35 protein-coding genes are annotated in these 44,426 nt (G+C 62.8%); 24 read left to right on the top strand and 11 right to left on the bottom strand.

All coding sequences use genetic code 11. The features are described from left to right. Positions 1–262: 262 nt before the first annotated feature. The 16 genes from QZY03_RS16580 (at position 263) to QZY03_RS16505 (ending at position 17,879) form a co-directional block, all read left to right on the top strand. Positions 263–955 carry a diguanylate cyclase gene (locus tag QZY03_RS16580; RefSeq protein WP_295582972.1) on the top strand — a complete coding sequence of 231 codons (693 nt, stop codon included), beginning with the start codon at positions 263–265 and terminating at the stop codon, positions 953–955. Positions 956–1,123: 168 nt separating this feature from the next. Next, complete coding sequence (locus QZY03_RS16575; RefSeq protein ID WP_295582970.1) at positions 1,124–2,338, top strand: SpoIIE family protein phosphatase; 1,215 nt, start codon at positions 1,124–1,126, stop codon at positions 2,336–2,338. Further along, on the top strand, positions 2,335–2,742 hold the full coding sequence (locus QZY03_RS16570; protein ID WP_295582968.1) for an ATP-binding protein: 408 nt from the start codon (positions 2,335–2,337) through the stop codon (positions 2,740–2,742). Before QZY03_RS16575 ends, QZY03_RS16570 begins: the two co-directional genes overlap by 4 nt. A gap of 60 nt (positions 2,743–2,802) precedes the next feature. Next, entirely contained in the window at positions 2,803–3,138 is a 336-nt protein-coding gene (locus QZY03_RS16565; RefSeq protein ID WP_295582966.1) for an STAS domain-containing protein, read from the top strand. Between the two features lie 147 nt (positions 3,139–3,285). Further along, entirely contained in the window at positions 3,286–3,891 is a 606-nt protein-coding gene (udk, locus tag QZY03_RS16560; RefSeq protein ID WP_295582964.1) for a uridine kinase, read from the top strand. 106 nt (positions 3,892–3,997) lie between these two features. Further along, positions 3,998–5,392: a WecB/TagA/CpsF family glycosyltransferase gene (locus QZY03_RS16555; protein WP_295582962.1), complete on the top strand. Its 1,395-nt coding sequence runs from the start codon at positions 3,998–4,000 to the stop codon at positions 5,390–5,392. A gap of 169 nt (positions 5,393–5,561) precedes the next feature. Next, a complete protein-coding gene (locus tag QZY03_RS16550) occupies positions 5,562–7,028 on the top strand; it encodes an NDP-sugar synthase (RefSeq protein ID WP_295582960.1) in 1,467 nt (488 codons plus the stop codon). 59 nt (positions 7,029–7,087) lie between these two features. Continuing rightward, positions 7,088–7,999, top strand: coding sequence for a glycosyltransferase (locus tag QZY03_RS16545; protein WP_295582958.1), 912 nt, complete (start codon positions 7,088–7,090; stop codon positions 7,997–7,999). Beyond that, positions 7,986–9,161, top strand: coding sequence for a hypothetical protein (locus QZY03_RS16540; RefSeq protein WP_295582956.1), 1,176 nt, complete (start codon positions 7,986–7,988; stop codon positions 9,159–9,161). Before QZY03_RS16545 ends, QZY03_RS16540 begins: the two co-directional genes overlap by 14 nt. A 145-nt stretch (positions 9,162–9,306) precedes the next feature. Beyond that, entirely contained in the window at positions 9,307–10,545 is a 1,239-nt protein-coding gene (locus tag QZY03_RS16535) for a glycosyltransferase family 4 protein (protein ID WP_295582954.1), read from the top strand. A gap of 65 nt (positions 10,546–10,610) precedes the next feature. After that, a complete protein-coding gene (locus QZY03_RS16530; RefSeq protein ID WP_295582952.1) occupies positions 10,611–11,774 on the top strand; it encodes a glycosyltransferase family 4 protein in 1,164 nt (387 codons plus the stop codon). Next, a complete protein-coding gene (locus QZY03_RS16525) occupies positions 11,771–12,913 on the top strand; it encodes a glycosyltransferase family 1 protein (RefSeq protein WP_295582950.1) in 1,143 nt (380 codons plus the stop codon). The genes QZY03_RS16530 and QZY03_RS16525 overlap by 4 nt, the downstream gene beginning before the upstream one ends. Continuing rightward, positions 12,910–13,335, top strand: a complete 426-nt coding sequence (locus QZY03_RS16520; protein WP_295582948.1) for a PEGA domain-containing protein — start codon at positions 12,910–12,912, stop codon at positions 13,333–13,335. The genes QZY03_RS16525 and QZY03_RS16520 overlap by 4 nt, the downstream gene beginning before the upstream one ends. Before the next feature lie 152 nt (positions 13,336–13,487). After that, a complete protein-coding gene (locus QZY03_RS16515) occupies positions 13,488–14,360 on the top strand; it encodes an AAA family ATPase (RefSeq protein WP_295582946.1) in 873 nt (290 codons plus the stop codon). Continuing rightward, positions 14,357–16,798 carry a tyrosine-protein kinase domain-containing protein gene (locus QZY03_RS16510; protein ID WP_295582943.1) on the top strand — a complete coding sequence of 814 codons (2,442 nt, stop codon included), beginning with the start codon at positions 14,357–14,359 and terminating at the stop codon, positions 16,796–16,798. Before QZY03_RS16515 ends, QZY03_RS16510 begins: the two co-directional genes overlap by 4 nt. A 22-nt stretch (positions 16,799–16,820) precedes the next feature. Continuing rightward, positions 16,821–17,879 (top strand): polysaccharide biosynthesis/export family protein, encoded by a 1,059-nt coding sequence (locus QZY03_RS16505; protein WP_295582941.1) that lies wholly within the window; start codon positions 16,821–16,823, stop codon positions 17,877–17,879. 79 nt (positions 17,880–17,958) lie between these two features. Here QZY03_RS16505 and QZY03_RS16500 read toward each other — a convergent pair whose 3' ends face one another. Beyond that, positions 17,959–19,428, bottom strand: a complete 1,470-nt coding sequence (locus QZY03_RS16500) for an O-antigen ligase (RefSeq protein WP_295582939.1) — start codon at positions 19,426–19,428, stop codon at positions 17,959–17,961. 419 nt (positions 19,429–19,847) lie between these two features. Between QZY03_RS16500 and QZY03_RS16495 the strand changes: the two genes are divergently transcribed. Next, positions 19,848–20,978 (top strand): glycosyltransferase, encoded by a 1,131-nt coding sequence (locus tag QZY03_RS16495; RefSeq protein ID WP_295582938.1) that lies wholly within the window; start codon positions 19,848–19,850, stop codon positions 20,976–20,978. A 60-nt stretch (positions 20,979–21,038) separates the two neighbouring features. Continuing rightward, positions 21,039–23,423, top strand: a complete 2,385-nt coding sequence (locus QZY03_RS16490; RefSeq protein ID WP_295582936.1) for a glycoside hydrolase family 9 protein — start codon at positions 21,039–21,041, stop codon at positions 23,421–23,423. A 51-nt stretch (positions 23,424–23,474) separates the two neighbouring features. Here QZY03_RS16490 and QZY03_RS16485 read toward each other — a convergent pair whose 3' ends face one another. Then, the gene (locus QZY03_RS16485; RefSeq protein WP_295582934.1) at positions 23,475–24,488 is read right to left on the bottom strand and encodes an acyltransferase; all 1,014 of its coding nucleotides are present in this window, start codon (positions 24,486–24,488) and stop codon (positions 23,475–23,477) included. A gap of 285 nt (positions 24,489–24,773) precedes the next feature. Between QZY03_RS16485 and QZY03_RS16480 the strand changes: the two genes are divergently transcribed. From QZY03_RS16480 to QZY03_RS16470, 3 genes are all read left to right on the top strand, one after another. Next, positions 24,774–25,721, top strand: coding sequence for a glycosyltransferase (locus tag QZY03_RS16480; RefSeq protein ID WP_295582932.1), 948 nt, complete (start codon positions 24,774–24,776; stop codon positions 25,719–25,721). A 45-nt stretch (positions 25,722–25,766) separates the two neighbouring features. Next, entirely contained in the window at positions 25,767–26,861 is a 1,095-nt protein-coding gene (locus QZY03_RS16475; RefSeq protein WP_295582930.1) for a glycosyltransferase family 4 protein, read from the top strand. A 114-nt stretch (positions 26,862–26,975) separates the two neighbouring features. Next, positions 26,976–28,532 carry an oligosaccharide flippase family protein gene (locus QZY03_RS16470; RefSeq protein WP_295582928.1) on the top strand — a complete coding sequence of 519 codons (1,557 nt, stop codon included), beginning with the start codon at positions 26,976–26,978 and terminating at the stop codon, positions 28,530–28,532. 76 nt (positions 28,533–28,608) lie between these two features. On the opposite strand, the gene QZY03_RS16465 is transcribed toward QZY03_RS16470, so the two are convergent. Further along, entirely contained in the window at positions 28,609–29,868 is a 1,260-nt protein-coding gene (locus tag QZY03_RS16465; RefSeq protein WP_295582926.1) for a glycosyltransferase family 4 protein, read from the bottom strand. Between the two features lie 11 nt (positions 29,869–29,879). On the opposite strand from QZY03_RS16465, the gene QZY03_RS16460 reads away from it, so the two are divergent. After that, positions 29,880–30,452 (top strand): hypothetical protein, encoded by a 573-nt coding sequence (locus QZY03_RS16460; protein ID WP_295582924.1) that lies wholly within the window; start codon positions 29,880–29,882, stop codon positions 30,450–30,452. A 7-nt stretch (positions 30,453–30,459) separates the two neighbouring features. Here QZY03_RS16460 and QZY03_RS16455 read toward each other — a convergent pair whose 3' ends face one another. The 8 genes from QZY03_RS16455 to QZY03_RS16420 all read right to left on the bottom strand — a co-directional run bounded on the left by QZY03_RS16455 (position 30,460) and on the right by QZY03_RS16420 (position 41,112). Further along, positions 30,460–31,602, bottom strand: a complete 1,143-nt coding sequence (locus QZY03_RS16455) for an alkaline phosphatase family protein (RefSeq protein ID WP_295582922.1) — start codon at positions 31,600–31,602, stop codon at positions 30,460–30,462. Positions 31,603–32,222: 620 nt separating this feature from the next. Beyond that, complete coding sequence (gene ilvD / locus QZY03_RS16450; protein WP_295582920.1) at positions 32,223–34,076, bottom strand: dihydroxy-acid dehydratase; 1,854 nt, start codon at positions 34,074–34,076, stop codon at positions 32,223–32,225. 270 nt (positions 34,077–34,346) lie between these two features. Next, on the bottom strand, positions 34,347–35,552 hold the full coding sequence (locus tag QZY03_RS16445) for a glycosyltransferase family 1 protein (RefSeq protein WP_295582918.1): 1,206 nt from the start codon (positions 35,550–35,552) through the stop codon (positions 34,347–34,349). After that, on the bottom strand, positions 35,545–36,402 hold the full coding sequence (locus QZY03_RS16440; protein ID WP_295582916.1) for a 1-acyl-sn-glycerol-3-phosphate acyltransferase: 858 nt from the start codon (positions 36,400–36,402) through the stop codon (positions 35,545–35,547). Before QZY03_RS16440 ends, QZY03_RS16445 begins: the two co-directional genes overlap by 8 nt. 132 nt (positions 36,403–36,534) lie before the next feature. Next, a complete protein-coding gene (locus tag QZY03_RS16435; RefSeq protein WP_295582914.1) occupies positions 36,535–37,302 on the bottom strand; it encodes a GNAT family N-acyltransferase in 768 nt (255 codons plus the stop codon). 135 nt (positions 37,303–37,437) lie between these two features. Further along, a complete protein-coding gene (locus QZY03_RS16430) occupies positions 37,438–38,820 on the bottom strand; it encodes a sigma-54 dependent transcriptional regulator (protein WP_295582912.1) in 1,383 nt (460 codons plus the stop codon). Continuing rightward, positions 38,813–40,273, bottom strand: coding sequence for a HAMP domain-containing sensor histidine kinase (locus tag QZY03_RS16425; RefSeq protein ID WP_295582910.1), 1,461 nt, complete (start codon positions 40,271–40,273; stop codon positions 38,813–38,815). Before QZY03_RS16425 ends, QZY03_RS16430 begins: the two co-directional genes overlap by 8 nt. Continuing rightward, the gene (locus tag QZY03_RS16420; protein ID WP_295582908.1) at positions 40,270–41,112 is read right to left on the bottom strand and encodes a PhnD/SsuA/transferrin family substrate-binding protein; all 843 of its coding nucleotides are present in this window, start codon (positions 41,110–41,112) and stop codon (positions 40,270–40,272) included. The genes QZY03_RS16425 and QZY03_RS16420 overlap by 4 nt, the downstream gene beginning before the upstream one ends. Positions 41,113–41,343: 231 nt before the next feature. Here QZY03_RS16420 and QZY03_RS16415 point away from each other — a divergent pair, with 231 nt between their 5' ends. Both QZY03_RS16415 and QZY03_RS16410 read left to right on the top strand, forming a co-directional pair. Further along, a complete protein-coding gene (locus QZY03_RS16415) occupies positions 41,344–41,862 on the top strand; it encodes an arsenate reductase (azurin) small subunit (RefSeq protein ID WP_295582906.1) in 519 nt (172 codons plus the stop codon). A gap of 37 nt (positions 41,863–41,899) precedes the next feature. Beyond that, a complete protein-coding gene (locus tag QZY03_RS16410; protein WP_295582904.1) occupies positions 41,900–44,374 on the top strand; it encodes an arsenate reductase (azurin) large subunit in 2,475 nt (824 codons plus the stop codon). Positions 44,375–44,426 lie beyond the last annotated feature (52 nt).

The raw sequence follows: 44,426 nt of genomic DNA, 5'->3' as shown, positions 1-44,426 counted from the left end.
TGCACTTGGATATTGGGCAAATCTAGCAATAGCTCTATTGCTTGTCTAAGTGGCTCGTTGTTGGAGTCCATGATGACCTTCAAGACCTCGCAAGATGCTGAAATATAAGTATATCATAACCTACGGAGATCCCGAAGAGCCATAAAATATTCTGTTGGAGTACTTAACAGTAGTATTAAATTTTGAATTTTTTGCTCTAACCATGAACCTAGCGCGTTCAAGCACGCTTGCCGAGCTGCCCTGCCGACCCAAGATTTTAATCATGGGACACCAGCCGGTCATTGCCCAGGCGATCTATCAGATCCTCGGCGCCGACTGCGAGGTCCTCACAGCGGCTGACGGTCCGACCACGTTCGCGCTCTGTAACGAGACGCTGCCCGACCTTGTGTTACTGGACGATGAGACACTTAAGTTCCAGTCCGAACAGTTGCATACCATGGCCTTCCGCGATACCCTCACGGGGGTTTACGCTCGGCACTACTTTGACGAGCGGATCGGTGTCGAGTGCGCGCTGGCTAGACGCAGTGGTAGCGTTTTGTCGCTGTTTGTGATCGAGATCGATCACTTCAATGCCTACAACGATTACTATGGGTATCAGGCCGGCGACGACGCGCTCCGCTTGATCGCCAGGGTTCTGGAGTCAAGACTGCACCGTCCGGGCGACCTCATTGCCCGCTATGGCTGCGAAGCGTTTGTCTGCCTACTCCCGGCGACCGATTTCGAGCCCAGCACACAACTGGCCGGGAAGATCGAGCGGGCGGTGCGCGCTCGCGGCATCGGTCACGCCTCTTCCGCGGCTGCTCCGGTGGTAACAGTCAGCGTCGGCGTGGCCACGAGCCGACGCGCAATCGAGGACGGATCCGAGGCCCTGCTGCGATTGGCCGATGACCAGCTCTGCCAGGCCAAGCAGCGGGGCGGGGGTCGGGTGTGCGGGAAGGTGCTTTATCGGCCGTGAGCGTGTCGCGTAGGCGCTCGTGGAACCCGACGGGTATGCCCTTGTGCCGCCGTGGATCTGCTGGTTCTGAACACCGCTTAGCGATGTAAAATCTTTAATGACTGGTCTGTATCATCAAAATTTTGCGATGCTGGCCTAGTGAAAGTTCGCGGTACTCGGGGCTGATTGTTGAACGCCTTGATCATTGATGACGCTGCTGACACGCGGCTCTATGTACGCGCTCTGCTTGAAGGCTGGGGGTACAACACGGTTGAAGCTGCCGACGGACTGGACGGCCTCGATCGTATGCGCGAAACAAGCATCCAATTGGTAATCTGCGACTGGATAATGCCTTGTTTGTCGGGCCTGGAGTTTTGCAGGGCCGTTCGTGCAGCGCAATTCCCATATTATGTCTATCTGATTTTGCTCACCTCGCGTTCCGATAAGTCAGACCTGCTTGCGGGCCTGAACGCCGGTGCCGACGACTTCCTCTCAAAACCCGTCGACGCGAAATTGCTGCGTGCGCGGCTTCGGGTCGCGGAGCGAATACTCACGGTGCAGGGTCTGCTCGCCGATCAGAATCGGACGCTACGGGAATCGCGGGAGCGTCTGCAATACGCCTATGATCAAATCCAGCGGGATTTAGCCTCGGCGGCCCGCATCCAGCGTCAGATGCTCCCCCCCCCGGATCGGCTGGTTGAACCGTTCCGGGCCGAATCCCTGTTTCTGCCGGCTGCGCACGTCTCCGGCGACAGCTTCAATTACTTCTACCTAAACAATGAGTTGATCGGTTTCTATCTGTTCGATGTCTCCGGTCATGGTGTGCAGGCGGCCTTATTCTCGGTCCGACTCAACGCCTCTTTGTTGCCCGCCCTGACGTCGGATTGGACCGCGGCCGGCAACGGTTCACTGGCCGCAGGGTTCCCTGGACCGGGGCGATTCCTATCGGAAGTGAACACCCGCTGGGTCGAGCCGGATGTCGAGTTCGACAATTATGCCACGATCGCCTATGGCACCCTCGACAAACAAAGCGGCGAGGCCCACATCGTGCTCGCCGGTCATCCGCCGCCGCTGGTTCTGCGCAATGCCGGAGGGATCGAAACGCTGGCGGCGGGCGGCCTACCCTTCGGCATGTTTCCAGATGTAAACTATGAGTCACAGCGGTTGGTGCTTCACGCGGGCGATCGGCTCATCTTATATTCCGATGGGGTGACCGAGTGCGCCAATCCGCAAGGTGAGCTCTTTGGCATCGAGCGTATGCAGTCCGCACTCGCGGCCCGCCCCGGAGATAACCGGCTGGGGTTGACGCGTGAACTTGAGGCGCAGCTTCAGCGATGGAGCGGCACGCTTGATTTCCAGGACGATATTTCGGTGTTGGTGCTGGAGCGGGATAGCGAAACATGACCACCTCGGCGACATTACTGACGTTAGATAGCGATCCCACCAAGCTTGGCGACCTTCAGGCCCGGGTGGACGCGCTGTGCCGTGACGCCGGACTGGATTCCTTGGCTGCCTGCGAGTTCACCACCGCGATCATCGAAGCGGTCACCAACAGCATCAAGCATGGGTACCTGGGCGAACCAGGGCACCCCATCAGGGTTCACTGGCGCCGGGCTCACGACAGCATCGACATCGAGATACGGGATCGAGCCCAGCCGCCCCCGGCCGGTTTCCTTGACCATGCGGAAATGCCGCCACCCGATGCCGAGTCCGGCCGCGGCATCGCCATGATTCGGGCCTATGCCGACTCGGCCCGCTATGCCCGAGTCGACGACGAGAATGTGTTGAACCTGACGCGGCGACTTTAGCGGTATCGCGCCCCGCCCGATCTCGCCGTCGAACCCTCTACTGTGAGCAGGAGTATCCCTATGCAATTTGCACATGAAAACCGCGATGGGATCGATATCGTCCGGCTACCCGAGCGCCTGATGATGGCCGATGCGGCGGATGCCAAGGCACAACTCAAGGCGATCTTGCTCAATGGTAGCGGCCGCCTGATCCTGGACCTGACACAGACCGGATTCATGGACTCCAGTGGCTGTGGGACACTGGTCGGGAGTTTGCAGACGGCCCGCAAGCAGGGCGGTGACGTCTATCTGTTCGGCATGGGCAACAATGTACGCGCGCTATTCGAGCTGACTAAACTGCACACCATATTTCGGATCTTCGACGATGAGAAAGCGGCGCTGCGCGCCATGCCCTGACGCTCAATCATCGACCGTATCAGAGCCGCCCCCGACGCCGCGCACCTGACTCTTAGGCCTGCGGTGCGCGGCAGCAGATGTCGGGCGCTGCGGCAATCCGTTGGTTGCGGGCCACGAACTCGATGCGAGGCATTAAGGATGCCTGACATGACTATTATCGGTATCGCGGGCGGCAGCGGATCCGGCAAGACGACCTTTGCACTATTTCTGCAAGATTTGGTGGGAAGAGAACGATGCTCGATCCTGCATCAAGACTCATATTATTATGATCAGAGTCTGAAATTTGATTATGATGGTGGAATGGTCAATTTCGATCATCCGGACGCCATTGATTTCGCACTGCTGTCGAGGCATTTGCACGAACTCAAGGCAGGACGGTCGGTTGCGGTCCCCGTATATGACTATGGAACGCATCGGCGTCTGGACAGAACCGAGGTCCTTGATGCCTGCCCCTGGATTGTTGTGGAGGGAATGCTGGTTCTTTGGGACCAGCGGGTTCGGGTAATCTGTGACAAGAAGGTCTTTATCGATACACCGGAGCCGGTGCGGTTAGCGCGACGGCTTTCCCGCGATGAGCGTGAGCGCGGACGGGGTCGAGCCGGTGTCGAGCAGCAGTTTCTGGCACACGTAAAACCCATGCACGACCAGTTCGTCGAGCCGTCCCGGCAGTACGCTGATAGAGTGTATTCGGGCGAGCACGCGAAGCATGCCAGTATTGGCGACCTGCTCGTTCAGATCGGGTTCGTCCATTGACGTGTCAGGCAGCAAGCACTGGTCCGCCAGGCGCGATCAACGCCGCCGATAGCGGCTTGACGTGTTGCTGTCGATGGTTGGCTAACATCCTAAAGGTCTGTAACTGATGGCTAAGTCCCTACCGGTGATCCCCGGTCCGCTCGGCGTTTCTCGACGTCGTCGCTGGTTGGCCGGGCTGCGGCGGCGCACCTATCCGACCCGCGTCCTGCTGGGGGAGTTTCTACCTCGTATCCTCGATATCTCAGCCAGTGCCGTGCTACTCGTCGTTCTCTTGCCGCTCTTTCTGGTGCGCGCACTGTGGAGTCAAAACCAGACGGGGGCCATCCTCGTCCAGACCCCACTGATCGGTCGCTTTCAAACGCCCTTCCAACGGCTGTCGTTCGCAGGCAGCGGTAGGTTCCGTGGTCTAGCAGTGTGGCTGAACGTATTGCGAGGCGACATGGCGATCGTTGGGCCGCGACCCGTGCGTGCGACGGAGGCGGCTGCCGTTCCGGTGGACGACCTCGTGCGGTTTGTCGTCCGGCCCGGGCTGATCTCGCCATTCGGCATTCGCCGCCGCATCGGCCTGGCTCATGAGTGCGAGTCGGCAATGGATCGGGATCAGGTCTATGCTCAAACGATCACCGGCGACTTGGGGCTGGCAGCGCGCTCGGTGGTGTCCGGAGTACTTGGCGGCGGCGGGATCCCACGCGAGATGCCGCCGGTGATCAATTTCTTCGGCATCCCCGTGGTGAACACGAGCATGCACGAGGCGGTGGACTGGATCATCGCCAATGCGACGGGGACGACAAACAAACACCTGGCCTTCGTCAATCCGGACTGCCTGAATATTGCCTGGCAGGACGCCGCTTACCGCCGCGTGCTGCTTGCAGCGGAGCGTGTCTTGCCCGACGGGATTGGCGTCCACCTTGGCTGTCGGATGCTTGGCCTGGCCTTGCGTGCGAACGTCAATGGCACGGACATGTTTCCGATCCTGTGCGAGGCGGCGGCCCGCGAGCGGCTGCCGATCTATCTCCTCGGTGCACGGTCAGGGGTTGCGCAGGCGGCGGCCGACAACATGGTCAAGCGCTTTCCGGATCTCAAGATTGCCGGCACGAGAGACGGTTTTTTCCTTCCAGCGGAGGAAGCGTCCGTGGTCGATACCATCAATAGTTCAGAGGCGCGGATTTTACTGGTGGCGTTCGGTGTACCCCGCCAGGAGCTGTGGCTGGAACGCTGGCGGGACCGACTGGCGCCACCCGTCAGTATGGGTGTCGGCGGGTTGTTCGATTTCTACTCGGGTCGCATCCCGCGCGCCCCGGTCTGGATGCGGGACATGGGGCTGGAGTGGCTGTATCGGCTGATGCAGGAACCCGGACGCATGTGGCGGCGCTATGTGATCGGCAACCCGCTCTTTCTGCTTCGCGTGAGGCAGCAGGCGAAGCATCCGGAACGTTTCCCGCTGCCGGACGCGGGCGTCGAACATCGCGCGCCGCCGCTCCCGACGGATTCATACCAATGATGATCGGATCGGCGCACCGCCTTGAGGTGATGCCTGGGATCACCTGCATCCGGCAGATCTCCGGTCGCTCCGATATCCCGTTTGAACAGCGAATGACATCAAGATCCTAATAAAGACGGTTCCCGCCCTTCCTTTTTGGTGCAGGAGCTTATTGAGGAACAAAGGGTACATGCGCGCACTCGTATTTGCAGATCGCTTGGGTATCGAGCTCGATCCCCTCACACGAACGGTGGCCGTGCCGCTGCTTCCGGTTACGGGTAAAGAATTGCTGCTCTATACGCTCGAGGAATTGGTGAGCACCGGCATCCGCGATCTGGTTGTGGTCGCGTCGGCCCATGGCGAACAGACCAGGGTCAGCACCTTAGGAGCAGGTGAACGTTGGGGGGCGAGCATACGATATGTGCTCAGTCGGGGCGAAGAGCAGCCGACTGCTGTTTGGTCGCGTCTCAATCTGGCAGATGCCGATGCCGTTCTCGCACTGCGCGGCGACGTGTTGCGCTCTCCAACCCTGAGGGCGTTTCTGCATCAGGCCCAGAGCAAGGCAGGCACTTTCGCGTTCTGCGGGGTGGGAGCGGATCCCCGCGGTAGTCTGCTGCTTCTGCGTCCAGGCTGCCAGGTGCCCGGCAACCTGCTCGACAGCCTGAGTTGGGATGCGCCCAAACCCCTTCCAAGCGCGGACGGCTGCGTTGTTGCGAACGCGGCTTTAAACTGCCTGGAGAGCCTTCCGGCCTTCCATAGAGCCAATCTCGACATTTTGGCGGGCCGCACCCCGGGTCTCAAGGTTGCGGGCCGAACGGTCGCTGTGGGGCTGTTTGCCGGCCGCAAGGCATCGGTCTTTCCGAAGAGCCTCAAACAGGGGGTGGCCTACGTCGGCGCGAACAGTCGGGTCGACTCGGAGGCCGAACTGCTGGGTGAGGTTGTGATCGGCGACGACGTGGTCATAGACCGTGCGGCGACCATACGCGATAGTGTGATTCTTCCGCGTACCTACGTGGGCGAACTGGTGGAGATTCGCAATGCGATCGTCGCTAACAACCATCTCATGCGCGTCGATACGGGTGCGGTGCTTGCGATCAGCGAGGCCTTCCTGCTTGGTAGCTTGGAAGCGACCGGAACTCGGGCGCGCGTTTCCCACTTGGATCGGATGGTTGGTGTGCTGCTGCTGATCTTCTCCCTGCCGCTTTGGCCAATAGCGGCGGCGGCGGCTGCCCTGTCCGGCCGCAAGCCGCTGATGGTAAGTCGCGAGTGCGTGGGCAACCGCACACTGTTCCCCGGACAAGAGGCCGGCGCAAGACGATTCAAAGCGACATACTGGAATACCGCCATTCCAGTGCTTCGTCACCTGCCGGGCCTCCTCGCCGTGATTCAGGGCGACCTGCGTCTGGTCGGGGTTTCCCCGTTGACACCCGAGCAGAATGCTGACCGCTCGGAGGACTGGCAAAGGGTCCGTGATCAGGCGCTGGTGGGCCTTTTGGGACCGACCCAACTCACGTTGACGGAAGATGCACCGTTGGAGGAGCGCCTGCTGAGCGACGCCTGTTATGCTCAGACGCGGAGCTGGAGTAAAGATATAGGATATTTGCTGAGTGGTTTGAGAATGCTATTCAACGGGGAAGCCTGGCTCCGCCGCTTTTAATGGGGCGGGTTTGCCGGGAGGGTTGAGAGAGTGGTGGTCGAGACACGAGAGAGCAAGAGATGGAAAATCGAATTGATCGGCCGGGCCAGAGTGGGTTCAAACCCAAGGTCGCCATCGTCATGCGCTCATACAATGACCGCCATGTCATTCGCGGGACACTGGAGATGATCCGGCGGCAGACCTACCGGAATTTCGAGTTATGGAATTTCGACTCGACCTCGACGGACGGTACCTTTGACATCATCAGAGAATTCAACGACGCGCAACACATCCGCCGGAACGACAGCACGTCCTATAACCCTGGCACGGTGCTCAACGAGGCGGTGTGCTCGGTGGCGATGGAGGTGGAGATCGTGGTCTTTATCAACTCCGACGCCACACCCGAGGGAGCAGACTGGCTGGAAAAGCTTGTCGCGCCGCTCGTCGATCCAAAGGTCGGTGCGGTCTACGGTCGTCAGACTGCACGGCCGGATTGTCGCTCCCTCTTCGTCAAAGATACCGAGCGTGCCTTCGGTGACGGGCGTGAGGCTGCCACCTGGATCCATTTCTTTTCCATGGCCAACTGCGCGGTCCGGCGCGCCGTCCTTGAACGCTTTCCGTTCGAGACCAGGATCCAATACTCCGAAGACATTGAGTGGTCGTACCGCTTGCGCAAGGCAGGACTTGAGATCCGCTACGTAGCCGAGGCCGCCGCCACTCATTCCCACAATTATACGCTGCGCCAGTCCTTCAAACGCCAATTCGGCGAGGGCAAGGCAGATGCCTGGATTTTCCACGACGGCGAGATCAACACATCGTTTCTTCGCTATTGCCTGCTTCCGTTCGGTATGGATGTCCTGCGCGACCTGCGCTGGGCCGCGCAACAGGGCTCCATTGATGCTGTTTTTCATACGGTGCCACTGCGTGCGGTCCAAAAATGGGGCCGCTGGCGTGGACTTCTAGCGGGTCGGAAAGCCTATGCCGTTCACTGACGTCGAGACAGCCCCACCGGCGCGCGACCGCTTCACACTGGATGGCGACGCAGCGGTGGAGGGCCGGATTGCCCGTGACCAATCGCTGATCGCCGACGCGGTGCGGGCGCTCGTGACACCGCCGGCCTTCCGGGGCCTGGTGCTTATGGGTGGCTACGGGCGTGGCGAAGGAGGCTATGCCCTGCGCGATGGGCAACCGCAGCCCTACAACGACTACGATTATTTCGTCGTCGTGCGTGGCCTCGGCCGGGCGCGCCGCAAGGGCTTGACGCAGGCCTTGGCTGAGCGGGCAAAGACGCTCGAGGGCGACGTCGGAGTCGAGGTTGACTTTGCCATCCTGCGCGAGGAAACGCTGGCCAACGCCGAATACTCGCTCATGAACGCTGAGATGATCTGGGGCCACCAGGTCGTCGCCGGCGACCCGGCGGTGCTTGATGCGATGCCGCCCATGCCCTTCAGTCGGCTGCCACTGGGCGAGTTCACGCGACTGCTGCTCAACCGCGGCGCCTTGCTCCTGATGAACCAGCAACGACTCACCAATGGTTCGATGCTCAATGACGCAGAGCAGGAAGTCTTCTTCAAGTACCTGTTCAAGGCCATTCTGGCCTGCGGCGATGCCCGCCTTGCCGGCAACCACGCCTATCACCCCTCTTACGTGAAGAAGATCGAGCGCCTGCGCCCGATGGATTGGCGCGGGAAGGAACCATTCATGGAGATCTATGAGCACGCATGGGAGAATAAATTCTACCCCGATTATCGGCGCTATGCCGCCGAGAACGCCGCGCTTTGGCAGAAACGGGTGACAAGCATCTGGCTGGATACCCTATCCTGGTTCGAACAGACGCGCATCGGGGCAGATATCGACGCTTGGGATACTTACTGCTCGCCAGTCATCTCAAAGGGTCAAGGGCGGGAGTCATGGGGCGGGTGGCGCAATATTGCGATCACCTTGCGCGATTTCGGTCCGGCACAGTTGCTGCTGCATCCGCGCTGGTCCCGGAGGTATCCGAGGGAGCGGTTGATCGCCACGCTGCCCTTGCTGTTGTCCCGCCCGGGAAGTCTCGCGCTTCCGGTACTCGCGGATGCCCTTGCCCTACCCGCGGGCGCGTCCTGGCGGGACGCGTCAGACGCCTTTCTGCGTCGGTGGCGGCGCTATGCTTGAGGGCGCAGATGAGAGCGCGCAAGGTCGAAGTCGTGCAAGTTCCGGCGGATATAGCGTTCTTACCTGATATCCAGACAGACCCTTGGTGTAGGGGCGGGTTTGAAACCCGCCCCTACGTCCGGTTATCACGTCCGAAGGCTATACTATGAAAATCGTCCAGGTTCCGAGGCGCTTCGTGGCCTCCGAGTGGGGCGGCACCGAGACAACCATCCTCCAGACCAGCCGGGCACTGCAGCGGGCTGGGCACGAGGCGGTCATCTTCACGAGCCTCGCCCTGTCGAACCAGCGCCGCGAGGTCATTCAGGGGGTGCCGGTACGGCGCTTTCCCTATAGTTACCCTTTCTTCGGCCTCACCGCCAACGACCGCCGCGACATGGACAAGAAGGGCGGCAATCTGCTTTCCCTGTCCCTGCTGCTGGGCCTGCTGCGCGAGCCCGGGGTGAATCTGATCCATGCTCACACGGGCAAGCGCGTCGGGGGTGTCGTGCGCACCGCCGCCCGGTTGCGCGGCATCCCCTATGTTGTGACCCTGCACGGCGGTTACTTCGAGGTCCCCAAGGGCGAGATGGACCAGATGCTGTCCCCGATCCGGAACCGTCCTGAGTGGGGCCGTGTGTTCGGCGCCCTGCTCGGCGCCCGGCGGGTGCTGGAGGATGCTGCGGCGGTGGTCTGCGTCGGCGGTGACGAGTATGCCGCGGCCACGGCCATGCTCCCCCGGCAGCGGGTCGAACTGGTGCCCAATGGGGTGGACTGCGATGCCTTCGCCCAGAGCAACGCCGCGGGCTTCCGCACCGCTTATGGCATCGCTGCCGATCGGCGAATCATCCTCTGCGTCAGCCGCATCGACTACCAAAAAAACCAGATAGGCCTGGTGGAGGCCTTGGCCCAGGTGGCCGCCCTGGTTCCGTCGGTCCACTTGGTCCTGCTCGGACCCGTGACCGTGGCGAGCTACCACGAGCGACTGCTCGCCCGGATCAAGGATCTGGGACTAACCGACCGTGTCACCCTGATCCCCGGGCTGCGCCCGGACGATCCGCTGCTCCCGGCCGCCTACCATGCCGCCGAGGTCTTCTGCCTGCCGTCACTGCACGAGCCCTTCGGCATCGTGATCCTGGAAGCCTGGGCGTCCGGTCGGCCGGTGGTCGCCGCCCGGGTCGGGGGCATCCCGTCCTTCACCATCAATAGCGAAGACATCATTCATGCCCTGCCCGGCGACACCGCGGACCTGGCGGCCCGGCTGATCCAGGTGCTGGGCGATCCGCAACTCGCCGGGCGCATCGCCGCGGCCGGTCAGATCAAGGCCAGACGTGACTATGCCTGGTCGGCCATTGCCGCGCGACTGGTCGACATTTACCGCGAATTACCTGAAAAACGCCGTCGATGATCTCCAGCAGGCAACGGATTGATTGCCGTTCCAGCGTCAACCCTCATCATTCGTACCGAGTTGAAATGTCTCACCCAAGTCGCCCCGCATTACGCATCCTGCACGTCCACGAGCGGGCCGGGTTCTATGGCGGTGTCGAACAGATCCTCTACGACACCGCCCGCGGACTCACGGCTCGGGGTTGGCCCCAAGGGCTGCTGCACACCGATCCCGAGCCCCAGGCCGACTATCTGGCAGCCTTCGCCCGGAGTGGGAACGGCGACGACCTGATCGCCGCCTTCGCCCCGGACATCCTGTTCCTGCACAAGGTCGAGGACCCGGCGCGGGTGGCTGATCTGGCCCGCCGCTACCCGACGGTGCGCATGGTCCACGATCACGACCTGGTGTGCCTGCGTCGGCACAAGTATTTTCCGCTCAGCGGTCGAGTCTGCGACCGGCCTGCGGGGTCGGCCTGCTACCTCAACCTGTGCTGTGTGCAACGGGCCACGCCGGGGTCCGCTCTGCCCATCACCCTGAAGGGACTGGGCGGGGTCAAGGCGGCAATCCGCGCCCATCGCGGCGTGCGCCGACTCATGGTAGGCAGCCGCTGGATGGAGCGGGAGTTGGTGATGAACGGCCTGGATCCGGACCGGGTGGTCATCGTCCCGCCCATTCCTGCGTCCCTGGCCGAGGCCAGGGCCGTCCCCCTGTCCGAGGAGCCGGAGGTCCTCTACGTGGGCCAGGTGATCCGCGGTAAGGGGGTGGACCTGCTCCTGAAGGCCCTGGCCGGAGTCCCCGGAGACTGGCACGCCACCGTGATCGGCACCGGTAACCACCTGGACACCTGTCGGGCGCTGGCCGGAGACCTGAAGATCGCCGAGCGGGTGACCTTCGCCGGCTGGGTGCCACACCAGGCCTTGGAGCCTTACTATGCGCGCGCCGCCGTCTGCGCCGTGCCGTCGCGTTGGCCGGAGCCTTTCGGTATGGTGGGGGTGGAGGGCATGGCCAGAGGGCGCCCGGTGGTCGCGTTCGCGGTCGGCGGCATCCCGGACTGGCTTGCCGATGGGGTGACCGGCACCCTGGCTCCAGAGGCGGACACGGCGGCTATGGGCACAGCCATCGCCGCCCTGCTGGGGAACCGGGAACGGGCTGCGGACCTGGGCCTGGCAGGCCTTGCGCGCGTGCGCGCGCAGTTCCAGCCGGCCCGGTACTTGGACCGATTGACACACATCCTGAGGGACGCGGCATGAAGATCGGCATCTCCGCCTTCGGTACCGACAGCGGCAAGTCCGGTATCAGCCAGTATGCCGCCAATGTGGTCGGACAGCTCGTGGACCTGGCGCCGGGGCACGACTTTGTGGTCTTCATCAACCGGGCGGACGCTGACTGGGTTCAGAGCTGGCACCCGCGCCTCGAGGTGATCGCCCTGCCGGACTGGACCGGCCATCCGGTCGCAAGCATCTTCTGGCACCTCGCCGCCCTGCCGGGTCTGCTGCGGCGCCATCATTGCGATACGGTCTTCATGCCCGCGGGAAACCGGCGACTCGCCTGGTCCTATGGGGTGCCGAGCGTTGGCACGGTGCACGACTTCTCCCAGCTCCACGTCCCCCAGAAGTACGACGCGGCGCGCATGTTCTACATCATGCGCGTCCTGCCGCGCATGATGCGGCGATTGACCCGGGTGATCTCGGTCAGCGAATCCACCCGCCGCGACCTGGAGTCCTTCGCCCGGATCCCGCGCAGCCGCATCCGGGTCATCTACAACGGGGCAGACCTGAAGCGCTTCACCCCGCGCCCCCGCGCGGCGGCGCGCGCCGAGCTGCCGCCGAGCCTCGCGATCCCTGACCCCTATGTCCTCTACATCGCCCGCTTGGAGCACCCGGCCAAGAACCATGTCCGGCTGCTGGAGGCCTTTGCGGCGCTCAAGCGCGACACCACATTGCCTCACAAGTTGGTCCTGGTGGGGGGCCGCTGGAATGGGGCCGAGGTCATTGATGCACGGGTGCGGGAGCTGGGGTTGACCGATCAGGTGATCTTCTCCGGCTTCGTCCCCAACGAGGCGATCCCGGCGCTCTATGCCGCCGCGGACGCCCTGGTCTTCCCGTCCCTGTTCGAGGGGTTCGGCATTCCGGTGCTGGAGGCCATGGCCAGTGGGATCCCGGTGTGCGCGGCCGATACCTCGAGCATCCCAGAGGTGGTGGGCGATGCCGGGCTGCTCTTCGACCCGGTGGACGTGCCCGCCATGAGCGCCAGCCTGATCCGCCTGCTTCAGGACCAGGATCTGCGCAAGCGTTTGATTACGAAAGGGATCGAGAGAGCGTCGCGCTTCACCTGGGACGCGGCCGCCAAGGCGGTGCTGGAGGAACTGGAGGCCGCCGCCGCCCTATGACCGCGGCACCCTCCAGCACCCTGGCCATCGCCATGACCCTCGCGGCCCTGACCAGTGTCATCCCACTGGTGGGCTGCGCGACACGCAATCTGGATTGCAGCTCCGGGGCCAGGCCGTCGGCGATAGAGCCTGATCCCTGCCGCTACATCCCCGCAGGGGCTTCCAATGAGCTGGTGGAGATTGGTTCCTCGCCGACGTCGGCGGCCATCTATGTTGACGGGATCTATGTCGGCAAGACACCCATCAAGCACTATTTGTGGTTCTTGAGCACCACCCGTGCCGTCACCGTGGTCGCCGTGCCCCTCTATCCAGGTCAGGCCCGCCAAGAGCAGCGCCTGCGGGTCCCGCCCTTGCCCAGGCGCCTGACCTTCTTCATGAACAACCCAGCCAGGACGGCCGACCCCGATGCCGCCGCCCGGTAGCCTTGGCCGGGGTCCGCACAAGCGCCCTGGGCGTCACCGGTGATGATCGGTCAAGCGCACCGCGTTAACTGATTCCCAACGCAACTGTCATATACTGCGATCTGCATTTCATGTCCGCCGACCCATCGGTACACACTGCACAGCACCTTCGTATGGCCGACACCCTTGAGCGACAACTGAGCGCGAATAACCCACCCGCGCCGCCGTTCGACAACACCCGCGATACGCGCTATTTCTTTCCGTCGGCGGGACATGCGGAGGCGCTGTCGCGCCTGCTGTTTCTTGCCGAAGACCGCAATATGGGCATGGGTCTGCTGACCGGGGAGATCGGCTCGGGCAAGACCATGCTGCGTACCGTGCTGCATTCCCGCCTGTCTCCCGAAACCCACGTCCGCGTCAGCATCGAGAACAGCCTGCTTGATTTCGACGATCTACTGCTGGAGATCCTGAGCCAGATCCAGGGCCAGCGCCTGCGCGCCGCGGACTATCCGGACCGCTACAGCCGCCTGGCCGCCTTCAAGCGCCTGTTGACCGAGCAGATCGCCGGGCACGGACGCCACCTCGTCATACTCCTGGACGAGGCCCAGCAACTCGATCTCCAATGCCTGGACGCCGTCAAGGGGCTGACCAATATCGCCTCGGAGCGCCAGAATTTCCTTACCGTGATCCTCATCGGTCAGCCGGAGCTGCGCGAGCGACTGCGCCAACTGCCCCAAGTGGACCAGCGGGTAAGCCTGCGTTTTCACCTCGCGGCCATGACGGCGGACGAGACGCGTGAGTATGTTCGGCACCGCCTCACCGTCGCTGGTCACCAAGGTGACTTTCCTTTTGATCCTGAGGCATTAGACGCATTGTTCCGCGCCAGCCGAGGCATCCCCCGCGAGGTCAACCGCATCTGTAAGATCGGCCTGGAGCATATCCTGGCCGCCGGGTTGGGGCGCTTCACCGGACCCGCGGTTGCCGCCGTCGTTGACGATCTACGCCGCCATGGCGGCCTGTTCGATGCAGGGGTAGACCCACCGTGACCCAGGAGTTGCGCATACGCGACAGCTACTCGAGCCAGGTCAGGAGCAGTGGGCATGGCGAACCGCCGGGTGCCCCGAATGCGCATTTCCTGGATCCCGGCGAAACCGCCTGGGACCTGGCCGAGTCCCCATCCGCGCCGACCGCGGGGCCGGTTGAGTCCGCAGAGCGCAGCCAAAGCCGCGACGATGCGCTCTTGCCCTTCGTCGGCTTTCCGGGAATGGGTGACGACGAGGAGGAACCCCCGAAGGGCCCTGGTCTGGATCTCGAGCGTTTCGCCCGCGGGATCATCAAGCGTTTTTGGCTGATGCTAGGGGTCGCGCTGATCATCGCAAGCCTGTTCCTGGTGGCTGCCCTCACCCGGGTCAAGCCCAAGTGGCAGGCGGTAGCCGTCGTCATGTCATACACCCATCGAGATCAGTTCTCTCTGGGTGGTGCCAAACCCTTCGAGACGGAGAACTACAATCTCAAGACCCTGCTCGACACCATCCGGTTGCCCAGTTCGTTGCAGGCCGTCGCCGATGCCCTCAAACTCACCGACCCGCCGGAGCGCCTCGGCCCGTCCATCGCCTTCACCGTCGTCAAGGACTCCAACATCTTTCAGATCACCGCGGTGTGGAATGACCCGGTCGTCGCCGCGAACATTGCCAACCAGTTCGCCAAGCTGTTGGTCCAGCAGAGCCAAGGCATGCGGCACAAGGACGCCATGGATGCCCACGCCAACTACAGCGAACAGTTGGAGTCGGCCCGCAACAATCTGCGCGCCATCACTGCCGAGGCACGCAGCTTCAAGGCCAGCCACCAGGTCACCGACTTCGACACCGAGATCCAGGTCCTGCTCGGTAGCCTGAGCGGCTTGGAGTCGGAGTTCAGCACCCGGGTTGCCGAGGTCCAAGCTTACAAAGACGTTTTGGCCGAGGTCGAGAAAGCGATCAAAGATGAACCGGAGATGATTGTCAGCTCGACCATCTACCGCAATCCGCTCAAGACCCGCCTGAGTGAGTACGAGTGGGGGTTACAGGAGGCGCGCAGCCGCTATACGGAGCAGAACCCTAAGGTTATCAAGCTTAAATCGCGGGTGGATGTGCTCAAGCAGATGATCGCCGAGAGCAAGGACGAGGGGGGGGCACCTGAGAACTTCTACTCAGCGAACACCAAACTGACAGAACTTCGAGCGCAACAGAGTCAGCTCAGCAGCGACATCCGGGTCAGGGAGGCACAGATGGGCGCCCTCGCCAAAACCATCGAGCAGAACCGCACCAAGCTCGCTGCGCTGGCCGCGGCGGAGAGGGACTTCAAGTTGCTCAAAGCGCGCATGGCGTCGGCTGAGAACCTGGTGACCGGCCTGGTCAGACGGGTTGACGAGGCCGAGGTCGTTATCCGGCGCGATGAGGCTGGCGTGGAGCTGATCGAGCCGGCCCGCCCGCCAATCTATCCCCTTCCCTCGCCGAAAAAAACCATCGCCATGATGGGGGTGGCCCTCGGGGGGGGCGTCGGGCTCGGGTTGGCGCTACTCCTCGAACTACTGGACCCCCGGCTGCGAACGCGCCGTGACGCCCTTGGTATACCTGGGATCGCGCTCGCCTGGGAGTTCCAGCATGTCCCCTCGGGAGAGCGCCTCGTCGTCGCTCCGCATCGCTGCGCAGCCGCCATCGCCGTGCATTTCCGACGCTTGGTCAACGAACTGAATGCCAATCTCGAGCCCGATGCCTGGCGCTGTATGGGGGTGACCAGCGCGGACCCCGAAACCGGCCGCACACTGGTCGCCACCAACCTGGCCAAAGCCTTGGCCCTGAAGGAGCAGCCGGTCATCCTGGTTGACGCAGACCTGGGCCAGCGAGGGGGAATGCGTCCATCAGGTTTACTAGGATTGTCCCCGGACCAACCCGGGCTCCTTCAGGCCTTGCGCGGCGAGGCCCCAGTCGCCAGCTTAGTGATGGTCACCGCGACCCCGGATCTGGCCTACCTCGCCGCTGGGTGCAGCCGATATGACCGAACGCCTGAGCCCTCCGTTCGCGCCAGTTTCGATGCCGCACCCTCGTCCATCGCCGAACGGGAGCCCGATCTGGAGCAAGATCCCGATCATCACCTGGCGGGGTTGGGTAGCCGGCAATTTATTGCCATTCTCGATACCCTGCGTCAGACTGGACGCAACGTCGTGTACGATCTCCCGGCGCTCGGCGATCAGGAGGTCGCACTGGAAGCCGCCGCCAGCCTGGGCAGCCTGCTGTTGGTGGCGCGTAGCGGCCAGACGACTCGCAAGCAGTTGCGCGAGGCGGTCGGGCGATTGGAAGAACGCGGGGCCAAGGTCCTGGGTATCCTGGTCACGGATGTTCCCTACGAGCTGCTCGACGGCAAACCGCTGTTCCACCCCGAACCCAAGCAGCCGGTGTGGCTACGCTGGGCTCGCCGTTTCCGTCCCCAGGCCCAGTCCTCCTAGCCCCCACCCGATCCCGCATCCGATGCCTGCCAAGCGCTGCCACCCCCTATCCCTACTGTTTCTCGTTGCCGGCACCCTGCTGGCGGGGTGCGCCGGTGAACCCGCGGCGCCGGACCCCACCGCTGTACACGAGGCAGGCGCGCCCTCAATGCGCATCGAGCAACGCAAGAGTGTCGAGGAGCAACTCCACGAACTGCAACGCGTTGTCGCTGAGACCACCAAGGTGCCTCAGTTGGGCAAGGGGGACTTGCTCAATATCTCCGTGTACGATGAGCCTGAATTGAGCATCCCCGGTGTGCCGGTGCGGCCCGATGGCAAGATCTCATTTCCCCTGGTCGGGGACGTGCAAGCCGCGGGTCGCAGTGTCGATGAGCTGACGGCCGACCTCACTACGCGCCTGCGCCAGTTTCTGCTCGCCCCGCAGGTCACGGTGATCGTGACCGCCTTCAACAGCCTGTCCTACGTCATCAATGGCGAGGTCGTCAGACCGGGCGTCTACCCTCTGGTGACTGACGTGACCCTCACTGCTGCTATTGCTTCGGCCGGCGGACTCAGCAAGGGATCCTTCCGTGGCAGTTCGGTCGAGTTGGCCGACCTCACCCACGCCCTCGTCTCGCGCCAAGGCAAGCTGCTGCCGGTGGACTTTGTGCGCTTGGTACGTGAGGGTGATCTGCGCTTCAATGTCTCCCTGCAGTCCGGGGACTACATCAGCATCCCCTCGGGTCTGTCCACAGAGATCTATGTCTTGGGCGAGGTCAAAGAGCCGGCCGTCTTCGCCTTCCGCGATGAGATGCCCATGTCGAAGACCCTGGCCTTGGCGGGAGGCTTCAGTGTGGACGCGGACCTCTCGCGGGTCCACATTGTCCGCGGGTCATTGAGCAACCCGACCTTGATCGTCATCAACGTCAAGAAGCTCTTGGCCGGTGAGGAGCCAGACGTCCAGCTTCAGCCCGGTGACTTGGTCTATGTCCCGCCCACCGCCCTGACGACCTGGACCCGGATGCTCGACAAGATCGTACCCACCATAACCGCCCTCCAGACCGGGGTCATCTTGAGCAACACTGCCGGCGGGACCAAATAGCCACCGACGCCAGGACCGGCCGGAATCAGCGCAGGTCAGTGTGGTGACACCATGGCAGGCCGTGACACCCTCGCGATTTTCAGCGCCTGGATCCGAGTCTTCCAGTGCCTGCTGCCGTTTGAATCCCGGTACCGCGTCGCCCCCGTTGCGCATAGACCATCATGACCTGTAACTGTTGTTTCTTGCGTCGCTCCTCGCGCAGCCGCTCGCGCTCCACCCGCGGCAGGGAGCAGGCAAAACCGGCAAACATCATGTACGTCAGGGTCATCTGGGTCTGGCGCCAGTTCCACTCCAGGGTGCCGATCAACATCGCAATGATGAAGGCAGCCAGCACGCCGATCGCAAACACCCGCTCCAGGCCGTCTTTGCGCTTCAGGATGAAGCGCAGCATCACTGCAATAAATCCCAGCATGAGCAAGATGAAAAGGGCAGCGCCGACGATGCCAAGCTCGGCATAATGCAGCCAGTAAATATGGTGCGCCAGCCCGCCTTGGTCGACGGGCGGCAGTTGTTCACGAAACTGTTCGATATAGGCGCCGGCGAAGGAGTAATTATTGAGACCGATGCCGAAGAGGTGCGTGTCGCCTAACTGTTTGGCCATCACATTGAAAACGTCACGGGCATGGCCGGACGCCTCTGGCGCCTCGTTGAAGCGCCGGATGATCTGCGGCAGGACGACTGCCAGTGCCGGCAGCGCCGCGAGGCACATGACCCCGATCGCCTTGAATTTCTTTTTGACTTTTTGCCCATCCTGCTTAAGCCAAAACAGCAGGGGAGTGATGATGGCATAGCCCATAATCATGGTCATCAGGCCGCCGCGGGATAGGGTGGCAATCGTGACGAAAGAGCCTGTTGCGACGGCCCCCCAATAGATTTTTGTCCACCGATCAAAGACCTTCCCGGTATCGCCCATCAATGCCGAGAAAGCGATGAAATTCATGATGTTTTGAAACGTTGCCAAGGTATTCTGGTGGTCGAAGGAGCCGCGTGTCTGATAAATTCCGCGGACATACTTGTCCAGCATGACTTGCACGAAGCTGTAGAAGGTGAGGCCGACGACGGTCCAGATGACGAAGCGCAGGTCGTCCTCGCTTCGGATGAAATTGAACGCCACGAAAAACAGGGCGTAGGCCCTGATCAGTCGCGTCACACCAAAGAAAGAAAACTGCGGGATCATTGCCACGAAGATGGAGAAAATGCACCACCCGAGGTAGGCCCACATGATGACTTCATTGGGGTTGCGAAAGTGGAATTTGCGCCGCTGCCAGCGTGGTGCAAAACTCATGGCGACGATCAAGGTCATCGTCAGCCAATCTGGGACTCCAAATTCGATGCCACGAATGTCGCCACGGTATTTGGTGTAGCTGAAGAAGGTGACATCGATCGGATTGATCGCCATGAAAAGGATACCGGCGATGCAGACACGGTCCATCCAAGCGAATCGCAAGGTCGCGGGAATCGCCGCCGCAAACCAGCCCAGCGTCATCAGAACAAAGACGATCTGTTTCGCGCTGATGGACTCCGGGAAGAGTTCCGGCGGCAGTGTCATGTTGCTCGAGGTCCCCCGTAAGGATCTTGATGGATAGAAGAAAACTTGCGGCTGTCCAACTTTCGCGCACGCTTGGCTATCCCAGTGTTGACACCCGCCCCAAGCGCGGGTGCCGCCTCAAAATCTGCAGGCCGCTACCCGTGCGATGATGGTGACACCGACCCCAAGTTTGAGCTACAGTCAAGTTTGGCAGAATACTCGAATGTTTTTGTTGCCCGCGGTTGCGTTTTTTCACAGGGTGAGATAGTTCGGGGTCCCTGCCGCTCTCGCGCCGGACCGTTACCAGGCGTCGCACCCGGACTTAACCGAGTGATGAGCAAAGCCTGCCGCGGGGTCCGGACGCCATAACCTCAAGGACGATATGCTGTAGCCAGCTGACCGTCGCGCCGGACCGGCACGACAATCTGCCGGAGATTGCGATGAAGGCACTGGTGCTATCCAATACGGGTTTTGGCCACGGCTCCCTGTACCCCTTTATTCACTACCATAAGGAGCTCAAGTCCTGTTTCGGACTCGAATCCACAGAGATCGTCAACAACGGGCTTCAGGACAAGTTGCAACAGGCCCGAGCCTTCGACGGCGAGTTGCTGATCATCTCTGTCCCCTGGGATACCGACCGGCACAAGCTCAACGACTTCTATCGCGAACTCAGACGCGACTGCCCGGGTAAGAAGATCGTCCATTTCGACTATGGCGACGGCAATCAGTCAGCATTTTTCGGCGCCCTCCCCTATCTTGACTTGTATCTGAAGCAATACCTTAATACCGATCCGGATGACTATCGCCGGCGCTTCCTTGGCGGGTCAAAATTTATCGAGCACCTAGTCCAGGTCGGCATGGCTGAGGACAGCATCTTGTCGGAGATCTGGACCGATCTGTTTCAATCGGAGCTGGCGTCGGAGCAGGAATCCAAGCTCATGCTCGGATGGAACTTCGGCCTCTGGAAGCGAATGATCTATCTTGCCGAGGGTAAGCCGAATCTTGTCCTGCTCGGCAAGGATCGGCCACATGCATTTGCCGTCGCCAAGGCGAAGGCGGCGGTTGACGCCATCCGTCGGCGTCGCCACAGCATCGACGTCTATTGCCGCGCAACCCTCTACAAAGGCTGGACCCGCAAGCATCGCGAATACACTATAAACACACTCAACGTATTGGCTGACAAGTATCAGGTTGTCTCGTCCACCGCCAGAGTTTCGTTTTCCGAGTACTATCGCGAGATGGCACAAAGCCGAATCTTCGTCTCGCCGTCAGGCTGGTGTGAATACACACCCAAGGACTACGAGGCCATGTACTTCGGCGCACTGCTGATGAAACCTGCGGTGGAGCACATTCGCACCGAACCGGATATACTGGTGCCCAATGAGACCTATGTGCCGTTGAAATGGGATATGAGCGACATGCTCGATCAATGCCGCTATTATCTGGAGCATGAAAGTGAGCGTCGACGCATCGTCGATAACGCCCGTGAAGCCTATGTCGGCTATTACCGGGAGAAGCGCCTCGTAGGCCATATCGGCAACATTCTGCAACGACTTGGCTTGCGGGATTGACCGGCCGATGGAATTGTTCGCGCGACTTGCCTGGGTCATGCCCGTTACCGGCGCCTGTTGATGAAGCGGCAGCCTGGCATCCCCCAGCGCGCACGCGGCGCGACGCTCTGCGTTCTGGCGGCCCTGTTTGGGCTCGGGTGGGCCGCCAGGCAGGGCCAGGCCGCGATCGAACGTGGCATCACCTCGCCCCTGGCCGATACCACCGGGCGTCAGGTGCAACCCCTGGCCGAGGGACCGATTCGCTACGTGGAGACGCGTTCGGCGCGGGCCATCTCCCTGGGCTTCGAGACACTGAATAACGACACCCAACTTGCCCCCGGCGCAACGAGCGAACCTGCCCAATACCGGCTCACCCCTGCGACCGACGCGACTCGCCACCAGGCCGCGATTGGGGTGGGCCTGGACCGTCAGGTCGTCGGCTTCGATACCGCCAAGCGGCCGCTGGTGGAGACCCGCCTGCATCTGCTCTTCGCGCAGCCGCTGCGCCCTGGCCTCGATTATCGACTGGACGCCTGTGCGGCACTGGGTGTCACCGCAGATCCGGGGGCCGCCTGCCACTGCGTCCCGGTGCGCTTCGAGCCGGAGCGCGTTTCCGGCTCCATTCAGGTCGATCAGGTCGGTTATGCGCCGGGTACGACAAAGATCGCCTTCCTCGGCAATTGGCTGGGCACCGCCGGGCCCCTACCAGTGGACGCGACCGGGTTCGAGGTCGTTTCTATCGCGACCGGCGAGTCGGTCTTCAGCGGCCAAGCCCGCCTTACGGCCCCGGCGGACCCCTGGAGCGGCAACGATGTTTACCAGTTGGATTTCACCGCCCTGGACCGGCCGGGTTGCTACCGGCTAAGCGTCCCAGGGATCGGCGTATCGGACCGTTTTGCCATCGCCGCGGACCTCTATGATGCCCCCTACCGCGCCGTCATGCGCATCTTCTACCACAGCCGCAACTCCACCTCTGTAGTCGCACCCTGGGCCGAGCCTGGCTACGAACGTCCTGAAGGCGGTGTTCCGCCCGCGATGGATGCTGCATTCCACTCCGTCGTGGCATCCTCACCACTGGGCGCTGGGAGCATCACGGACACCGGCCCCGATTCCCGGCACCCGGTCCGCCGCGGCTGGTTCGACGCGGGCGACTATGGCCAGTATGTCCCCAACGCGGCCCCGGTCTGGTACCAGGTCGGGGCCGCCCTGGACCTGGCCCCGCAGCGCTTCCGCGACGGTGACCTGAACATCCCCGAGTCGGACAACAGCATCCCAGACGTGCTGGATGAACTGGAGTGGGGTCTGGACTGGCTCCTCACGATGCAAGACCCGGCGGACGGGGGGGTCTGGTTCCGCGTCGCCAGCCGTCGCTGGGACGATGTCCCGGCGCATCGGATCGCGGCCCCACGCTTGCTGGCCGAGAAAACCAGCCATGCCACCGCCGCCTTCGCTGCCGCTTGCGCCCTGCACGCGCGGCTGATCCGCGCCTACCGTCCGGCACGCGCCGACGCGGCCCTGGCCGCGGCCCGGCGTGCCTGGGACTTTCTCTCCAGCCACGCTGACTGGCCCGCGGAGGGGCAAAGCTACCAGAATCCCGCCGATGTACACGCCGGTAGCTATTCGGATACCTCAGTCCGCGACAATCGGCTGTGGGCCGCCGCCGAGCTCTATCGCACCACCGGTGACGCGTCCTATCGCGTCGCCTTTGAGGATCTCCTGCCACAGGTCAATATCGATCCTACCGCTGGGGTGAGCTTCAATTACTTTGCACTTGCCGGGCTATGGGCATACCTGCTCACCGAGGGTGACAAAAAGAATGCGCAGTTGCTGGCTGCGGCTCGCAAACACCTCATCGCGGCAGCGGACTGGCGGGTACGCAAGGTCAATGAGAATCCTTACCGGGCGCCTGCCCATCATGCCATCGGTTGGGTCGGCTGGGGCACCTTCGCCCACTCCACCCGCGCCACCTTGCCCCTCCTCCAAGCCTATCGGCTCACCGGCAAGACCGAGTATTTGGACTGGGCCTGGCAGAGCCCCCACCCCCAGCTCGGAGCGAATCCCCAATCACTGAGCTACCTCACCGGTTTCGGGGCCAGGTCCCCCCGCTTCCCCCTCTCCAAGCTCGCCAAGCGCTGGGTTCCCATCGGCGCCGGGGTTCCCGGTGACCCCCTCAAAGGCATCCCGGTCCATGGACCACACTTTCATCTCCCCGCACTCTGGCCGGAACTGAAGGCAGTGACCGCTGCCTACCTACCCCCCGAGATGACCAATACAGAGCTACCCTCCGATCCGGCCGTGTACAGGCAGCTCTACCCGGTTCTGCGCCGCTACACCGACGCCCGCGGGTTGCCGCAAATGTCAGAGCCCACGGTGGCGGAATACGCCCAGGTGGGCCTGGCCTTTGGGTTATTGCGACAGACTGGGCTCAAGGAGGACATTGACGCCCTGGGTCAGGTGCCGCAATGATGAGAAAACCTTGCTGGAACGGCGTTCAAGACTCCAGGTCAGGTCTGTGCATCAAGTCGCGAAACGTGCCTTGAGACGCAGGAAATAGCTTTCGTAATAATGGAAACTTACCCAGGCCATCGCTGTGCCAACCAAGGTTGTCATTCCAAAAAGCATCCAGGGCTGGTCCCCGATCCATTGTCCAAGTCCTCGTTTTACAAGGTTATATGCAAGCATATGCAGCAGGTAAAGGCCATAGCTGATCCGGCCGATCAGAACCAGGGGTCGGAAGCGTAGGACCGGTGCAAGCAGGTGATCCTCTCGTACCACGCAGGCACCCAACAGCAACGTCAGTGCCAGGTAAATGATGTAGATCGGCATTCCCGGAATCATCAGAGCGACTAATGTCAAAACAAGATAGATCAGTACCATCGGGGGAGGGGCAAGCAGCGCCTGAGTCCATTGAAAATGAAGCGGATGGTTTAGCAAGTGTGCCAGCGCCACACCCAAGAGAATGCAAGCGAAAAAATTGATGTCCGCCTCGGCTAATCCGACAATCAGTGCGGCGATAAGCAATAAGGGAGAAAATAATCGTCCCAGCAATTTTTCGATCCAGGGCCAGACCAGATAGAACTGCTCCTCCACCGCCAGCGACCAGGAGAAATAAAAGATGACGCGCGCATCCAGCAGGGGCACAAACCAATTGGACGTGTAGGTAGCGAAGAAAAAGAAATTATGCATGAACGCCGTTCCCGGCGCAGTCCCCCTTTCCGCGATAAGCACGAGTACGAGGTATAACAGTAAAACCGTATAGTAGAGGGGGAAGATGCGCAAGGCGCGCCGCATCATGAATTTCCGAATGGAAATAGTGCCGGTGCGCTCCTGCTCGCGCAATAACAGGGTGGTGATCAGAAAGCCGCTGATCACAAAAAAAAGATTGACGCCAAGGTTGCCGTGCCCGGCGATGGTGACGCCGGGAAAAAAATGACGGGCCGAATGATGCCAAATGACAGCAAGAATACTGACCGCGCGCAATCCGTCAAGGGAACCAAAGTTTCGCGTGGACTTGAAGACTGCGTAAGACATTACCCTGATGCTCTCCCACAACAGTAACACCGTTCTTGCTGACCTGCTGTCTCCCGCGGACCTTGATCACGATTGCCGCCAAGGCCGTGTGTAGCGATTGGTTATTGGCCGCGGGGAGCGTGGCAGGGACCCCGAAGTACGTACCCTGGGAAGCGCGAAACAACCAACGGTAAGGAGCGCCGTTCGATGATTCCGCCGCAGCTGACTGTAGCTCAGACCTGGGGGTCTGTGCCACCATAGGCTGCATGATAAAGTGGGAAATTAAGTGCAGGGTCGCACGGGACGATGTTGAATTTTCCGCGGGAAGATCAGGCACGCAAGGGTGAATCTTTCATGTCCATAGCAGTCTCTGTCGTGGTTCCTGCCTACAACGCCTCCCGTACCATCGAGGGGTGTGTCCAGTCTTTGTTGAGACTCTCGGCGCAATCCCCGCCGCACGAGATTATCGTTGTGGACAACGGGTCCGATGACAGCACGGCCGAGATCGTTCGCAACTATCCACGCATCACCCTGATGGAGGAGCGCGCGGTGCGCGGCCCCTCGGCCGCCCGCAATGCCGGGGCGCGGGCGGCCACCGGCGATATTTTGGCGTTCACCGATGCCGACTGTGTTGTGACACCCGATTGGCTCGTGTTGGGAGTTGTACCCCTTGCGGACCTTGGAGTGTGCGGGGTGGCGGGGCTCATCAAGGGCGTTGAACCCAAGAATGAGATACAGGAGTGGATGAACTCCCGGAATATTCTCGACGCACGGGCAGCCTTGGCCAACGCCTTCCGGCCCTATGTGCAGACAGCCAACGCCTTCTTCCGCCGCACTGACTTCTGGAAAGTCAACGGATTCGACGTAAGCCTTCTGTGCGGTGAAGACTGCGACCTTTCCTGGCGCATTATCGAGGCGACCGGGGGGCGTCTCGCACTGGTGACCGACGCACTGGTCTACCACGACCACCGCTCCAGCGTCAGGGGACTGTTCAGGCAGTCATCAAAGAACGCGCGCGCAGCGGCATACCTGGCCGAAAAGTGGGGTGGCGTGCTGCCCGCCAAGCACTGGAAGACGAGTGTCTGGGAAGTCCTCGACCTGACACGCTGCGGTGCCCATTACGCCGGTGTCAGTATCACCGTCAAGCCCCGGTCTGAACGCATTAACGCGAAACTGGATTTTCTTCACCGGCTGGGTCGTAAACATGGGATGATTGCCTCGGCATGGCGTACTGGACAATACAGCCGATGGTAGCGTCGAAAACACCAAGGCGCCACGCTGGCGCGTGGAGTTAAGCGGATGGATGCCATTTTCCTGCTGCCGGCGCTGCCAGCAGCACCACGCACGGGCGGAGAGATCTACAACAGTTATCTGGTGAAAGGCTTGCGGGCGCGAGGCGTGTCCGTCGAAGTCCTCTTTCTGCCGGATATCCATGCCCAGTCCCTGGTTGCCGGCGGCCGTGCCTTTTACCGCCTGCTCCGGGAGTATCGTGGGAAAGCACGTGTGGTCATTTATGATACCTGGCTTTACCGATGGTTATGGCCTGTCATGGCGCCGCTTCGCCTTCTCACGCCCTTCAAGTTCATCAGCTTCGCCCAGCTTTGCTATTGGGACACCTACGCCTCGTTACCCTCGCGGGCGCTTCATCGCGGGCTGACCTGGGCGGCGGTGCTCCCGGCCCACCGTAACATCGCCGTGAGCGCAACGATGCTACGGGAAGACCTCGGCCCATTCTACAATCGCCGGCGGGGGCGGGTGGTCTATCCCGGGTGCGATTGGGCGGATGCGGAGGTGCCGCAGGCCGATGCCTGCCGCCTACCCGCACAGATTGTGTCAGTGGCGAACTACGGGGAACGCAAGGGCTTCCATGTCCTGATCGAGGCATTGGCCCAGGTCAAGGCGATAGCGCCCGAACTGGCCCAACACCTGAGTCTGCGCCTGATCGGTAACCTGGAGTTTGGTCCGGCTTACGTGGCGCGGCTGCGGGAACAGATCGCCGCGGCTGGCCTTTCCGGCCGGGTCATCCTGGATGAGTGGAAGCCCCGGGACGAACTCAGTGGCTTGCTCGGTGCGTCGCAGCTCTTTGCCTTTGCCTCCACCTCCGAAGGTTTCGGCATGGTCGTGGCGGAGGCCATGTTGCACGGATTGCCTGTCCTGCTGAGCGACTTCAGCGTTGCCAAGGAACTGCTCGGTGGCGACCGGGAGGCAGGGTATATTGTCCCGAAAGGCGATGCAGCGGAGTTCGCAAAGGCCATTTGCGATTATTTTACCCACCGGGACCGCGCCCGGATGGGTGTTCACGCGCGGATCCGTGCGCAGGCACTGGTATCGCCCTGGGGCCAGGTGGTGGAGAATTTTATGCACATTATCTCCGAAGCCGACGCAATCCAATAGAATGGTCCGGCTTCCCGCTGCGGTGCCGTTCGCTCGTCCGGCGGTAAGCCTGGTCAATCCGTTGCATTGAATTGACAGACACAATTGCGGGTACATCTCCCGCACGGGAACAACATGGGCCTGCTGAACCGGGGTAAGACGAAAGAGCCGCGTGGCGCCGGTCAGGGCCGTGCGTCCTCCGTCGTGATCAACACGGTCACGAACTATGGCCGGCAGCTCACCAATGTGACGGCGTTCCTTGTCATCACGCCCATCATCGCGGACAGATTGGGTAATGATGCCTTCGGCCTGTGGTCCGTGCTACAGGCGACCATCGGTCTACTGGGCCTCCTGGATTTCGGCTTTTCCGTATCGGTGGTCAAGTTCGTGGCCGAGACCCGTGGCCAGGGTAATGCGGACCGACTGCAACGGATCACGGCGACCCTTTTTGGCATCTACGTTATGCTGGGCCTGCTGGTCATTTCCCTGGCCCTGGGCCTGGTGCCGTTCCTTCCTGAACTACTCAATATACCAGCCGACAAGACAGAGGTCGCGCAAGTCGCCTTCATCCTGGTGGCCCTGCGGTCTGCCCTGGCGGCGCCCATGGGGATGTTCTTCGGTATTCTCACCGGCTTTCAGCTACAGTCCTGGGCGAACATGGTCCAGATCCTGGGTACAGTGCTCTACACAGCAGCCGCGGCCTGGGCACTGATGGTGCTTCCGTCACTTGAAACGCTGGCCGCAGTCGGCCTGGTGACGGGCGTTATCACCTGTCTGTTCGCTGTCGTCCTGTGTGCCGCCAAATGCGCCGGCATCAGCTTCCGCTTTCGGCATTTCGACCGACGCTTGGTGCGGGAAATCTCATCGTTCTCGGTCAGTATCTTCCTTATCCAGGTGTCCGGATTCATCTACACTCGGATCGACGCACTGATCATCCAGCAGTTCCTCACCCTTTCCGCCGTCGCTTACTATACTGTCGCCTCGCGCATGGCTACCGAGGCTTCCGGGCTGTGCAGACAGTTGACCAACGCATTAACCCCGCTGGTCGCCGAAATGCAGGGGCAGGGTCAAAAGGATCGGATACGCATTACCTTTGAGCGCGGGTCGAAACTCAGCTTGGCCTTTGCCACGCCGCTGCTAGTTGGCCTGTTCTGGTATGGGGGGGACGTGCTTGCAGCCTGGATGGGTGAGGATTATCGGAGCGCCGAAACCGCCCTGCGCATTCTGCTGGCCGCCATGTTGTGCAGCGTCGTGCACGCCAACGCCGCCAACATCCTGTCAATGACTGGCCACCAGAAATTTCTGGCCTATGCATTCATTGCGGGCCAGGCGGCCAACCTGGGCATGACCCTGGCGATGGTCGTTCCCTTTGGCATCAACGGCGTGGCGCTTGCGACGCTGATTTCGACAGTCGTGGTGGATATGGGAATCGTTCAGCCGAAGGCCGCGCGCATGTATCGTCTTACGTTTTCATCCTACTATCGTGCCGCGGTACTTCCTTCGGCGCTCGCCTGTATACCGATGTTGGTCACGTTCCACTTTGCCGAGCAATTCCTGCAACCCCATTCACTGCGGAACATTGCCTTCATCGAAGCGCTTGGTACTCTGGTGTTCCTGGGATCCTTCCTGCTGTTCGGCATGAACGCCCAGGAGCGCCGCTACTATTGGGAGCGGTTGCCGAAAAAGAGATAGGCAATTCCACGATCCAAGAGTCATCGAAGGCAGGATAGGGCGAAGCGGATTCAGCCGTGCGGGACTTGGTACAGGATCACGCCAAGGCCTCCCGTAGCTGGGTTTCTAATCGATCTGTATACTTTTCCAGGGAAAATTGTTCCTCTACTGTCTTGCGGCCCGCCAACGCCAAGCGCCGGCGCAGGCTCCCGTCCTTCAGGAGGGAGCCCAGATGAACGGCTAGTTCGTCAGGTCGCTCCTTGGTGAACAGCAGCGCATTTTCCCCGTGGACCAGGAACTCCCCGGGACCCCCGTGGCTCACGCTGACCACCGGCGTGCCACTGGCCATGGCCTCCAGATGGGTCAGACCGAAAGGCTCATCCCAAACCGAGGTAAAAGCCAGCACATGGCAGCGGCGGTAGAGTTCGCCCATCGAGCCGGCATCCAGGCGACCGGCGAAACGGACATGCAACCCCTTTTCTTGAGCGAGGTTCCGCAGATCCTCTTCGTAGACTGGATCCCCGGCGCCAGCGATGGTGACTGAGAAATGATCTTTTCCCGCCAAGGCTACGGCTTCAATCACAGTGTGTACTCCCTTGTATCGGTGAAGCTGCCCGGCGTAGAGGACCTCGAGGGGGTCGCTTCCCTCCCCTGGGTTGCCTTTCAAGGGGAACTGCTCCAAGGGGATGCCCTGGAAGATCACTCGGGCCTGGGCGAACCGGGGGGCCATGGCCGCCAACCTCGATCGGACGGTTTCGGAGATCACCAGTATCCGCTTCCCCTTCCACCCCTTCCAGGTGGAGGCAGGAAAGACCAGTTCTTCGAGCAGCCCCCGGACCAGTCCATCCAGACCTTTCCGCTCCCCGGGACGGAAGATCAGGATGTGTTCGTCATTCATGGTATGGACCACCGGATACCCGCGGCCCTCGGCCTCCCGGGCCGCCCCCAGCCCCAGACGCAGTTGGCTCCAAACAAAGACCAAGTCTGGTTTGAAGTCTTCCAGCGCCCGCGCCATCGCCCTGCGGTTCGGCCCTTCCACCCGCTGCCGGGCCCGCCTCGCCAGTTGCGCCGGCTGACCAAAAGGCAGGTAGAGTTGCAAAGACCGCCGGACCAGTTCCCCGGCCGACCCGACTCCATCAAGACCATCGGATTGCCCAGCTGCAACGGGTAACGCAGACTTCGTTGGACCTGATGCGGCACCTGCTGCCGGAGTCTCGTCAGCAATTCCTCCCTTGGCGGTCAGCACTAAGGCTTGATGTCCCCGTGAAACCAATTGGGCTACGACATGCGCGCAGAGAATTTCATAGCCTCCCAGGATTTCCGGGGGATAGAGATTCGACACAAAAAGAATTTTCATTGTCACCCCCCATGCGCAACAGAGCCGCTGTTCCAAGGCTACAGGGGTTTGCTGAGATTTGTTATGTTGATACTACAGAGTATAATCATATTTTTATTTTTTTTGAGCGTTTCGTCTTGCACGCAAACCGGACTCGCAGCCGTGCTCGGGATCATACTCAGTCCAATGCGGCTCCGCTCATCGCCGGTGCGGTGGTCAATTTATTGTTGCTCCTGGTCCTCATGATCTTTTCCTATTTAAGGGAAGAGCCGATGTTCTGGACGAATGCCGGAGGCTGTTCGAAAGAGGCACAGGATCTTGTAGCGAGCCTTTACTACCCCTTGCTTCTTCTGGAGTTATTCATCCTGTTGGCTTTTTCGTGGGTCAGCATCCGTTTGCTGATCTCTCGCCATGCTTCTGCACGTCTCTCGGTGGTAATGCTACCCACGCTTTGGGGGCTTTTCTTTGTGATAATGCTCAATTCCCTAGCCAACAACCTGGAGAATCTACTCAATGGACGCCCGCTGCATTGGCATCCCGGTGACAGGTGGTCAACGCCCTGCCAAGCCCCTGCGGCCGGTCTGGTAAAGAACGCGGATGACTAACGATTCATCAGGCGCCGGACTCGGCACGCATCAAGTGAAAAATGTCCGTGATGGCCTTGATGTCGTTTGGCGGCTCGACATTGGAGAGCAGGGACGCGTCCGAGTCCGGGTGATCGGGGTGGTAACCGTGCATCCCGGTGATGGGCTTGACGCCCATGTGGCTCGGAACAATAAGGACGCCGGCATCCATCAGAAAGATCAGTTCCCCGAACTGATTTCCCTCAAAGTCGCATCCTAATTGGTCGAGCTCCCGCTGCGGTAGGACACGTCCCTCTGGGAGCTGCTCCAGGAGCGTGCTGATGCGTTCGCGGGCCGCCGGGTTGTGGAACCAGAAGCGCCCCATGGTGGAATCGTAGGTCGCGGTGTAATCACGGCCGAACTCAAGCCCCAGGGCCTCCACTTTACTCATGAGGTCGAAATGGGTGTGCACGGTGGCCATGCCGTGATCGGAGCAGACGAACAGCCGCACCTGATCATAATGCTCCGCGGCTATCCGCAGCACCTCTTCGAGCTGTGCCTCGTACCAGGCGAGCTTTTGATCCACCTGGGCGCTCTCCTTGCCGACCTCGTGCAGGAGGGCGTCCATGGATGCCATGTACAGAAGCGCAAAGGCAATCCTGCCTTTCCTGAGATCGACCTTGAGTGCATCCAGGTTGCTCGCTTCGGGATCGCGCCAGTTCGATACGTGGTATGGCACCCCGGCACGCTTCAGGTGATCGAAGATGTTCTGGCCCCGGTTCATGCCACCGGGCACGAAGAGGTCGCTCTTCTCGCAATAATCGAACTTGTCGATGTGTTCGAACGGGATATTGTAGAGTTGGAAGTAGCCCGTATAACGATACAATCGCTTGATCAACCTGCTGATCAGATTTCGCACGCGTCCGCGGTCAACCAGGGAGCGCGGCAGCAATCCCAGCAGACGCAGCGGCTTAAACGGGGAGGTCGCGGGCGAGTAGTAAAAAAACGACCAGTGCCGGTGTTCGCGGGGCATCAGCCCCGTGAGGATCGAGGGGATGCACGCGGATGAGAAGCCGAACACCGAGCGCAACTTGCGTCGGAACGGCAACTGGGCATCCATGAACCGGCGCCCTTTCAATACTTCCCAGCCAAGCGCGTCGATGAAAACGACGATCGAGATCTTTGGGGTCATCTGATCACTCATCGGAATCCTGCGCCATAGTGTTTATCAGCGGGAAACCACACCGTGCATCGACGTTCTGAGCGGGAGACAGAAGGGTCTCGCCGATCCCTCGTGGTGTTAAGGTGATTTCCGGGAAAAGCTGTACCAGCATGTAGGGGCGACTTTAGGCCCCGATCAAGATTCCGGCCATTTGGGCTCGCCGGGTGCGTAGTCAGGCCATCCTGGCCTGACACCGTCAGGGCTGGAAGCCCTGACTACGCAGACCGCTGGCCGGGATTACGATCAAGGCCAACCCCTGCAGATCCAGCATACATGAATGCGCAGTTAGGATGCTTATTCCTGGGAGCCGCATAAACTCTCGGTCTACCCACCAAACCGAAAAGGGATGGGCGATGAGTCGGTTACGCGGCAGCTTAGCGCAGTACCGGCTGAATATTCAAGGGCACTTTTCCCTGAGACATTCGCGCTGCCGCGTTTTTCGCGGACGCGCCGCGCCGGGCCGGGGGGCGACGCCAGTCGCCCCTAAACATCGACAAATCCTCTCCCGCAAAAAACACTGTATCGATACGCATGAGATGGCGGGTTTTCGGCAAACAACGGCCGAGGCTTGCCCGGCTGACCAGCACCCCTCACCCCAGTTGAGACAGGTCGCGCACCGCCCCATGGGCCGCACTGGTGGTGAGCGCGGCATAGGCGCGCAGGGCGGCGGAGACCTCGCGCTGACGCTGGACCGGCCGCCAGGCGTCTTTCCCGCGGGCGTTCATCGCCGCGCGACGCGCCTCGAGCACGGCGGGCGCAACCAGCAATTCAATACGCCGGTTGGGGATGTCGATCTCGATCAGGTCGCCGTCCTGCACCAACCCGATCAGCCCGCCCTCGGCCGCCTCCGGTGAGACATGCCCGATGGAGAGCCCGGAGGTGCCGCCGGAGAAACGACCGTCGGTTACCAGCGCGCACGCCTTGCCGAGCCCCTTGGATTTCAGATAGCTGGTGGGATAGAGCATCTCCTGCATCCCCGGACCGCCCTTGGGACCCTCGTAGCGAATCAGCACCAGATCGCCGGCCTGGATCTTGCCGGTCAGGATGGCCGTCACGGCGTCTTCCTGGCTCTCGCAGATACGCGCCGGCCCGCGGAAGGTCAGGTTGGCCGCGTCGACCCCGGCGGTCTTGACGATGCACCCCTGCTCGGCCAGATTACCGAAGAGGACAGCAAGCCCGCCGTCGAGTGAATAGGCATGTTCCAGGTTACGAATGCAGCCCGCGGCCCGATCCAGATCCAGGTCCGGCCAGCGGCTGGACTGACTGAAGGCGACCTGGGTGGGGATCCCGCCGGGACCGGCCAGGAAGCGGACCCGCGCGGTCTCCGTGGCCGAGTCGCGGGCGATATCCCAGGCGTCCAGCGCCTCGCCCAGGGTGCGCGAATGCACTGTCGGCACGTCACGGTGGAGCAACCCGGCCCGATCCAGTTCACCCAGGATACCGATGACCCCGCCGGCACGGTGCACATCTTCCATGTGGTAAAGATGGCTGGACGGCGCGACCTTGCACAGATTCGGCACCCGGCGGCTCAGGGTGTCCATGTCCGCCATCGTGAAGGCCACCCCGGCTTCGTGGGCCGCTGCCAGCAGGTGCAGCACGGTGTTGGTGGAGCCGCCCATGGCGATATCCAGGCTCATGGCGTTCTCGAAGGCCGCGAAGCTCGCGATGCTGCGCGGCAGGGCCGTCGCATCGTCCTGCTCGTACCAGCGCCGCGCCAGCTCCACGATCAGCCGCCCGGCTTCCAAAAACAACTGTTCCCGATCCGCATGGGTGGCGAGCAGGCTGCCGTTGCCGGGCAGGCTCAACCCCAGCGCCTCAGTCAGACAGTTCATCGAGTTGGCGGTGAACATGCCGGAGCAGGATCCGCAGGTGGGGCACGCCGAACGCTCGATCGCGGCCACGTCGGCATCAGTCTCCGCCGCATCCGCCGCGGCCACCATGGCGTCGACCAGATCGAGCTTGATCTCACCCTTGCCGGCCAGTGACACCTTACCCGCCTCCATGGGTCCACCGGAGACGAACACCGTGGGGATGTTGAGCCGCAAGGCCGCCATCAGCATCCCGGGCGTGATCTTGTCGCAGTTGGAGATGCACACCAGGGCGTCGGCGCAGTGCGCGTTGACCATGTACTCCACCGAGTCGGCGATGATGTCGCGCGACGGCAGTGAATAGAGCATGCCGCCATGGCCCATGGCGATCCCGTCGTCCACCGCGATGGTATTGAATTCCTTGGCAACGCCGCCGGCCCGCTCGATCTCGCGCGCCACCAGTTGGCCCAGGTCCTTCAAATGCACATGACCGGGGACGAACTGGGTGAACGAGTTGGCGACAGCGATGATGGGCTTGTCGAAATCGCCGTCGGTCATGCCGGTGGCGCGCCACAGGGCGCGGGCGCCGGCCATGTTACGGCCGTGGGTGGTGGTGCGTGAACGGTAGTGAGGCATGGTCTTCTCTCGCTGGTCGTGCGCCTGTTCCGGCGGCCTTGAACCGGGTCCGAAAGCGCGGGACTATACACCAGAGGCCCCGCGGGCACCGCCATGAAGAAATACATCTGTGAGCATCTGTGGAGCAGCTTTCCGTGCCAGGGCCTTGACGGACGCCGGCTGGTACGATGATCAAGGGCATCCCCATGAGGCCCCGCCCCATCGCGGCCGGAGGCCGCTCCCACGGCAGACTTGCAGGTTGCGGGATGGCCGGCGCCGCGCTTCAAGCACTCACTCCGGAACTGCTGTCGCGGCAGTGGTCCGCTCCGGATCACCTTGCCGTCGGCGGATCAGCTCGTAGAGCAGTTGCTCCACCCCGCCCAGTACCCGCTCCCAACTCATGTGGAGCGCGGTACGGCGGGCGGCCTCGCCCACTGCGCGCAACCGGCCACGATCCTGGATGGCGCTCAGCCCGGCGGCCACGAAGCCCGCGCGGTCCCCCATGGGCGCCGTCACCCCGTTGACGCCGGACACGATCGCCGCGTGCGCCGCGGCATAATCGAAGGCGACCACCGGCAACCCGCTCGCCATCGCCTCGGTCACCACGTTGCCGAAGGTCTCGGTCAGACTGGGGAACAGAAACAGGTCGCCGCTCGCGTAGTGAGCGGCCAAGTCTTCACCGACCCTGGCCCCGGTGCAGATGAAGCGGGGATGGTCACGGTGCAGACCGGCGAGTGCCGGCCCGTCCCCGACCAGCACGAAGCGCGCTGACGGCTGCTGCTTCTCGATTGCCGCGAAGGTCTCGCGTGCGAGCTCCAGATTCTTTTCCGCGGCGACCCGCCCGACATAGAGCACCGCCAGATCGTCCGGGCCGCAGCCCCAGGAGGCGCGCAACGCCTCCAGTCGCCGGGTCGGCGCGAACAAAGTCACATCCACGCCGCGACCGAACACCTGCACGTTGGTAAAGCCTGCCGCGGTCAGGTCCGCCCGCAGTTCCGCCGTCGGCACCAGAGTGAGGTCCGAGCGGTTGTGAAAATGCCGCAGGGTGTTGGTGATCTGTCGGGTCAGAAAGCCCAGCCCGTAATGCCGGCTGTACTGTTGAAACTGGGTGTGAAATCCGGTCACGGCGGGGACCCGCAACGCGACCGCGGCAGCCAGCGCCGCATGGCCGAGCGGACCCTGGGTGGCGATATAGATCAGATCCGGCCGCCGGCGACCCCAGAGTCGGCGCAGCCGCCAATAGACCGGCAGTCCCAGGCGCAGCCCCCGGTAACCAGGGATTGGAACCCCGGGCACCAGGAACTGTTCGATCGGCGCGGCCAAGTGCCCGACGCGCTCGCCCGCTTGTCGCGGACGCACCAGATGCAACTGATGGCCGCGGTCCCTGAGCCCCTCGACCAGATGGCGCATGGTATTGGCAACACCGTTGATCTCGGGCGGGTAGGTCTCGGTGACCACCGTCAACTGCAAGACAGGACGGGGTGCGCGCTCATCCATGGGACGAATCCGCACTGCTCCGGGCGTCCGCCTCAGCCTGCAACCGGCCGGCCCGCGAACCGGGACGGGGCGGCGCATCCATACCAGCGCCCTCCGGCAAGCCCAAGGCGGTGACGATCCGGCGCCGCGCAAGCGCCGACAGCGCGCGTCGCTGGTCCTCGACACGCGGCCAGATGGGCGGCAGAAACTGCACCTCGCAGACCAATCCGGGATGGCGCAGCACCCGCCACAGGTTGGCGATCAGGCTCTCTTCATCGACAAAGGCGATGTCCTGATCCGGCGCCGGATCGCCCTCGCGGTGATACAGGATGGCCACCGGCTGCACCCCCAGCCCCGGTTGCTGGGCAATGGCGAACAGCCGTGGATAGAATCGGCGCACCCCCAGGCCGCGGCTGGTGGTGCCCTCGGGAAAGATGGCCAAGGTCTCCCCGCGCGCGATGCGCTCGCTGATCCGGGCGGTCACCGACTCGACCTGATGGGCGCCCCGCGCAATGAACAGGGTCCCGACCAGATCGGACATCCAACCGATCAGGGGCCAGCCGCGGATCTCCGCCTTGGCCAAAAACGCCATGTGTCCCGAGGCGCCCAGGACCATCGGGTCCAGCCAGGAGACGTGGTTGCACACCAAGAGGCAGCGATCCGCGACCGCGCCCACGGTGTTCACCCGCACCCCCAGCGCCCGGCTCATCCGCCCGTACCACCACTGCACCACACCGGGCAGCCAGGCCGGCCGGCGACCCGCGCGGGACCCCAGACCGACGACGCACAGAATCAACACGCCGGTGATCACGTGCTCAAGAAAGCGCAGACCGCGCCACAGGGAGCGGAATGCCCCCGCCTGTACCCTCATGTGCCTCGTGCCCCGTTCCGCCATCAGTTGTGGGAAAACCACCCCAAGCATTCCGGCAGGAAGCCGGAATCCAAGGCCACGGATGGTACCTTGCGGCGGGCACTGACCTCTAAGCATCGCAGGCACGGCCGATCAGGCTCCCGCCGCCCGTTCCAGGAAATGGCGCGCATAGGAAGGATTCAGATCCTCCATCCGCAGCAGCATCAGCACATCTGCCACCTGGAAGTCCGGATCGCGACAGGCCTCGCCGCAGACTTTGGCACCCAGCCGCACATAGGCGCGCAGCAAGGCCGGCAGGGGTGCATCGAGAATCGTATCGGCCACTGATGTCGTGAGCAACGGCGCGCGCGGCGTCACCCGCAGCGACTCCGGTGCCAGCGCCTGACGGCGCAGCCGGTTCATGATCGCCGCCGCCTGCACATCCCCCTCACCCAGCGGAAAACTGGCGCAGCCGAACAGAAAATCAAACCCATGGAGTTGGACATAACCGGCGAGCCCCGACCACAGGACGGCGATCGCCGACCCCTGGCGGTGCGCGGCGGCGATACAGGTCCGCCCCACCTCGAGCTTGCGGCCCGGCAGCCAGGGGATGGGACCCAAGTCGAACTCGCTCGCGGAGTAAAACCGCCCCAGGCGGGCGGCCTGATCATCGGTCAGGATGCGCGTGCAGCCCACCACCTGACCAGTCCCGGCGTCCCGCACCAGCAGATGCTGGCAGTAGGGGTCCAAGCCATCCACGTCAAGACCAGCCCGCGCGGTCGGCAGCCGCGCGCCCAGCTCCTGCGCAAAGACCTGGTACCGCAAGGCTTGCGCCTCGCGTACCTCGTGCTCGCTCGCGGCGAGTTCCACATACAGGCGATCACCACGCTTGGCGGCCAGGGCAGACGCGGACGCAACCATCTCACACCCTCGGGGCTGACGAAACACTCCAATCAAGAGAGGGGTAGGATAATTCGCAACTGTTGCGCGAACGTGTTGAGACGATGACGGTGTGGTGACGGAACGCGAGGGGGCGCGGGGGTCAGAGCGTCCGGGTTACTCGGGTCGCGCAATGCCATACCGCTTCATCTTCTGCCATAGGGTCTTGCGGCTGACACCCAAGGCCGCCGCGGTGGTGGCCATGGCGTAGCCGTGGGTCGCCAGCACGGCCAGGATGGCGGTACGTTCCCCCGACTGGGCGTGGGCCTTGAGGCCCTGGGTGAGTTGCTTGGCAGCCTCCGGTGGTTCCCCTATCGACTCCAGATCAAGGGCCAGCACGTCTCCCTGGCCCATGATACAGGCGCGTTCCAGGGCGTGGTGCAGTTCGCGCACATTGCCCGGCCAGGGGTAACTCAGCAGCCGGTCGCGGTCTGCGTCCTGCAGCGTGCGGCGTTCCTCTGGGAAACGCCGGCCATGGTCGGCAACGAAGCGCTCCGCGAGCCACAACACGTCCTCCGGACGTTCCCGCAGGGGCGGCAGCCTGAGATCCAGGACCTTGATCCGGTAATACAAATCCTCCCTGAAGCGGCCATCCCGCACCAGGGCGCCGAGATCCTGGTGCGTCGCGCAGACCACCCGGGCCGGGACGCTGATGGTCTGGGTTCCCCCGATCCGGGTGAGGCTACGGGATTGCAGCACCCGCAGCAGTCGCGGTTGCAGGGACAGCGGCATGTCGCCGATCTCGTCGAGGAACAGAATGCCCGCACCAGCGCGCTCGAAGACCCCCGCCCGGCGGCGGTCAGCACCGGTGTAGGCGCCCTTCTCATGGCCGAACAACTCGGCCTCGATCAGGGACTCCGGCAGGGCGGCGCAGTTGACGGCCACCAGCGGGGCGGTCGGGCACTGCAGGGCGTGCAGGCGTTGCGCGACCAGTTCCTTGCCCACGCCGGACTCGCCGCTGATCAGCAGCGGCGTGGCCGGATGACCGGCCATGCGGGCGAGTTGCTCCTCGACCCGTCGCATGGCCGGCGAGATCCCCAGGGGCGCCTCGACCTCGCTCGCATCCGGCCCCCGCCATGGCGGAGGGCGCGTCACCTGGCCGGCGGCCGCCGGAATCCGACCTTCCGTTTCCCGGACCAGGATGCGCAATTTGTCCACCAGTGCCGTCGCGTCCAGCGGCTTGGTCAGGTAATCCGCGGCGCCGAGCTTCAGCAGCCGGACCGCGTCCTCAATGTTCCCGCAGCCGGTGATGAAGACACAGGGCGGGGCCGGCCGCGCCTCCCGACTGATACGCTCGAAGAGCGTCATCCCGGAGCAGTCGGGTAGATTGATGTCAATGACAGCAATTTGGATGGTCCCGCCGGTGAGGTCCGGCAACGCGGCGAGCCCCGCGCGGTGCCAGTGGACCTGGAATCCCTCCAGATCCAACCGCTCCGCCAGGGCCTCGCCCATGATCGGGTCGTCCTCGACCAGACAGATACGGGGCCGCGGCTCAGCCATGGGTCAACTCCCGCCCGACCGGCAGATACACGGACAGCCGGGTCGCCCCATCCAGCGCCTGCGCCTCGATCGCTCCGCCGAGCTGGGAGGCGATCTGGTAGCACACCCAGAGCCCAAGTCCCTGGCGCTTCTGACTCGGCGACGGGTAGGGCTCAAACAGACGATCAAGCCGATCGGGCGGGATCGGTTCCCCGCTGTTCTCCACCTGGATGCGCAGGCCGCTGTCGACTTGATCGATCTGCACGGCGACCCGCCCACCGAGATCCACCGCCTGTTGAGCATTGAGCATGAGGTTGAGCAATAACTGTCTCACCAGGTTGGCCGGAAACGGGACTGGTCCCGCCAGTCCGTTATCCCAAGCAAGCGTTGCCCCGGGCGCGACCGACTGCGACTGGACCAGGGTCCGCACGTCTTCCAGGTCCTGCGGGGTCAGCGGGCGGCTGTCCAACCGCGCCTCCACCAGAAGGGCCGACACGGCGTGCTGGATCTGTTGTAATCCCCGATCCAGGAGGTCGAGCAGTTGCCCGGTGCGCGGCTCCGGCGCTTCACGGCGTCGGAAGGTGTCGATGGCCATCAGCATACCGCCTAAGGGATTGTTGATCTCGTGGGCGACGCCGGCGGCAACCCGCCCGACCGCCGCCAGCCGCTCGGATTGGAGCATCTGCTGCTCCAGGTCTTGCTTCTGCGCCAGGGCGGCGAGCATCTGCGCGAAGCGTCGGCCGAGTTGGCCGATCTCGCTGTCGCCTTGGGGTACCGGGCAGTGCAGGGCACGCGGGTCAACCTCGCCCACCCGCTTCATACACTCCGCCAGCGTTGCCAGCGGTGCGGCCATGCGCCGCCCCCAGAGCCAGCCCAGCGGCAGCAGTACGATTAGAACGCCGGAGGTCACCAGCACACCGCCTTGCAGGATCTCCTCGAAACGGCTGAGAAACGGCGCGTCGGAGAGCAGGGCGATCAACTCACCGACCGCGGTCGCGTCGCTGGCGCCGTCACTGGATAGGGGCAGTCGCAGCAGGCGGCGTGGCCGGTCTTGGCCGCTCTCCGCCGTCCCGCCGATCGCCGACGGCTGCGTGTTCGGGTGCGTCGAACCGGAGGACGCCGGTAGCCAGGGCAGGGCCTCCGCCAGGGGTTGGTCCACGCGGTAGCGCGCCGGTCGATTGCTTGCGAAGACTCGCCCGGCATCGTCCACCAGGACCCAGGTCGCGTCCGCGGCCTCCCGCTGCGGGCCGCGCAAGAGTGAATAGGCAAGCCACACGTCATCATGGCGCAGGGCCTGGACCAGCACGTCGGACATGGCGTGGCCCAACCGCAGGGCGTTGCGTCCCTGGTCCTCACGCAGGTTCTTCAGCGTTTGCAGTCCCAAGGCCAGGGCCATCAGGAACGCGGTCGTGACCGCCGCAATGCTCAGGCTCAGGGGCAAGCGCTGACGGTAGCTGTTGGGGAACAGGGTCATCGGTCGCCCGCCTGGCGGACCAAACCGGCCATCTGGGCAATGTCCTGAAAGAGCGCCGGCCCCTCGGCAGAAAAGCCGTCCAGGTTGAGCTCGCCCAGCAGGCGGCGGCCGTCGGCGTCACCCTCTTGGGCGAGTAAGACGCCGCGCAGAGCGGCCATGTCCGAACCCGCCAGATCCGGGGCGCCCACCAGCGGCGGGAAACCGAACTGAGGGGAGCGCAGGACGACCCGGGTGCGCGCTGTCAGCAAAGGTTCACGCCGGGCCAGGGTCTCCCAAACATAGCCGTCCACCGCCGCTCCGTCGGCCAGGCCCTCGGCCACCGCCTCCACACAATGGCGGTGACCCCAGGTGAAAAAGGCCCGCCGGAAGTAGCGGTCCGGGTCCTCGCCCAGTTGGGCCAGCCGGTAGCGCGGAAACAGATAGCCGGAGTTGGAATCCGGATCGGACCAGGCAAACAGTCGGCCTTTCAGGTCGTCCAGGGATTGGAATGGGGCATCGGCGGCCACGATGACATAGGAGCGATAGAGCGGCTGCCCCTGGAAACGCGGCACCGCGATCAGCGACAGGTCCGCCTGGTGCTGCACATAGGGATAGCCGCAGATCCAGGCCAGATCCAGCCCCCCGCGCAGCAGGAGATCCATGATCTCCCGATAACGGCCGCGCTGCACGAAGATCACGGGCCGACCCAGGCGGGCCTCCAACCAGGCGCCCCACTGGCGCAGGAAGGTCACCCGATCGTCGAGGATCACCGGCGTGAGGCCGAAGCGCAGGGGCGCGCGCCTGGTGACGGCGCCGGTGTCTGCTGCGCTGTCCGCACGCAGAGCCCGTGCCGAGCCCATGGCCAAGAGGGTGGCAAAGAGGTCGCGTCGGGAGAGTTTGATCAGGGTTCGCCCCTCTGCCAGTGGGTCCGCTGGGCTCCGGCGAGCCGTTACCCTTTTGTAACACGTTACCCCGCAGTGTTACCACCAATCAACGCCGTGTCCATTAGGCCATTGATCTGTTGTATGGATCGCAACGGCACGGGGGTTGCTCCTCCGGTCGGGACGATCAACAACGAGGAGGAACCATACATGACCGATCTCAGCCGACGTAAGTTTCTCAGGGCCAGCGGTGCGGCCGCCGCAGCCGGGGCCGCCCTGGTCGGGAGCGGCTTTGGCGCCGCGGCCGAGGCGCCGCGGGCGCCGGGGGCGACCACCCTTCCTTACCCCCGCGAGGGCATCACCAAGGCCGGCGCGCTCAAGGTCGAGATCCCGCAACCCTTCAATTACCCGGACGGGCAGTCCTTCTGCCAGATCATCAAGACCGGTCACGAGGTCCCAGGCGGCGTGGGTCCGGACCGGGATATCGTGGCCTTCAGCACCCAGTGCACCCATAACGGCTGTCCGCTGAGCTACGACAAGGCGGCGCGCACCTTCAAGTGCGGCTGCCACTTCAGCATCTTCGACCCGGAGATGCACGGCCAGATGGTCGACGGTCAGGCGACCGAGAACCTGCCGCGCATCCTCCTGGAGCACGACACCAAGGACGACACCCTCTACGCCGTGGCAGTCGAGGGGTTGATCTACGGCCGTCAAAGCAACTTGCTGTAACCCGCCGGTCAGACTCAGGCGTAATCAGGTAACACCCATGACCCAATTTCGCGATCGTATCCCGCTGCCGCCGCCGGACGCGCAGCGTACCAACATGACGTGCCACTTCTGCATCGTCGGCTGCGGCTACCACGTCTATAAATGGCCGGAGAATATTGAGGGCGGACGCGCACCGGACGAGAACGCGCTCAAGATCGATTTCCGCAAGCAGGTCCCGCCGCTCGGCATCATCATGACCCCGCCGATGCACAACGTAGTCACGGATCGGGACGGCAGCCGTCACCACATCATGATCCTGCCGGATAAACAGTGCGTGGTGAACCAGGGCCTGTCATCGACCCGCGGCGGTCAGATGGCGAGCGTCATGTACTCCGGCGAGGGCACTTCCCGCCAGCGCCTCTCCCTCCCCAAGCTCTTTACCGGCGACGACTGGGTGGAGACCAACTGGGACCATGCACTCAAGGTCTATGCCGGGGTCACCAAGCGCATCCTGGATACCGGCGGCCCGGACCAGATCGCCTTCAACGCCTTCGACCATGGCGGTGCCGGCGGCGGCTTCGAGAACACCTGGGGCAGCGGCAAGCTGATGTTCAGCGCCATCGGCACCCAGTTGGTCCGCATCCATAACCGCCCCGCCTATAACTCCGAGTGCCACGCCACGCGCGACATGGGCGTCGGCGAATTGAACAACAGTTATGAGGATTCGGAGGTCGCCGACACCCTGTTCTATGTCGGCGCCAACGGCTACGAGACCCAGACCAACTACTTCCTCGCCCACGCCCTGCCCAACATGACGGGTGCGAGCATCAAAAAGAAGCAGGAATGGTTTCCGGGTGAGGCCGCCGACAAGGCCAAGGTCATCTTTATCGACCCACGCCGCAGTCTGACGCTGTCCGTGGCCAACCACATCGCCGGCCCCGAGAACGTCCTGCATCTGGCGATCCTGCCCGGGACCGACACCGCCCTGTTCAACGGCCTCCTGACCTATGTGGTCGAAAAGGGCTGGCACGATAAGGCGTTCATCGACGCCAATACCACCGGGTTCGACGCCGCCCTGGCCGCCAACCGTCTGAGCTTGAAGGATTGCAGTAAGATCACCGGGATGCCGGTCGCCGACCTCCAGAAGGCTGCCGACTGGGCCTATGCCCCCAAGGCCGATGGCACGCGCAAGCGCACCATGCACGGCTATGAGAAAGGCATCATCTGGGGCAACGACAACTACCGCATCCAGTCCGCCCTGGTCGACCTGGTGCTCGCCACCCACAATCTGGGCCGGCGCGGGACCGGCGTGGTGCGCATGGGCGGCCACCAGGAAGGCTATGCCCGTCCGCCCTACCCCGGCGGGCGCCCGGCCAAGTATGTCGATGAGGAGATCATCAAGGGCAACGGCAAGATGCTCACGGTGTGGGCCTGCAACGCCTTCCAGTCGACGCTGAACGCCGAGCAGTACCGTGAGGTAGTCTACCGCCGTGCGAGCATCGTGCGCGACGTGATCGGCAAGGCGCGCGGGGCCAGTGCGGCGGAGTTGGTCGATTTGATCATGGACGCGGTGGAGCACCGCGGCGGGCTCTTCGTGGTCAACATCGATCTCTATCACACCAAGTTCTCCGATGCCGCGCATCTCTTGCTGCCGGCCGCCCATCCCGGCGAGATGAACCTCACCGCGATGAACGGCGAGCGCCGCTTACGGCTGTCCGAGCGCTTCATGGACCCCCCGGGCGAGGCCAAGCCCGATTGCCTGATCGCCGCCGACATCGCCAACACCTTGAAGGCAATGTACGAGAAAGACGGCAATGCCGAGATGGCCAAGCGCTTCCGCGGCTTCGATTGGAAGACCGAGGAGGACGCCTTCAACGACGGCTTCCGCAAGCCCGCCGGGATCGACAGTCAGGGCGGACCCACCGGGGACCTGGCCACCTATGCCCGGCTGCGCGACCTGGGCACCAACGGGGTCCAGTTGCCCATCAAAGAGGTCAAGGACGGTCGGCTGGTCGGTACCCCGATGCTCTATACCGACTACAAGTTCGACACCAAGGACGGCAAGGCCCACTTCCTGCCCTCGCCCTGGAACGGACTGCCCGGCACCGTCGAGACCCAGAAAAAGAAATACCGCTTCTGGGTCAACAACGGCCGCACCAACCACATCTGGCAGACCGCCTATCACGACCGCTTCCTGGCCTTCCGGCGCGACCGCTTCCCGATGTCACCGCTGGAGATCAACCCGCAGGACGCCAAGGAACTGGGGATCGAGTCGGGCGATATCGTCGAGTTGCACAACGACTTCGGCTCCACCTTTGCGATGGCCTACCTGGAGCCCGACATCGGCCGCAATCAGACCTTCATGATGTTCGGCTACGACAATGGCGTGGTGGGCGACGTGGTGACCGACTGGACCGACCGCAACCTGATCCCCTACTACAAGGGCACCTGGGCAGACATTCGCAAGGTCGGGTCCATGAAGGACTACAAGCGCACCGTGTCGTTCAAGCGACGGCGGTTCCTGAGTACCTGAGTCAGCGCGCGCTTCCGCCAACCCGGCCGGGGGGCCGCTCCTACGCCGTAGG

The organism is uncultured Lamprocystis sp. (assembly GCF_903933125.1).
Lineage (GTDB): Bacteria > Pseudomonadota > Gammaproteobacteria > Chromatiales > Chromatiaceae > Thiodictyon.
This window is presented reverse-complemented; position numbering and strand designations above follow the sequence as displayed.

Bases quoted from the DNA above. Each gene is read 5' to 3' on its own strand.
- QZY03_RS16580 (WP_295582972.1), top strand. From the start codon at position 263: ATGGGACACCAGCCGGTCATTGCCCAGGCGATCTATCAGATCCTCGGC.
- QZY03_RS16570 (WP_295582968.1), top strand. From the start codon at position 2,335: ATGACCACCTCGGCGACATTACTGACGTTAGATAGCGATCCCACCAAG.
- QZY03_RS16565 (WP_295582966.1), top strand. From the start codon at position 2,803: ATGCAATTTGCACATGAAAACCGCGATGGGATCGATATCGTCCGGCTA.
- udk (WP_295582964.1), top strand. From the start codon at position 3,286: ATGACTATTATCGGTATCGCGGGCGGCAGCGGATCCGGCAAGACGACC.
- QZY03_RS16555 (WP_295582962.1), top strand. From the start codon at position 3,998: ATGGCTAAGTCCCTACCGGTGATCCCCGGTCCGCTCGGCGTTTCTCGA.
- QZY03_RS16550 (WP_295582960.1), top strand. From the start codon at position 5,562: ATGCGCGCACTCGTATTTGCAGATCGCTTGGGTATCGAGCTCGATCCC.
- QZY03_RS16545 (WP_295582958.1), top strand. From the start codon at position 7,088: ATGGAAAATCGAATTGATCGGCCGGGCCAGAGTGGGTTCAAACCCAAG.
- QZY03_RS16540 (WP_295582956.1), top strand. From the start codon at position 7,986: ATGCCGTTCACTGACGTCGAGACAGCCCCACCGGCGCGCGACCGCTTC.
- QZY03_RS16535 (WP_295582954.1), top strand. From the start codon at position 9,307: ATGAAAATCGTCCAGGTTCCGAGGCGCTTCGTGGCCTCCGAGTGGGGC.
- QZY03_RS16530 (WP_295582952.1), top strand. From the start codon at position 10,611: ATGTCTCACCCAAGTCGCCCCGCATTACGCATCCTGCACGTCCACGAG.
- QZY03_RS16525 (WP_295582950.1), top strand. From the start codon at position 11,771: ATGAAGATCGGCATCTCCGCCTTCGGTACCGACAGCGGCAAGTCCGGT.
- QZY03_RS16520 (WP_295582948.1), top strand. From the start codon at position 12,910: ATGACCGCGGCACCCTCCAGCACCCTGGCCATCGCCATGACCCTCGCG.
- QZY03_RS16515 (WP_295582946.1), top strand. From the start codon at position 13,488: ATGGCCGACACCCTTGAGCGACAACTGAGCGCGAATAACCCACCCGCG.
- QZY03_RS16505 (WP_295582941.1), top strand. From the start codon at position 16,821: ATGCCTGCCAAGCGCTGCCACCCCCTATCCCTACTGTTTCTCGTTGCC.
- QZY03_RS16500 (WP_295582939.1), bottom strand. From the start codon at position 19,428: ATGACACTGCCGCCGGAACTCTTCCCGGAGTCCATCAGCGCGAAACAG.
- QZY03_RS16495 (WP_295582938.1), top strand. From the start codon at position 19,848: ATGAAGGCACTGGTGCTATCCAATACGGGTTTTGGCCACGGCTCCCTG.
- QZY03_RS16490 (WP_295582936.1), top strand. From the start codon at position 21,039: ATGAAGCGGCAGCCTGGCATCCCCCAGCGCGCACGCGGCGCGACGCTC.
- QZY03_RS16485 (WP_295582934.1), bottom strand. From the start codon at position 24,488: ATGTCTTACGCAGTCTTCAAGTCCACGCGAAACTTTGGTTCCCTTGAC.
- QZY03_RS16480 (WP_295582932.1), top strand. From the start codon at position 24,774: ATGTTGAATTTTCCGCGGGAAGATCAGGCACGCAAGGGTGAATCTTTC.
- QZY03_RS16475 (WP_295582930.1), top strand. From the start codon at position 25,767: ATGGATGCCATTTTCCTGCTGCCGGCGCTGCCAGCAGCACCACGCACG.
- QZY03_RS16470 (WP_295582928.1), top strand. From the start codon at position 26,976: ATGGGCCTGCTGAACCGGGGTAAGACGAAAGAGCCGCGTGGCGCCGGT.
- QZY03_RS16465 (WP_295582926.1), bottom strand. From the start codon at position 29,868: ATGAAAATTCTTTTTGTGTCGAATCTCTATCCCCCGGAAATCCTGGGA.
- QZY03_RS16460 (WP_295582924.1), top strand. From the start codon at position 29,880: ATGCGCAACAGAGCCGCTGTTCCAAGGCTACAGGGGTTTGCTGAGATT.
- QZY03_RS16455 (WP_295582922.1), bottom strand. From the start codon at position 31,602: ATGACCCCAAAGATCTCGATCGTCGTTTTCATCGACGCGCTTGGCTGG.
- ilvD (WP_295582920.1), bottom strand. From the start codon at position 34,076: ATGCCTCACTACCGTTCACGCACCACCACCCACGGCCGTAACATGGCC.
- QZY03_RS16445 (WP_295582918.1), bottom strand. From the start codon at position 35,552: ATGGATGAGCGCGCACCCCGTCCTGTCTTGCAGTTGACGGTGGTCACC.
- QZY03_RS16440 (WP_295582916.1), bottom strand. From the start codon at position 36,402: ATGAGGGTACAGGCGGGGGCATTCCGCTCCCTGTGGCGCGGTCTGCGC.
- QZY03_RS16435 (WP_295582914.1), bottom strand. From the start codon at position 37,302: ATGGTTGCGTCCGCGTCTGCCCTGGCCGCCAAGCGTGGTGATCGCCTG.
- QZY03_RS16430 (WP_295582912.1), bottom strand. From the start codon at position 38,820: ATGGCTGAGCCGCGGCCCCGTATCTGTCTGGTCGAGGACGACCCGATC.
- QZY03_RS16425 (WP_295582910.1), bottom strand. From the start codon at position 40,273: ATGACCCTGTTCCCCAACAGCTACCGTCAGCGCTTGCCCCTGAGCCTG.
- QZY03_RS16420 (WP_295582908.1), bottom strand. From the start codon at position 41,112: ATGGGCTCGGCACGGGCTCTGCGTGCGGACAGCGCAGCAGACACCGGC.
- QZY03_RS16415 (WP_295582906.1), top strand. From the start codon at position 41,344: ATGACCGATCTCAGCCGACGTAAGTTTCTCAGGGCCAGCGGTGCGGCC.
- QZY03_RS16410 (WP_295582904.1), top strand. From the start codon at position 41,900: ATGACCCAATTTCGCGATCGTATCCCGCTGCCGCCGCCGGACGCGCAG.